The 54562-nt window shown below is 70.3% G+C and carries 59 protein-coding genes and 1 other RNA gene (1 of these 60 cut by a window edge); 27 read left to right on the top strand and 33 right to left on the bottom strand.

From position 1 onward, the window contains the following. Positions 1 to 199 precede the first annotated feature (199 nt). Positions 200 to 709 carry a DUF3016 domain-containing protein gene (locus MKK58_RS02420; RefSeq protein WP_243910588.1) on the bottom strand — a complete coding sequence of 170 codons (510 nt, stop codon included), beginning with the start codon at positions 707 to 709 and terminating at the stop codon, positions 200 to 202. 4 nt (positions 710 to 713) lie between these two features. Then, on the bottom strand, positions 714 to 1265 hold the full coding sequence (locus tag MKK58_RS02425; protein ID WP_409565170.1) for a DUF2244 domain-containing protein: 552 nt from the start codon (positions 1263 to 1265) through the stop codon (positions 714 to 716). A 20-nt stretch (positions 1266 to 1285) separates the two neighbouring features. On the opposite strand from MKK58_RS02425, the gene nth reads away from it, so the two are divergent. After that, positions 1286 to 2020, top strand: a complete 735-nt coding sequence (gene nth / locus MKK58_RS02430) for an endonuclease III (protein ID WP_243910590.1) — start codon at positions 1286 to 1288, stop codon at positions 2018 to 2020. A 199-nt stretch (positions 2021 to 2219) separates the two neighbouring features. After that, a complete protein-coding gene (gene purC / locus MKK58_RS02435; protein WP_243910591.1) occupies positions 2220 to 3014 on the top strand; it encodes a phosphoribosylaminoimidazolesuccinocarboxamide synthase in 795 nt (264 codons plus the stop codon). 77 nt (positions 3015 to 3091) lie between these two features. Here purC and MKK58_RS02440 read toward each other — a convergent pair whose 3' ends face one another. The 4 genes from MKK58_RS02440 to MKK58_RS02455 form a co-directional block, all read right to left on the bottom strand. Further along, the gene (locus MKK58_RS02440) at positions 3092 to 4822 is read right to left on the bottom strand and encodes a glycosyltransferase (protein WP_279578186.1); all 1731 of its coding nucleotides are present in this window, start codon (positions 4820 to 4822) and stop codon (positions 3092 to 3094) included. Next, positions 4815 to 6731, bottom strand: a complete 1917-nt coding sequence (locus tag MKK58_RS02445) for a glycosyltransferase family 2 protein (RefSeq protein ID WP_243910592.1) — start codon at positions 6729 to 6731, stop codon at positions 4815 to 4817. Before MKK58_RS02445 ends, MKK58_RS02440 begins: the two co-directional genes overlap by 8 nt. A 160-nt stretch (positions 6732 to 6891) precedes the next feature. After that, complete coding sequence (locus tag MKK58_RS02450; protein ID WP_243910593.1) at positions 6892 to 7536, bottom strand: hypothetical protein; 645 nt, start codon at positions 7534 to 7536, stop codon at positions 6892 to 6894. 78 nt (positions 7537 to 7614) lie between these two features. Then, positions 7615 to 8145 carry an invasion associated locus B family protein gene (locus MKK58_RS02455; protein WP_243910650.1) on the bottom strand — a complete coding sequence of 177 codons (531 nt, stop codon included), beginning with the start codon at positions 8143 to 8145 and terminating at the stop codon, positions 7615 to 7617. Positions 8146 to 8336: 191 nt separating this feature from the next. Here MKK58_RS02455 and MKK58_RS02460 point away from each other — a divergent pair, with 191 nt between their 5' ends. Further along, on the top strand, positions 8337 to 8714 hold the full coding sequence (locus MKK58_RS02460) for a hypothetical protein (RefSeq protein ID WP_243910594.1): 378 nt from the start codon (positions 8337 to 8339) through the stop codon (positions 8712 to 8714). 7 nt (positions 8715 to 8721) lie between these two features. Here MKK58_RS02460 and MKK58_RS02465 read toward each other — a convergent pair whose 3' ends face one another. Both MKK58_RS02465 and MKK58_RS02470 read right to left on the bottom strand, forming a co-directional pair. Next, complete coding sequence (locus tag MKK58_RS02465; RefSeq protein ID WP_243910595.1) at positions 8722 to 9456, bottom strand: M48 family metallopeptidase; 735 nt, start codon at positions 9454 to 9456, stop codon at positions 8722 to 8724. Between the two features lie 56 nt (positions 9457 to 9512). Continuing rightward, entirely contained in the window at positions 9513 to 10808 is a 1296-nt protein-coding gene (locus MKK58_RS02470; protein WP_313899264.1) for a polyhydroxyalkanoate depolymerase, read from the bottom strand. Between the two features lie 176 nt (positions 10809 to 10984). Between MKK58_RS02470 and MKK58_RS02475 the strand changes: the two genes are divergently transcribed. The 5 genes from MKK58_RS02475 (at position 10985) to purQ (ending at position 14456) form a co-directional block, all read left to right on the top strand. Further along, entirely contained in the window at positions 10985 to 12370 is a 1386-nt protein-coding gene (locus MKK58_RS02475) for an ActS/PrrB/RegB family redox-sensitive histidine kinase (RefSeq protein ID WP_243910596.1), read from the top strand. 54 nt (positions 12371 to 12424) lie between these two features. Next, a complete protein-coding gene (locus MKK58_RS02480) occupies positions 12425 to 13027 on the top strand; it encodes an ActR/PrrA/RegA family redox response regulator transcription factor (RefSeq protein WP_243910597.1) in 603 nt (200 codons plus the stop codon). Between the two features lie 124 nt (positions 13028 to 13151). Continuing rightward, complete coding sequence (locus MKK58_RS02485; RefSeq protein WP_243910598.1) at positions 13152 to 13388, top strand: hypothetical protein; 237 nt, start codon at positions 13152 to 13154, stop codon at positions 13386 to 13388. A 148-nt stretch (positions 13389 to 13536) separates the two neighbouring features. After that, on the top strand, positions 13537 to 13776 hold the full coding sequence (purS, locus tag MKK58_RS02490; protein WP_238278349.1) for a phosphoribosylformylglycinamidine synthase subunit PurS: 240 nt from the start codon (positions 13537 to 13539) through the stop codon (positions 13774 to 13776). Next, positions 13776 to 14456 (top strand): phosphoribosylformylglycinamidine synthase subunit PurQ, encoded by a 681-nt coding sequence (gene purQ / locus MKK58_RS02495; RefSeq protein WP_238278347.1) that lies wholly within the window; start codon positions 13776 to 13778, stop codon positions 14454 to 14456. The genes purS and purQ overlap by 1 nt, the downstream gene beginning before the upstream one ends. A 147-nt stretch (positions 14457 to 14603) precedes the next feature. On the opposite strand, the gene MKK58_RS02500 is transcribed toward purQ, so the two are convergent. The 8 genes from MKK58_RS02500 to gap form a co-directional block, all read right to left on the bottom strand. Then, positions 14604 to 15149 carry an adenine phosphoribosyltransferase gene (locus MKK58_RS02500; RefSeq protein ID WP_243910599.1) on the bottom strand — a complete coding sequence of 182 codons (546 nt, stop codon included), beginning with the start codon at positions 15147 to 15149 and terminating at the stop codon, positions 14604 to 14606. A 37-nt stretch (positions 15150 to 15186) separates the two neighbouring features. Then, positions 15187 to 15981 (bottom strand): inositol monophosphatase family protein, encoded by a 795-nt coding sequence (locus tag MKK58_RS02505; protein WP_243910600.1) that lies wholly within the window; start codon positions 15979 to 15981, stop codon positions 15187 to 15189. Positions 15982 to 16127: 146 nt separating this feature from the next. After that, positions 16128 to 17168, bottom strand: a complete 1041-nt coding sequence (locus MKK58_RS02510; RefSeq protein WP_409565171.1) for a tetratricopeptide repeat protein — start codon at positions 17166 to 17168, stop codon at positions 16128 to 16130. Beyond that, the gene (locus MKK58_RS02515) at positions 17165 to 17821 is read right to left on the bottom strand and encodes a thiamine phosphate synthase (protein WP_243910601.1); all 657 of its coding nucleotides are present in this window, start codon (positions 17819 to 17821) and stop codon (positions 17165 to 17167) included. The genes MKK58_RS02510 and MKK58_RS02515 overlap by 4 nt, the downstream gene beginning before the upstream one ends. Before the next feature lie 12 nt (positions 17822 to 17833). Beyond that, positions 17834 to 18907 carry a class II fructose-bisphosphate aldolase gene (gene fba / locus MKK58_RS02520; protein ID WP_238277248.1) on the bottom strand — a complete coding sequence of 358 codons (1074 nt, stop codon included), beginning with the start codon at positions 18905 to 18907 and terminating at the stop codon, positions 17834 to 17836. Between the two features lie 116 nt (positions 18908 to 19023). Then, a complete protein-coding gene (locus tag MKK58_RS02525; protein ID WP_243910602.1) occupies positions 19024 to 20226 on the bottom strand; it encodes a phosphoglycerate kinase in 1203 nt (400 codons plus the stop codon). A gap of 34 nt (positions 20227 to 20260) precedes the next feature. Further along, positions 20261 to 20752, bottom strand: coding sequence for a hypothetical protein (locus MKK58_RS02530; protein ID WP_243910603.1), 492 nt, complete (start codon positions 20750 to 20752; stop codon positions 20261 to 20263). A gap of 72 nt (positions 20753 to 20824) precedes the next feature. After that, positions 20825 to 21832 (bottom strand): type I glyceraldehyde-3-phosphate dehydrogenase, encoded by a 1008-nt coding sequence (gap, locus tag MKK58_RS02535; protein ID WP_056476152.1) that lies wholly within the window; start codon positions 21830 to 21832, stop codon positions 20825 to 20827. Positions 21833 to 22299: 467 nt separating this feature from the next. On the opposite strand from gap, the gene MKK58_RS02540 reads away from it, so the two are divergent. From MKK58_RS02540 to MKK58_RS02570, 7 genes are all read left to right on the top strand, one after another. Continuing rightward, a complete protein-coding gene (locus MKK58_RS02540; RefSeq protein WP_243910604.1) occupies positions 22300 to 22581 on the top strand; it encodes a DUF4164 domain-containing protein in 282 nt (93 codons plus the stop codon). 30 nt (positions 22582 to 22611) lie between these two features. Beyond that, positions 22612 to 22971, top strand: a complete 360-nt coding sequence (locus tag MKK58_RS02545; RefSeq protein ID WP_243910605.1) for a cell division protein ZapA — start codon at positions 22612 to 22614, stop codon at positions 22969 to 22971. A 48-nt stretch (positions 22972 to 23019) separates the two neighbouring features. Next, positions 23020 to 23177, top strand: a non-coding RNA gene (gene ssrS / locus MKK58_RS02550) — 6S RNA. Continuing rightward, positions 23167 to 23775, top strand: coding sequence for a 5-formyltetrahydrofolate cyclo-ligase (locus tag MKK58_RS02555; RefSeq protein ID WP_243910606.1), 609 nt, complete (start codon positions 23167 to 23169; stop codon positions 23773 to 23775). Before ssrS ends, MKK58_RS02555 begins: the two co-directional genes overlap by 11 nt. Before the next feature lie 27 nt (positions 23776 to 23802). Then, positions 23803 to 24624, top strand: coding sequence for a TIGR00282 family metallophosphoesterase (locus tag MKK58_RS02560; RefSeq protein ID WP_243910607.1), 822 nt, complete (start codon positions 23803 to 23805; stop codon positions 24622 to 24624). Between the two features lie 144 nt (positions 24625 to 24768). After that, a complete protein-coding gene (locus MKK58_RS02565; protein WP_243910608.1) occupies positions 24769 to 25749 on the top strand; it encodes a MotA/TolQ/ExbB proton channel family protein in 981 nt (326 codons plus the stop codon). A 1-nt stretch (position 25750) separates the two neighbouring features. Continuing rightward, a complete protein-coding gene (locus MKK58_RS02570) occupies positions 25751 to 26764 on the top strand; it encodes a peptidoglycan -binding protein (protein WP_243910609.1) in 1014 nt (337 codons plus the stop codon). A gap of 7 nt (positions 26765 to 26771) precedes the next feature. Here MKK58_RS02570 and MKK58_RS02575 read toward each other — a convergent pair whose 3' ends face one another. From MKK58_RS02575 to MKK58_RS02585, 3 genes are read right to left on the bottom strand one after another with little or no spacing between them, the layout of a single operon-like run. Continuing rightward, a complete protein-coding gene (locus MKK58_RS02575) occupies positions 26772 to 27149 on the bottom strand; it encodes a hypothetical protein (protein ID WP_243910610.1) in 378 nt (125 codons plus the stop codon). A 12-nt stretch (positions 27150 to 27161) separates the two neighbouring features. After that, entirely contained in the window at positions 27162 to 28715 is a 1554-nt protein-coding gene (locus tag MKK58_RS02580) for a S10 family peptidase (RefSeq protein ID WP_243910611.1), read from the bottom strand. Positions 28716 to 28756: 41 nt separating this feature from the next. Continuing rightward, positions 28757 to 29209 carry a DNA polymerase III subunit chi gene (locus MKK58_RS02585; RefSeq protein WP_243910653.1) on the bottom strand — a complete coding sequence of 151 codons (453 nt, stop codon included), beginning with the start codon at positions 29207 to 29209 and terminating at the stop codon, positions 28757 to 28759. A 323-nt stretch (positions 29210 to 29532) separates the two neighbouring features. On the opposite strand from MKK58_RS02585, the gene MKK58_RS02590 reads away from it, so the two are divergent. Then, positions 29533 to 30438 carry an alpha/beta fold hydrolase gene (locus MKK58_RS02590; RefSeq protein ID WP_243910612.1) on the top strand — a complete coding sequence of 302 codons (906 nt, stop codon included), beginning with the start codon at positions 29533 to 29535 and terminating at the stop codon, positions 30436 to 30438. Between the two features lie 179 nt (positions 30439 to 30617). Then, positions 30618 to 30851 (top strand): hypothetical protein, encoded by a 234-nt coding sequence (locus MKK58_RS02595; protein WP_243910613.1) that lies wholly within the window; start codon positions 30618 to 30620, stop codon positions 30849 to 30851. An 8-nt stretch (positions 30852 to 30859) separates the two neighbouring features. Here MKK58_RS02595 and MKK58_RS02600 read toward each other — a convergent pair whose 3' ends face one another. The 5 genes from MKK58_RS02600 to secG all read right to left on the bottom strand — a co-directional run bounded on the left by MKK58_RS02600 (position 30860) and on the right by secG (position 35487). Beyond that, the gene (locus tag MKK58_RS02600) at positions 30860 to 32023 is read right to left on the bottom strand and encodes a glutathionylspermidine synthase family protein (RefSeq protein WP_243910614.1); all 1164 of its coding nucleotides are present in this window, start codon (positions 32021 to 32023) and stop codon (positions 30860 to 30862) included. Beyond that, entirely contained in the window at positions 32023 to 32658 is a 636-nt protein-coding gene (locus MKK58_RS02605) for a DUF1190 domain-containing protein (RefSeq protein WP_243910654.1), read from the bottom strand. The genes MKK58_RS02600 and MKK58_RS02605 overlap by 1 nt, the downstream gene beginning before the upstream one ends. Before the next feature lie 93 nt (positions 32659 to 32751). Next, positions 32752 to 33150, bottom strand: coding sequence for a DUF350 domain-containing protein (locus tag MKK58_RS02610; protein WP_243910615.1), 399 nt, complete (start codon positions 33148 to 33150; stop codon positions 32752 to 32754). An 18-nt stretch (positions 33151 to 33168) separates the two neighbouring features. Further along, positions 33169 to 34797: a CTP synthase gene (locus MKK58_RS02615; RefSeq protein ID WP_243910616.1), complete on the bottom strand. Its 1629-nt coding sequence runs from the start codon at positions 34795 to 34797 to the stop codon at positions 33169 to 33171. Positions 34798 to 35064: 267 nt separating this feature from the next. Further along, on the bottom strand, positions 35065 to 35487 hold the full coding sequence (secG, locus tag MKK58_RS02620) for a preprotein translocase subunit SecG (RefSeq protein ID WP_243910617.1): 423 nt from the start codon (positions 35485 to 35487) through the stop codon (positions 35065 to 35067). 275 nt (positions 35488 to 35762) lie between these two features. Here secG and MKK58_RS02625 point away from each other — a divergent pair, with 275 nt between their 5' ends. Further along, entirely contained in the window at positions 35763 to 36218 is a 456-nt protein-coding gene (locus MKK58_RS02625) for a nuclear transport factor 2 family protein (RefSeq protein WP_243910618.1), read from the top strand. Between the two features lie 5 nt (positions 36219 to 36223). Here MKK58_RS02625 and MKK58_RS02630 read toward each other — a convergent pair whose 3' ends face one another. Continuing rightward, on the bottom strand, positions 36224 to 36991 hold the full coding sequence (locus tag MKK58_RS02630) for a GNAT family N-acetyltransferase (protein ID WP_243910619.1): 768 nt from the start codon (positions 36989 to 36991) through the stop codon (positions 36224 to 36226). A gap of 20 nt (positions 36992 to 37011) precedes the next feature. Then, positions 37012 to 37776, bottom strand: coding sequence for a triose-phosphate isomerase (tpiA, locus tag MKK58_RS02635; protein WP_243910620.1), 765 nt, complete (start codon positions 37774 to 37776; stop codon positions 37012 to 37014). Positions 37777 to 37971: 195 nt separating this feature from the next. Between tpiA and MKK58_RS02640 the strand changes: the two genes are divergently transcribed. From MKK58_RS02640 to glp, 7 genes are all read left to right on the top strand, one after another. Continuing rightward, a complete protein-coding gene (locus tag MKK58_RS02640; protein WP_243910621.1) occupies positions 37972 to 39876 on the top strand; it encodes a peptidylprolyl isomerase in 1905 nt (634 codons plus the stop codon). A 7-nt stretch (positions 39877 to 39883) separates the two neighbouring features. Then, a complete protein-coding gene (gene trpE / locus MKK58_RS02645; RefSeq protein WP_243910622.1) occupies positions 39884 to 41437 on the top strand; it encodes an anthranilate synthase component I in 1554 nt (517 codons plus the stop codon). Between the two features lie 62 nt (positions 41438 to 41499). Further along, entirely contained in the window at positions 41500 to 42114 is a 615-nt protein-coding gene (locus tag MKK58_RS02650; protein ID WP_243910623.1) for an anthranilate synthase component II, read from the top strand. 63 nt (positions 42115 to 42177) lie between these two features. After that, the gene (gene trpD / locus MKK58_RS02655) at positions 42178 to 43203 is read left to right on the top strand and encodes an anthranilate phosphoribosyltransferase (RefSeq protein WP_243910624.1); all 1026 of its coding nucleotides are present in this window, start codon (positions 42178 to 42180) and stop codon (positions 43201 to 43203) included. Positions 43204 to 43212: 9 nt separating this feature from the next. Further along, a complete protein-coding gene (gene trpC, locus MKK58_RS02660) occupies positions 43213 to 44094 on the top strand; it encodes an indole-3-glycerol phosphate synthase TrpC (protein ID WP_243910625.1) in 882 nt (293 codons plus the stop codon). An 8-nt stretch (positions 44095 to 44102) separates the two neighbouring features. Then, the gene (moaC, locus tag MKK58_RS02665; RefSeq protein ID WP_243910626.1) at positions 44103 to 44588 is read left to right on the top strand and encodes a cyclic pyranopterin monophosphate synthase MoaC; all 486 of its coding nucleotides are present in this window, start codon (positions 44103 to 44105) and stop codon (positions 44586 to 44588) included. Positions 44589 to 44623: 35 nt separating this feature from the next. After that, positions 44624 to 45844, top strand: coding sequence for a gephyrin-like molybdotransferase Glp (gene glp / locus MKK58_RS02670; RefSeq protein WP_243910627.1), 1221 nt, complete (start codon positions 44624 to 44626; stop codon positions 45842 to 45844). A gap of 115 nt (positions 45845 to 45959) precedes the next feature. Here the strand turns inward: glp and MKK58_RS26775 are convergent, their stop codons facing one another. The 3 genes from MKK58_RS26775 to MKK58_RS02680 all read right to left on the bottom strand — a co-directional run bounded on the left by MKK58_RS26775 (position 45960) and on the right by MKK58_RS02680 (position 48695). Continuing rightward, positions 45960 to 46094 (bottom strand): hypothetical protein, encoded by a 135-nt coding sequence (locus tag MKK58_RS26775; protein WP_279578187.1) that lies wholly within the window; start codon positions 46092 to 46094, stop codon positions 45960 to 45962. Between the two features lie 72 nt (positions 46095 to 46166). Then, positions 46167 to 47321: a hypothetical protein gene (locus tag MKK58_RS02675; RefSeq protein WP_243910628.1), complete on the bottom strand. Its 1155-nt coding sequence runs from the start codon at positions 47319 to 47321 to the stop codon at positions 46167 to 46169. A gap of 3 nt (positions 47322 to 47324) precedes the next feature. Continuing rightward, positions 47325 to 48695, bottom strand: coding sequence for an RsmB/NOP family class I SAM-dependent RNA methyltransferase (locus MKK58_RS02680; RefSeq protein ID WP_243910629.1), 1371 nt, complete (start codon positions 48693 to 48695; stop codon positions 47325 to 47327). Positions 48696 to 48778: 83 nt separating this feature from the next. On the opposite strand from MKK58_RS02680, the gene MKK58_RS02685 reads away from it, so the two are divergent. Beyond that, complete coding sequence (locus tag MKK58_RS02685; RefSeq protein WP_243910630.1) at positions 48779 to 49012, top strand: DUF1674 domain-containing protein; 234 nt, start codon at positions 48779 to 48781, stop codon at positions 49010 to 49012. A gap of 62 nt (positions 49013 to 49074) precedes the next feature. After that, positions 49075 to 49383: a cupin domain-containing protein gene (locus MKK58_RS02690; protein WP_243910631.1), complete on the top strand. Its 309-nt coding sequence runs from the start codon at positions 49075 to 49077 to the stop codon at positions 49381 to 49383. A 533-nt stretch (positions 49384 to 49916) separates the two neighbouring features. On the opposite strand, the gene MKK58_RS02695 is transcribed toward MKK58_RS02690, so the two are convergent. The 4 genes from MKK58_RS02695 to MKK58_RS02710 all read right to left on the bottom strand — a co-directional run. Beyond that, the gene (locus MKK58_RS02695) at positions 49917 to 50639 is read right to left on the bottom strand and encodes an ABC transporter ATP-binding protein (RefSeq protein ID WP_243910632.1); all 723 of its coding nucleotides are present in this window, start codon (positions 50637 to 50639) and stop codon (positions 49917 to 49919) included. Continuing rightward, on the bottom strand, positions 50632 to 52677 hold the full coding sequence (locus MKK58_RS02700) for an ABC transporter permease subunit (protein WP_243910633.1): 2046 nt from the start codon (positions 52675 to 52677) through the stop codon (positions 50632 to 50634). Before MKK58_RS02700 ends, MKK58_RS02695 begins: the two co-directional genes overlap by 8 nt. Before the next feature lie 66 nt (positions 52678 to 52743). Beyond that, a complete protein-coding gene (locus MKK58_RS02705) occupies positions 52744 to 53616 on the bottom strand; it encodes a branched-chain amino acid ABC transporter permease (protein ID WP_243910634.1) in 873 nt (290 codons plus the stop codon). A 201-nt stretch (positions 53617 to 53817) separates the two neighbouring features. After that, positions 53818 to 54562: the 3' portion of an ABC transporter substrate-binding protein gene (locus tag MKK58_RS02710; protein WP_243910635.1), read on the bottom strand. It continues 473 nt past the right edge of the window; only the last 745 of its 1218 coding nucleotides appear in the window; its start codon lies beyond the right edge, outside the window; it ends in the stop codon at positions 53818 to 53820.

Consider the following 54562-nt stretch of genomic DNA (forward strand, 5'->3'; position numbering starts at 1 on the left):
AAACACCCACAAACCGATAGGTCCGCGCCCGGAAACCCGGACCCAAGCCCTCATCAGTACAGGAGATGCCAAAACAAGCCGCTCACAACGTGGCCGCTCGCCGATGAACAGCGATATACGGACGAACGTGTAACACGTCAAGCACGAATTCGCGGAGCGCCGCGTTTTCCCGCGATTTGGCTAGATTCGCCGCTGCCGATCACTGCGGCGTCAGGCGCTTCCTGGCCCAGTCCCGCAGGAGCGCTTCCTCGTACGCGAAGGCCCCGGACCGGTTCGCGCGGGCGCCGAACAGGAAGTTCATGTCGCTCACCCGTTCGTCCCCGCCGGCGATCCGGCGACCGCCCCGCCGCAGATCGTAGCGCAGGCGGAAGGCCGGCGGCGTCACGTCGCTCACCACACGTGGTGCCGAGACCGGGGACAGGCCCGGATGCGCGAAGCCCGCCAGATCGATGTCCAGCACGTCGACGCGAAGGTCGTCGCCCGGCGCCATCGCACGCAGCGCCGCCCCTTCGATGATGCGTCGGATCTCCGCGAGCGTGACGCGAAGCCCAGGCCCCGCGCCGAAGCGGTCACCCGCATCCGTGTAGCGCTCGGGCGCAACGAAGTTCACCGCCACCCGCGCGGTCGGAGTGCTCGCGACGGGCCCTGCGCTGCTCGCAAGAAGCCCTATCAGCATCGCGGCATGGCGGAACAAACGATGGACCGCCATGTCTTCAGTATCCCCGCTTCACCTGCGCGAGGGCGCGGGTCAGCCCATCGGCGATGACCTGCCGCTCGGGAGGCGAGGCATCGCGAGCGACGACCACGAACTCCTTGCGCGACACGAGGGTGAGGCTCTGCATGCCGTATTCCTCGTCCTCGACCTTGGTCAGCTTGGTCCAGAGCGGATTGAAGCGCCATTCGCGGCGCTCGCCGCGATGGGTCACCCGCGCGAGCATCACCTCGATCGGCGAGATCACGACCTCCTCGAAGGAGCGCCCGCGCCGGAAGCTCACCCTCAGCGCCACGTAGAGCGCCAGCATGTCGAGGCCGAAGAAGCCTGCCACCGGCCAGTATCCGGCCTTCACGCAGGCGACCGAAGTCACGAGGGAGACGGCGCAGCACAGCGCCATCACGATGCGGAAGCCCTCGTGGGTGAGGGATTGGTGAGGCCGGATAGTCGCTCGAAAGACCGGCCGATCCATGCTGTCGGGATCCAGCCCGTCCGGGTGCAGACCCGTCGCCGGCATGCCTGTGCGGGGGTCCTGATGATTGCCGCTCGCCATGCATCGCATATAACGCGCGGATGCGAACCCGACAGCCGACCAAACCGCGGAAATCGCCGATCTCCGCGCGTCTTTCCGCGCCGATCGTCGCAGAGGCGCCGACCGCGCCCGAACCGGTGGGACCGGAGGCCGTTGCGGAGATCTTCGCGCGGTTGTCGGCGGCCAATCCGGAGCCCCGCGCGGAACTGGAATTCCAGAACCCTTTCACCCTGCTGGTGGCGGTCGTGCTGTCCGCCCAGGCGACGGACCGGAGCGTGAACCTCGCCACCGCCCCACTCTTCGCGATCGCAGATACGCCGGAAGCGATGCTGGCGCTGGGCGAGGACCGGGTGCGGGACTTCATCCGCACGATCGGACTGTTCAACACCAAGGCGAAGAACGTCATCGCGCTCTCGCGCATCCTCGTGGAACAGCATGGCGGCGCGGTGCCGCGGCGGCGCGAAGACCTGGAGGTGCTGCCCGGCGTCGGCACCAAGACCGCGAGCGTGGTGCGCAACGTCGCCTTTGGGGAGGAGACCATCGCGGTCGACACCCATATCTTCCGGGTCTCGAACCGGATTCCCCTGGTGGTGGCGGCTACGACGGACAAGGTCCAAGCCGGCCTGGAGGCCCTCGTGCCGGCGCCCTACCGGCTCAACGCCCACCACTGGCTGATCCTGTTCGGGCGCTACGTCTGCAAGGCCCGCAAGCCCGAGTGCTACCGCTGCCCGATCGCCGATCTCTGCCGGTTTCCAGCCAAGACGCCGCCCCCCTGATCGGGGGCCGCCCCGGCGGTGCGGACGGGGGCCAACGCCTCGCCCCCGGGCTAACGCGTTGTGCTGCCAACCGGCTTCGGGTAGTTTGCGCCACGGTCGCGGAGGCTTTCGGCGTACGACGTGTCTCTCGGCCCGGCCTCCCCCAACAGGCCGCCACGCCGCGGATTCCGCATCGTCCAGCCCGAAGGAGTCACGGCCCATGGACTTCCTCAAACCACGGTACACGCCTATGAACCGCCGCCGTCGCATCTACGAGGGCAAGGCGAAGGTCCTCTACGAGGGTCCGGAGCCGGGAACGCTCATCCAGCACTTCAAGGATGATGCCACCGCCTTCAACGCGCAGAAGCACGACGTCATCGACGGCAAGGGTGTGCTGAACAACCGGATCTCGGAGTTCGTCTTCTCGCACCTGAACGACATCGGCGTGCCGACGCACTTCATCCGCCGCCTCAACATGCGCGAGCAGCTGATCCGGGAAGTCGAAATCATCCCCCTCGAGGTGGTGGTGCGCAACGTCGCGGCGGGCTCGCTCGCGACCCGCCTCGGCCTCGAGGAAGGCACGCAGCTACCGCGCTCGATCATCGAGTTCTACTACAAGAACGACGCGCTCAACGACCCGATGGTGTCGGAAGAGCACATCACGGCCTTCGGCTGGGCGACCCCCCAGGAGATCGACGACATCATGGCGCTGGCCATCCGGGTCAACGACTTCCTGTCCGGGCTCTTCCTCGGCGTCGGCATCCGCCTCGTGGACTTCAAGATCGAGACCGGCCGCCTCTGGGAAGGCGACATGATGCGCATCGTCGTGGCCGACGAGATCTCCCCGGATTCCTGCCGCCTGTGGGACATCAAGTCGTCGGACAAGCTCGACAAGGACCGCTTTCGCAAGGATCTCGGCGGCCTGATCGAGGCCTACACGGAAGTCGCCAAGCGCCTTGGCATCATGTCCGAGAACGAGAAGGTGCAGACTGGCGGGCCGCGCCTCGTCCAGTGAGCCGGTCTCCCGCGTCGTCGGCGCGGGAATCGGATCGCTCGGCGCGCGGGTAACGCGTAGATACGCCTCGGGACGCCTCAGCGCGGGCTGACCGGACAGGCGCCGGGCCAGTCCAGGCGCAACCGGGCGTAGCTGCCGAGATCGGGGTCGAAGCCCGGGTGATAATGGGGGTCCTGCGCGAGCAGCGGCCCCCATCGCCGTTTCAGAGCCGCGACCTCGCGCTGGTGGCGGGCCAAGGCCTCCGGGGTCCAGCGCCGGCTGGCGGCCTCGAAGTGGTCGAGGACCGCGCCCGGGACGAACAGGGTCCGGTAGCCGGCCGCGTTCAGGCGCAGGCAGAAGTCGACGTCGTTGAAATCGACGGCGAAGGCTTGCCCGTCGAAGCCCCCGACCGCCGCGAATTTTTCCGCCTCCACCACCAGGCAGGCCGCCGTGACCGCCGAGACCGCCCGCGTGGCGCTCAAGGCCGCGAGGTATCCGGGGGCAGACTCGGGAAAGTGGCGATGGGCGTGGGTCACGAGGCCGCCCGGCCCGAGGAGCACGCCGCCGTGCTGGATGCGGCCCTGCCCATCGACGAGCTTGGCGCCCACCGCACCGACATCCGGACGCAGGGCCTCGCGCACCAGACGCTCCAGCCAGTCCGGCTGCCGGGTCGCGACGTCGTTGTTGACGAAGGCGAGGACGCGGCCTCGCGCGAGGCGCGCCGCGGCGTTGTTCATGGCGGCGAAGTCGAACGGCCCGTCGCAGGGCACGATCCGGGCGAACTCCCGCTCTGTAAGGTCGCGGAAGTAGCGGTGGGTCTCGGGCTCGGCGCTGCCGTTGTCGCAGATCAGGATCTCGCGGGGCCGCCAGTCCGTGCGGTTTAGCAGGCTGTCGATGCAGGGACGCAGGAGATCGAGGCGGTCGCGCGTCGGCACGATGAGGCTGACCAGGGGGGGCTCCGCGGGCAGCGGATGGCGCAGGGTGAGGATGCCGTCGCGCCCGGCCTCGATGGCGACGCCGCCCATCCCGGCCCGGTCGAGGGCCGTCCGAATGACGGCGTGGCGCGCGGACCGGGCCCCCTCCCCTTCCGGCGCGGCGGCATGAAGCGTCGGGTCCGGAGCGAGGGTCGATTGCGAGACCGGTCGCGGCAGGTGGCCGATGGCCCCGGCTCCGAAGCGATCGGCGAGGCGCAGGATCAGGTCCGTCGCCCGGTGGCGGGCAGGAACCTCCGAGGTCTCGCCGAGGGCGGCGAGGCCGCTTCGCCGCAGGGCGACGACCGGTCCGATGTAATCGACGGCCATCAGGTAGTCGCGGTCGAAGGCCGGACGCAGGAGCGGCATCGCGGCGCCGTCCGGGCGGATGAGGAGGGCATCGCCGTAGATCGCCTGGCGGGTGGGTTCGTCGGCGAACGCCGCCTGGAACTGGGCCGCCGCGCCGGGCAGGAGCCCGTGACCCGGGGCCGTGAGGATCACCAGCGGCGCGGGTCCGTCGAGGTCGCCCGCGCGCGCGCACCGGACGTCCACGCCCGGCGCCTGAGCGGGCCCCCCTCCACCACCCCGCGGTGCCGGCATAAGCCGGATCAGCCGGGAGGACGAACACCAGAGGCCGCGATGATCGAGGCCGAGCAGGGCGGCGAGGCGTTGCGCGGCCCGCACGCGCCGTCCGGTGAGGCGGGCGCGGAGGATCGCAGCCGTGTCGCGGGGGGCGCCGGCGAGGAGCCTGATCGCGCGCGCCCAACGCCTCGGCGCGGCCACTGAAGAGGACGCGAAGTGCAGGGCCGGCTCCACGTCGGCCGAGGCGCCCGACCCCGGGGGGCATGCCTCACTCAAGGTCTTCCCCGAACGTCGTGAGGGAGAGACCGGGATGGTAGAACGGATCGTGCCGGATCGTGTCGCGCCAGCGCGCCACGAACGCCTCGGCCTCAGCCTCGAAGCGTGCGCGGGCCGGCCCCAAAGCGGGGCCTCGGCTGGTGGATTCGAGGTGGGCCAGCACGGCGCGCGGGGTCCAGATCGTCCGGTAGCCGGCCGCGCCGAGGCGCAGGCAGAAATCGACGTCGTTGAAATCGACCGCGAAGGTCTCGGCGTCGAGGCCGCCCACCGCGTCGAACTTGCGGCGCTCCACGGCGAGGCAGGCGGCGGTGACGGCGGAGACTTCGTGCGCGACGCGCAGGCGCCCGAGATGGCCGGCCGTGTCGGCCGGGCGGCGGCGCAGGATGTGGCCGGCCCGGCCGCCGAGGCCGACGACGACGCCGGCATGCTGCAGGGTGCCGTCCCCGTAGAGGAGCTTGGCGCCGACGGCCCCCACCTCCGGGCGGCAGGCCTGCCGGACCAGGGCCTCGAGCCAATCCTCGCGCAGCACCGCGACGTCGTTGTTGAGCAGGACCACGACCGCGCCGCGTGAGACCGCGACGCCGGCATTGATCAGGGCCGAGAAGTTGAACGGGCCTGGTGCCGCGTGGATCGTCACGCGGGGGTCTCGGCTTAGGATCTCGTAATGGGCGAGGACGGCCGGGTCGGTGGAGCCGTTGTCGACGATCACGAGTTCGAGCGCCGGGTAGGCGGTCGCGTTCAGCACGTCGTCGCTCGACCTTCGAATCAGGTCGAGCCGGTCGCGCGAGGGGATGATGACGCTGACCAGCAGCGCCGGCGCCGGCAACGGCCAGAGCAGGTCGAAGCCGCCGGCATTCGTCGCGACACGGGCGGGCGCGCCCCGCGCGGCGAGGTGGTGGGCAAGGATCGCGGCATGCTGGCCCGCCTCCGCCGAATCAGGGGCGGCCTGCCGGGCCAGGACCCGCGGGATGTGAGAGACACGGTCCGGCGCCACCTCGGCGGCGGCTTCGAGGAGGAGACGCAGCGGCAGCGTGTCCGGCTCGCCCAGGGGCATGGTCGCCAGGCGCTGGAGCAACTCACCCGCGTAGAGGATCGGCGTGCCCGGATAGGCGCTGACGCGGGCGAGATCCGGGCTCCAGTCGGGCTTCAGCCGAGGGGTCGCCGGAGCGCCCTCGATCACCGCGTCAGCGTAGACGAGTTCGGGCTCCGCCGCGTCGAGCCGCGCGTGCGCGAGGGTCGCCAGGGCATCGGGATCGAGGCGGTCGCCCGGCTCGAGCAGGACCACCGCGTCCGCTCGACCCGCGAGGCTGCCGAGTGATGCGGTCTCCGACCAGGCTCGCCGCGTCATCCGGGCATCGGTAAGCTTGCGCGCGGGGTCGGCTTCCGTCTCGGCGAGCACGAGCGTCCAGGCGGTGAAGCTCTGGGCCCGAACGCTGTCGAGGGTGGCTTCGATCGCTTCCGACTTCCCCGGGGTCGCCGGCAGGATCAGGCGCAGCACCGGCGCCATGGGGACCGGCGCGGTCTCGGCGCGCGCCCGGGCCCTGGCCCAGATCGCGTAGCGATCGAGGGGCGTGACGCCGCAGCTTCCGCGCAGGATGTCGCGGAACCGGCGCTCATCGCGGCGCAGAGCGTTGAAGACCGCCGCCACGGCGCGAAGTGGGCGCCTGCGCAGACACTCGGCCAGAACCTGCGCGGAGCCGCGTAGGCCGACCCGCTCCAGCACGAAGCCGCTGCGGCGGTCCGTGGCGAGTTCGAGCCCGGCGCAATCCGCCGGCAGGTATCCGAGCCACTGCGCCGCGCCGAGAACCGGGCCCGGAAGCACGAAGGTCTCGCGCCGCCCGTCGTGCCGCGTCAGGCGCAGGAGCGGGCGCAGGGGCCGGGCCACCGGATCGCCGCGATAGGTCAGCACGATCCAGCATGCCCGCGCCGGTCGCGTCAGGACGAGGCGCCGGTCGAAGGTCGGATCGTCCTGGGGCTCGAGGGTGAACGCGACGCTCCGGCCCGATGCTGCGTTCAGGACGGCACCCGACGGAACGACGGGGCGCGGAGCGGCGAGGCGCGGTCGCCGCTCACTCCGCGGTTTCCTTGGCCGGCGTCGCGACGCGCTCCTCGGAGGTCGGTGACGCCTTGCGGTTCTTGGGGGCCGCGACGGCCTTCGGCGCCGCGCCGAGCCGGACCTCGATGTCGTAGTTCTGGCTCATGGCCGCCGGCACGATGAGGTTGTCCTCCACCAGGGAGAACAGGCCCTGCGCCTGCCCGGCCGGGACCTGGATTGCGACGCGCCGCTGGCGCGCGACGATCGCCTTGTCGCCGACCTTGATCGCGAAGGAGACGGGGGCCTCGAAGCGGCCGGGCGCGCCGACAGGCCCGAGGAGCACCTGACCCTCGACGCCGACCTTCACGCTCAGGGTCCCGTCCTGCAGGCGGTTACATTCGCGCGCCACCCGTCCGAGGGTGATCTGGTGGCGGAGGTTGGCACCGTCACCGCTGCGGCCGCCGTAGACCTGGATCGCCGCGCCCCCCTCGGGCACCGTCACGGTCGGGCAATAGGGCGGCTCGCTGTCGGCCGGCTGGGACGGCGGTACGGTGGTGCCGCCGTACTTGAACATGTTGGTGAGGAAATTCCCCTCCTCCGCCCGCAGCGGGGACGCGCCGAGGCCGGCCACGACGACAGCCGCGAGGATGTTCCGCACGCCCAGGATGTTGTTGCCCATGCTCGGATCCCGTCTTCGTGTCCTTGCGTGCCCAGGGTTCTTGCGCGCCAAGGGTTCTTGCGCGCCCAGGCCGGCCCCTCACTTCAGGTTCTCGAAGCCCTGTGCGAAGCCCTTCATCGAGAGCGGAATGCCGACCCCCTCCTCCGGGGTCTGGAAGACGATGAAGGTCGCCTGGGCGCCGCCGCTGAACTGCTTGACCAGACCGTCATCCATCACGACCTCGGCGACACAGCCCGTGGTCAGGCAGCGCACGAAACCGGCGCGTCCGACATCCGTCTTGTCGATCTTGAGCCCGAGGCCCGAGGGCAGCAGCACGCCGAGCGGAGCCACCACCCGCAGCAGGTAGCCGCGATTGTCGGCGGTCTTGAGCACGATCACCACGAGGGTGAGGTTCGGCCGGTCCTCCGCCGCGAGGTACTGCACCATGGCGCATTGCTCGGCCTTCGCGCCGGCCGGCGTCTCGCAGCGCAGCTGCCAGTCGCCGAAGGTGTTGCGCACCATGCCCTGCGCCGATGCGCCCTGCGGAGCGAAGCCCCCGAGCAGCAGAAGTGCACCGAGCGCGCCTGCCGCGACACCCCGGGCGACCAGGCCGCGTGCGCGCTGCACCATTCCACCAGACCCCACGCGTCGATCCTCTCGCATGGCCCGCCGCCCCGCGAGCTGTTAACCGAAAACACGGGTGTTCCGACCATGCTCGGCCCTCGACTGTCAAGCGAAGCCCGCGCCCGGGAACCGACTATCGCGCCGCGCGTACAGCCTCTAGTGCTGACCGTCACGCTTGCCCGCCAACGGACGAATCCATGCGACTCCGCGCCTCCCTCCTCCTCGCCGCCCTCGAGTTCGCCGGTCCGGCCTTGGCCGAGCCCCTGCCGGTGAACGAGACCACCTATGTCGAACGCTCCCTGAACCGCGACGGGCCCCTGGTGATCGAGCACCGGCCGGTTCAGCGTACGCCCGGCGGGCGCCGCCGCGGTTCTTCGGCGGAAATTGCGGGTTTCTGCCGCGACGGCGGCATCATCCGGCGCCGGGACGAGTTCGGCCAGCCGGTGATCCTGCGCCAGCGCGAGGTGTGCGACGGCGTGGCGCCCCGCACCCTGAACCCCGGCGACGTCGATCCGCGCCCGACCTGGCCCGCCGAGCGCGTGGTGCGCAGCAAGGTGCTGCGCGCGCGGGGTTGAAGCACGCTCAGCCGTAACGGTGCAGGCCGGCGCCGTTGCGCTTCAGCCAGCGCTCGGCCTCGTCCACGTGCGGGCAGAGCGAACCGACGAGGGTCCAGAAGCGCTGGGAATGGTTCATCTCGCGCAGGTGGCCCATCTCGTGGGCGACGAGGTAGTCGAGCACCAGTGGGGGCGCCAGGATCAGGCGCCAGGAGAAGTTGAGTTCGCCCCGGGCCGTGCAGGAGCCCCAGCGGCTCCGGGTGTCCCGCAGGGTGATCCGGGTCGGGCCCTGACCGAGCTTGTCCGTGTAGCGGGCCACGGCCTCGACGATGTCGCGCTGGGCCTCCCGCTTGAGGAAATCCGCGACCCGGCGCCCGATATGGGGCGCGTCGCAGGCCACCGATATCACGGGCGCGTCCGCCACCGTCTCGAACCGGGTCGCACCGCTGCGCGCGGCGCGATGCATGATTCGGTGGGGCACGCCCCGCACCGGCAACACGGCATCGGCGGTGAAGAGCACCCGCTCGGGCATCTTGGCGAGGCGGGCCGCGATCCAGCCACCGTGGCTGACCGCGAAGGTCCGGGCGACGGCGACCGAGGTTCGCGTCGGCAGGGTCATCACGACCTCGCCGGTCGCGCTCGACACGCGCAGGGTCAGACGGCGGGCGGTGGGCCTGCGCCGAATCAAGACGCGCAGGGTCTCGCCCGCATGCACGATGTCGAGGTGATCCGGGTCCGCCCCGCGCAGCAATGCCAATCGCATGGCGTCAGCTTAGCGGCTGTCGCGGGGCTCCGCCATCGATCCCGGCGGCTCCGTCCTCAGGTCTGATCGACCGCGGCGGATTCGGGCTGCTGGGCGATCGCCTTCGTCTCGCCGGGGCCCGCCATCGCGCGGATGAACGCGGCGATCCGGGGCGCAATCACGGTGCGGTAGCGCGAGCCGTTGAAGACGCCGTAATGCCCGACCCCCGTCTGCAGGTGATAGGCCTTCCGCTCGGCGGGCAGGTTCGGCGTCAGGTCCAGGGCCGCCAGCGTCTGGCCGACGCCGGAGATGTCGTCGTTCTCGCCCTCGACGGCGAGGATCGCGCAGGTGCGAATGGCGGAGAGATCCACGCGGGCCCCCCGATGGATCATCGTGCCCTGCGGCAGGGCGTGGTCGACGAAGACCGTCTTTACGGTCTGGAGGTAGAACTCGGCGGTGAGGTCCATCACCGCGAGGTACTCGTCGTAGAACTCGCGGTGCTTCTCCGCGGAATCGCCGTCGCCCTTCACGAGATGGTCGAACATCTCCGTATGGGCGTTGACGTGCCGGTCGAGGTTCATGGCCATGAAGCCCGAGAGCTGGAAGAAGCCCGGATAGACGCTGCGCCAAGCCCCCGGATACCCGGCCGGCACGGTGGTGATGCAGTTGCGCTCGAACCAGGCCGTGCCGCGCTCCTGAGCGAGGCAGTTCACGGCGGTGGGGGAGCGGCGGGTGTCGATGGGCCCGCCCATCAGGGTCATCGAGCGCGGCACCGGCTCGTAGCCCTGCGCCTCCATCACGGCGATCGCGGCCAGGACCGGGACCGCGGGCTGGCACACGGCCATGACGTGGAGATCGGGCCCCAGGTCGCGGAAGGCGTCTAGCAGGTAATCGATGTACGTGCCCAGATCGAAGCGCCCGGCCGTGAGAGGCACCATGCGGGCGTCGATCCAGTCGGTGATGAAGACCTGATGGCTCGGCAGCATCGCCTCGACGGTGCCCCGCAGAAGCGTGGCATAGTGGCCCGACATGGGCGCCACGATCAGGAGCTTGGGTTGTGCTTCGGCGGGGCCGTGCACGAAGCCTCGGTCGAAGGTGACGATGCGGCAGAACGGGCGCTCCCAGACCACGCGCTCGCTCACCGGCACGCTGACCCCGTCCACCTGCGTGGTGGCGAGGCCGAAGCTCGGCTTGCCGTAGCGCCGGGTCACCCGCTCGAACATCTCGCAGGCCGCCGCCACCGAGCGCGCGTAGGGGGAATAGGCCAGCGGATTGGCGGGATTCTGCAAGCTGTGCTTGGCCATGTCGGCGACGAGGCGCGCCGGCGTGGTCATGATCCGGGCCGCCTCATACCAGTAATAGGACAGGTTCACGCGCCGCTCCCCCCTTGTGCCGGTGCCGTGGTCCGTGCGGCGCGCGACGCACCGGTCCGGACCGAATCCCCGGCCTTCGTTCCCTTCGATTGAGAGCAAATGCAATCGCCGCGAGCGCCATGCAACGCCGATCCGGGGATGGACGCGAGACAACCAGGCCCTATCGTTTCCGGGACATGATCGACATGAGCACCAGCGGCTTCGTCCGCGACGCCCGCCACCTGCGTCTCGACACGTTCGTGCGGCTGCGCTGGCTCGCGATCACCGGCCAGAGTGCGGCGGTGGTGGGCGCGCAGTTCGGCCTGGGGCTGCCCCTCCCCTTCGGCTGGTGCTTCCTCGTCATCGCAACCTCGTCCTGGCTGAACCTGGCGCTGCGCATCCGCTTCCCGGCGAGCTACCGCCTCAGCGACGATTCGGCTGCCCTGCTGCTCGCGTTCGACATCATCCAGCTCGCCGCCCTGCTGTTCCTCACGGGGGGACTGCAGAACCCGTTCTCGCTCTTGTTCCTGGCGCCCGTGCTGATCTCGGCCACCGCCCTGCCGCCGGAACGGACGCTCGCCCTCGGGCTTCTCGCCATCGGTCTCGCCACCCTCCTGGCCCTGGTGCACCGCCCGCTGCCCTGGTTCGCGGACGGACGGCTCGAACTGCCGTTCCTCTACATCTCCGGCATCTGGACCGCGATCCTGCTCGGCACCGCCTTCACGGGCGTCTACGCCTGGAAGGTGGCGGAGGAGACGCGCCAGCTCGCCCAGGCCCTGGCCGCCACCGAGCTCGTGCTCGCCCGCGAGCAGCACCTGTCGCAGCTCGACGGCCTCGCGGCGGCCGCCGCCCACGAACTCGGCACGCCGCTGGGCACCATCATGGTGGTGACGAAGGAACTGACCCGGCAGCTCGCGACCACCGCCAGCCCGGCCGTGCGCGAGGACCTCGCGCTGCTGCGCGATCAGGTCGACCGCTGCCGCGGCATCCTCGCGAAGCTGACCTCGCTGGACAGCGACGAGGCCGGCTTCCTCCAGACAGTGAGTCTCAGCCACCTCGTGGAGGAACTGGTGGAGCCCCAGCGCGCCATGGGCATCCTCCTCGACGTCTCGAACCACGGCGACGGGCCGGAGCCGGTATGCCGGCGCAATCCGGGCGTGATGTTCGGGCTCGGCAACATCGTCGACAATGCCGTAGACTTCGCGAGCGCGCGGGTCGTGATCGAGGCGCGCTGGACCCTGGAGCGGGTCTGGCTCGAGATCCGCGACGACGGCCCCGGCTTCTCCAGCGAAGTTCTGCTCCGGGCAGGCGAACCCTACGTGACCACCCGCAGCCCCGACCGCTCGCGCAGTCCCGACAGCACGGGCGCGGGCCTCGGCCTCGGTCTCTTCATTGCCAAGACCCTGATCGAACGCTCCGGTGCGCAGTTGACGTTGTCGAACGCCTCGCAATCCGGCGCCACGGGCGCCGTGGTGCGAATCAGCTGGGCCCGCCACATCTTCGAGCGGGACGCGATCACGCTGCATCACGCGCAATTGAGTCGTCCGCAACCCCTAACCGAAACCAGTGCGTCACCTATATAATGCAGCAATGAGAACTCAGACGACGATCGATCAGGAATCACGGAGGAGCGTCGGATGCTGACGCAGACTGGAACCACGGCGCCCGGCGCCGACATCGCGCAGCTTGCCGACAACGATCCCCTCGCGGCCTTTGCCGACCGCACCCTGTTGATCGTCGACGACGACAAGCCCTTCTCGACGCGGCTCGCCCGCGCCATGGAGATGCGCGGCTACGAAGTGCAGGTGGCCGAGAGCGTCGCCGACGGCGTCTCCATGGTCGACGCGCGACCGCCCGCCTTCGCCGTCATCGACATGCGGCTCGGGGACGGCAACGGCCTCGACGTGATCGCCCGCCTGAAGGAACGCCGACCCGAGGCGCGCGGCGTCATCCTGACGGGTTACGGCAACATCGCGACCGCCGTCACGGCGGTGAAGCTCGGCGCCTTCGACTACCTCGCCAAGCCCGCCGACGCGGACGAGATCCACGGCACGCTCATGGCGCAGCCCGGCGAGCGGGCCGACCCGCCCGAGAACCCCATGTCGGCCGACCGGGTGCGTTGGGAGCACATCCAGCGCGTCTACGAACTCTGCGGTCGCAACGTCTCGGAGACGGCGCGACGCCTGAACATGCACCGCCGGACCCTCCAGCGCATCCTGGCCAAGCGCGCCCCGCGCTGAGGTCAGGCCTCGACGAACCGGAAGGGCGACGTTGCGCGACCGATGCGGTTCGCGCTACGTCGCCCTTTCTCCGTTCGGCGCCGGGGAAGCCTGAGCGCCGGACCGGCCATGGGACGAGTCAGCTGTGAACACGCGCAACCTCATCACCATCCTCAGCATGATGGTGCTCGTCGGCACGGAAGTCTTCGCCGTCGCGATCGCGGCGGGCTGGGCGCTGGCCGGACTGTTTGACCTCGGGGACACGGTCGGCCACGTGCTGATGGCCGTCTTCAGCGTCGGGGCGGCCTGGGTGATGCTGCAATTGTGGCGCCGGGCCACCAGCATCGAGCCCCTGCGCGATTCCGCCTCGAAGACGCGCTGAGCGCGGTCGGGGCGGATCGATCCGCCGATCCTTCCTGGGTCCGGCGGCCCCGGGGCCGTTTCGCGTTGCCTGAGGCGCATTTCCCGATTATCGCCAGGGTGCCCTGACCCGAGCCGGGGTGCCCCGACATCAGATCGAGTCCGATCCCATGAAAGCACGCATCATCGTCACCCTGAAGACCGGCGTGCTGGACCCGCAGGGCAAGGCGATCGAAGCGGCCCTGACGTCCTTCGGCCTCACCGGCATCGACGGCGTGCGCCAGGGTAAGGTCTTCGACGTCGAGATCGCGGGCGACGACCGCGCGGCGGCCGAGGCGACCCTGAAGAGCGCCTGCGAGAAGCTTCTCGCCAACACCGTCGTCGAGAACTACGCCATCGAGATCGCCTGATGCGCGCCGCCATCATCGTCTTCCCGGGCTCCAACCGCGACGCGGACGTGGCCCGGGCCCTAACCCGATCGGGGGCCGAGGTCGTCAAGGTCTGGCACGCCGACACCGCGTTGCCGGCCGGCACCGATCTCGCCGTGCTGCCCGGCGGTTTCTCCTACGGCGATTATCTGCGCTGCGGCGCCATCGCGGGCCGCGCGGCGGCGATGGACGCGGTGCGCGCCCACGCGGCGCGGGGTGGCCTCGTGCTCGGCATCTGCAACGGTTTTCAGATCCTGTGCGAATCGGGCCTCTTGCCCGGCGTGCTGATGCGCAACGTCGACCGGCGCTTCATCTGCCATCGCCAGTTGCTCCGGGTGGAGCGGGCCGACACGCGGTTCACCTCGGCCTACGCGCCGAACCAGGTGATCGACGTCTGCGTGGCGCACGGCGAGGGTAACTACTTCGCGGATGCCGACACCATTGCGCGCCTGGAGGGCGACGGCCGGGTGGCCTTCCGCTACTCGGACGCCGCCGGCAACCTGACGGTGGATGCGAACCGCAACGGCTCGCTGAACTCCATCGCGGGCATCTACTCCGAGAAGCTCAACGTGCTCGGCCTGATGCCGCACCCGGAGAACTTCGTGGAGGATCTCGTCGGCGGCACGGACGGGCGCGGCCTGTTCGAGAGCCTGGCGGCGTAAGCCATCCGACCCTCCCCCCTCTGCGGGGAATGGTGGTCGCGAAGTGACCGGGAGAGGGGAAGCCCTCTCCGGATATGGCGCACCCCTCATCCGACCCGCTGACGCGGGCCACCTTCTCCCGCAGAGGGGAGAAGGATCGATCTGGCCTCAGTGCCCGTCGAATTCCATCAGCGTCCGCACCGGCACGTCGAGGTCGCGCAGCTTCTGCGCACCGCCGATCTCCGGCAGGTCGATGACGAAGCAGGCCGCCACCACCTCGGCGCCGATCCGGCGCAGCAGGTTCACCGCCGCGCAGGCCGTACCGCCGGTGGCGATGAGGTCGTCCACCAGCAGCACCCGGTCACCCGGCTTGATGGCGTCGACGTGGATTTCCATCTCGTCGGTGCCGTATTCCAGCGCGTAGGCGATCGAGACGGTCTTGTGGGGCAGCTTGCCCTTCTTGCGGATCGGCACGAAGCCCGAGGAGAGCTGGTGCGCCACCGCGCCGCCGAGGATGAAGCCCCGCGCCTCGATGCCCGCCACCTGATCGATCCGCCCGCCCGCATAGGGATGCACCAGGGCGTCCACCGCCCGCCGGAAGGCCCGGGGATCGCTGAGCAGCGTGGTGATGTCCCGGAAGATGATGCCGGGCTTCGGGTAATCCGGAATCGAGCGGATCGAGTCCTTGAGCGCGATGTGGCGGCGCGGTTCCATGCGGGCCTCTCAGGAGGGTTTCGGGAGGTCGGGGCGATCAGGCGTTGGCGCGGCGCAGGATCTTGACGAGTTCGCCGTGCAGGATCTCGTTGCCGCAGGCGACCGAGCGGGCCGCCAGGGGCTCGGCGCCTCCGTCCGCGCTGGTGACGAAGCCGCCGGCCTCCCGCACCAGGATGATGCCCGCCGCGATGTCCCAGGTCTGCAGGTCGCGCTCCCAGTAGAGGTCGGAGCGGCCGCAGGCGACGTAGGCGAGGTCGAGGGCGGCCGAGCCGAAGCGGCGGGCGCCGCCGCTCACGGCCATCACCGCCGCGACCTCGCGCAGGAGCTTGGGATGGTCGCCGCGCCCGAGATAGGGCGAGCCGTAGGCGATCAGGGCGTCGGCCATGTCGGTGCGGCCGGACACGCGCAGGCGGCGGTTGTTGAGATAGGCGCCCTTGCCGCGCTCGGCCACGAACAGCTCGTCCTTGGCCGGATCGTAGACCACCCCGGCCACGATCTGGCCTTCCCGTTCGAGGCCGACCGAGATCGCGAAGTGCGGGATGCCGTGCAGGAAGTTCGTGGTGCCGTCGAGGGGGTCGACGTGCCAAGTGTGGCTCTTGTCCGCGCCCTCGACGATTCCGGACTCTTCCAAGACCAGTCCGTAGCCGGGCCGCGCCTTCATCAGGGCGTCGCGCAGCACTTCCTCGGCCTTGCGGTCGGCGGCCGAGACGAAGTTGCCCGGGCCCTTGCGGGAGACCTGAAGGTTCTCGATCTCGCCGTAGTCACGCTTGAGGCCGCGGGCGGCCTTGCGGACGGCATCGACCATCACGGTCATGAGGGGTGAACTAATCATCGATCTTCAGGTCCAAGCCGTTTCAAAGAACGCCGTTTGCGAGAGCGTCGAGGCGGAACGCGCCGCGTCGCGCACGAATTCGCGCCGCCATAGCACGTTTGCGCGCCGGCTCACCCCTCGCGAATGCGGGTCTGACCCGAGCGAGCCTATTTGACGTTGGCGCGCTCGGCGGCCAGGGCCTCGGCCCGCTGACGCTCCTCGGCGGGCAGATTCTTCAGGTTGTCGTCGAGCCAGGGGTCGGACAATCCTTGGGCGGAGGCCGCGAGGTTCCAGGCCGCGGCCTCGACGACGTTCTTCTGGACGCCGCGTCCCACCACGAAGAGGCGCGCGGCCCGGTTCTGGGCGATCGCGTTGCCGCGCGCGGCCGCGTGCAGGAAGTAGCGCGCGGCGCGCGCCTCGTCCTTGGGCAGGCCGGTGCCGTTGAAGAGCAGGATGGCGAACTCGACTTCGCCGGCCAGATCGCCGTTGTCTGCCGCGCGCCGGAACCACTCCGCCGCCTGGCTCGCATCCTTGGGCACGCCGCGCCCCTGGAGATAGAGCACGCCGAGATCGTGCTGGGCGGCCCCGATCTCGCCCTCGGCCGCCTTGCGGAACAGGGTCGCGGCCCGCGCCTGATCCGGCTCGGTGCCGGTACCGAGCAGGATCAGGGCGAGGTTGTAGGCGGCGGTGGTGTCGCCCTTCTCCGCGGCCTGCTCGAGCCACTGGCGCCCGGCCTTCATGTCCTTGGCGCCGCCACGCCCGTCGATGGACATCAGCCCGAGGGAGGCCATGGCGTGAACGTCGCCCTGGGCCGCGGCGAGGCGGTACCATTCGGCGGCCTTGACCGGGTCCTGCTTGACGCCGAGCCCCTGGTTGTAGAGCTCGCCGAGCAGCGTCATCGCCGCCGCGTCCTTCGGATCGGCCGCGATCCGCTTCGTCGCCTCGCGGAACGCGGTGGTGTACTGGCCGCGCTGGTAGGCTCCGAAGGCCGCGTCGACGGGCTTGTCGCCGGGCTTGGCCACCAGGGGCGCGATCCGCATGGCGCTCGGAGTATAGGGCGTCGGCAATTCCTTCAGGGGCGCCTTGAACACCTCCCGCGTCACCGGCTTGGCCGCCTCGGGCGATTGCGTCGTGGCCGCCAGCGCGCCCGAGGTGAGGAGGGCCAGGGCGACAGGCCCGAAGATGAGGAGCCCGCGCGGCACCCTCACGAATCCGCCTCCCCGGCGGCTGTCACCTGCGCCTGGATCCCGGCCACGTCCGCCCCCAGCCAAAGGGCGCTCTCCAGACCGAGGAACTCGGCCCGGGTGGCCAGGATCGGTCCGACCTGCTCGGGCGCATGGGCCACGGCGATGCAGGGCGTCTCGAAGATTTCGGTCCACCAGGTCGCGCGCTCGATGACCGTCTCGGCATCCGGCGCGACGCCGTCGGCGTAGAGGCCGCCGAACATCACGTAGTCGACGCCCGCCTCGCCGGCCTCCATCGCGGCGTGGCGCTGCTCGTGGCCGCCCGCCCCGAGGATGCGTCCGTCGTCGAGCCGATCCCGCAGCTCGCGCAGGGTGCCGTCGCGCGGCTTGTCGATATGGACACCATCGGCCCCGCCCCGCGCCGAGACGCTGACGAGGTCCCCGGGAAAGCCCGCGCAGGCGACGATCACGGCCGCGCCCGCCGCTTGCGCGGCCGGCGCCAGGCGCTTGACCAGATTGACGAGGCTGCGCTCGTCGGACGGGGCGAGCCGCAGCAGCACGGCCGCGACGTCGCCGGCCGCGCAGGCGGCCGCGATGCCCGCCCCGAGGGTATCGGCGTCACCGGCCTCGACCCGGTGGGGGCTGAGCAGGGCGAGGCGGGTACGGGGTTCCGACATCAGGGTTCCGCTTCAGCCCGCCGCGCCGATTTTGGGATCGAGGGAGCCGTTGGCGTAGCGCTTGGCCATGGCGGCGACCGAGATCGGTCGGATCTTGGAGCCCTGGCCGGCGGTGCCGAACTCCTCGAAGCGCTGACGGCAGAGCTTGGTCATCGCCTCCATGGCGGGCTTGAGGTACTTGCGCGGATCGAACTCGGCCTTGTTCTCGGCCAAGATCTTCCGGATCTGGCCGGTCATCGCCATCCGGTTGTCGGTGTCGATGTTGATCTTGCGCACGCCGTGCTTGATGCCGCGCTGGATCTCCTCGACCGGCACGCCCCAGGTCGGCTTCATCTCGCCGCCGTACTGGTTGATGATGTCCTGCAGGTCCTGCGGCACCGAGGAGGAGCCGTGCATCACCAAGTGGGTGGTGGGCAGGCGGCGGTGGATCTCCTCGATCACGTTCATCGCTAGAACGTCGCCGTCCGGCTTGCGCGTGAACTTGTAGGCGCCGTGCGAGGTGCCCATGGCGACCGCGAGGGCGTCGACCTTGGTGGCCTCCACGAACTTCACGGCCTCGTCCGGATCGGTGAGGAGCTGATCGTGGCTAAGCACGCCCTCGAAACCGTGGCCGTCCTCGGCCTCACCCTCGCCGCTCTCCAGGGAGCCGAGCACGCCGAGTTCGCCCTCCACCGAGACGCCGGCCCAGTGGGCCATCTTGGTGACGTTGCGGGTGATCTCGACATTGTAGGCGTAGTCCGCCGGGGTCTTGCCGTCGGCCTTCAGCGAGCCGTCCATCATCACCGAGGTGAAGCCGTACTGGATCGCCGTGGCGCAGGTGGCCTCGTCGCTGCCGTGGTCGAGGTGCATGCAGACGGGGATGTGGGGGTAGATCTCCACCAGTCCGTCGATGAGCTTGGCCAGCACGATGTCGTTGGCGTAGGCCCGCGCGCCCTTGCTGGCCTGGAGGATCACCGGCGAATCGGTGGCATCGGCCGCCGCCATGATGGCCAGCCCCTGCTCCATGTTGTTCAGGTTGAATGCCGGCACGCCGTATTCATGCTCGGCGGCATGGTCCAGGAGCTGCCTCAGGGTGATGCGGGCCATGGGTTTCTCCTCACAATCGACCACCGCTCGGGCGGTCCGCTAGCTCGTCGCGCCGGGAGGCGCAGTTCGTTTGGTCTCTCGGCCGTCCGCGCGCGGGGCCGCGCCCCGCCGCGAGGTCAGCCCTTCGCGCGCAACGCCTCGACGCCGGGCAGTTCCTTGCCCTCCAGCCATTCGAGGAAGGCGCCGCCGGCGGTGGACACGTAGGAGAAGGTTTCGCCGACACCCGCATGGTTGAGGGCTGCGACCGTGTCGCCGCCGCCCGCCACCGAGACGAGCTTGCCGGCCTTGGTGCGTTCGGCCGCGTGCCGGGCCGCCGCCACGGTGGCGGCATCGAACGGGGTCAGCTCGAAGGCGCCCAGCGGCCCGTTCCAGACGAGGGTCGCGGCCTCGTCGATGGCGGCGTTGATCTCGGCGACGGAAGCAGGGCCGGCATCGAGGATCATGCCGCCCTCCGGCACGGCGTCGACCGGCACGGTCTCGTGCGTGGCGTTCGCCTTGAACTCGGCGGCCGAGACCGCGTCCACCGGCAGGATGATCCGGCATTGGGCAGCCTTGGCCGCCTCGACGATGCGCAGGGCGGTATCGGCGAGGTCCTTCTCGCAGAGGGACTTGCCGACGCTCTTGCCCTGGGCGTGCAGGAAGGTGTTGGCCATGCCGCCGCCGATCACCAGCATGTCGACCTTGGCGACGAGGTTCTGGAGAAGGTCGATCTTGGAGGAGACCTTGGCGCCGCCCACCAGGGCGATCACGGGGCGGGCCGGGGATTCGAGGCCCTTGGTCAGGGCGTCGAGTTCGGCCTGCATCAGGCGGCCCGCATAGGCGGGCAGCAGGTGGGCGAGCCCCTCCGTCGAGGCGTGGGCCCGGTGCGCCGCCGAGAACGCCTCGTTGACGTAGAGGTCGCCGTTGGCGGCGAGCTGTTCGGTAAAGGCGCGGTCGTTCTTTTCCTCGCCCGCGTGGAAGCGGGTGTTCTCGAGGAGCAGCACGTCGCCGTCCTTCAGGGCCGCGACGGCGTCTGCCGACGCCGGCCCCACGCAATCCTCCGCGAAGGCGACGGGGCGGCCGAGATGCTCGCTCAGCGTTCCGACCACCGGCTTCAGGGATTCGGAGGCCACCGGCTTGCCCTTCGGGCGGCCGAAATGCGCCAGCAGAACCACGCGCCCGCCCTTGTCGGCGATCTCGCGGATCGTCGGCACGATCCGCTCGATCCGGGTGGCATCGGTGACGCGCCCAGTTTCCATCGGCACGTTGAGGTCCACGCGCAGGAGCACGCGTTTGCCCTGGAGCGGGCCGGCATCGTCGAGGGTACGGAAAGCGGTCATCGGGGCCTGGACGTTCGGTCGGTTGCGGGCGCGATCAGCGCGGCGGGGGCAACATGGATTCGAGGTGGAAGCGCTGGGCCGCGATGGTGAGCGCCACCGTCAGCACGGCGGTGATGACGGCCGTGAGAACAAGCGCACCGGAGCCCGGCAGACCACGCGTGCGGTCCGCGATGGCGCGGACTTCGCTGCGCAGGGCCGAGAGGTCGCTCTGGCGCGCGGCCTCGTTCATGCGGGCGGCGGCGCCCTCCACCTTCTCCTCCACCCGCGAGAGCAGCGCCTCGGAGCGGGCGTACTTGTCCTCGATCCGGGCGCACTTGTCCTCGATCCGGGCGAGCTGGTCCCCCGCCGGAGCCGCGACGGGGGCGGGCAGCGTCTCGGCCTTGCCCACGACCACGGGCGGGTTCGCCGGGGCCGGAGGGGCGCCCGCAGGTCCGGAGGAGGAGACCACCGCAGGCGCGGCGGCCGGCGGAGACTGGGGCGATGCACCTGGGATGAAGCCGCTTCCGGCGGGGGAGGTCTCGGTCATATCAGGCACACCATCCTGGTCTTCGCTTGGTCTTCGGGAGCGGTTCGGTCCGTCAGAGTTCCGCGTGGTGGCTCAGAGCAGCTTGCCCATCGCCACCGCCGTGTCGGCCATGCGGTTCGAGAAGCCCCACTCGTTGTCGTACCAGGACAGGATGCGCACGAAGGTGCCGTCCATGACCTTGGTCTGGTCGAGGTGGAAGGTCGACGAGTGGGGGTCGTGGTTGAAGTCGATGGAGACGTTGGGCTGGTCGGTATAGGCCAGCACGCCCTTGAGCGGACCGTCGGCGGCGGCGCGGATCGCGTTGTTGATCTCCTCGACCGTGGTCTGGCGCTTGGCCGTGAACACGAGGTCGACGGCCGAGACGTTCGGGGTCGGCACGCGGATCGAGGTGCCGTCGAGCTTGCCCTTGAGCTCCGGCAGCACGAGGCCGACGGCCTTGGCCGCGCCCGTGGAGGTCGGGATCATCGAGAGCGCGGCGGCGCGGGCCCGGTAGAGATCCTTGTGCATCTGGTCCAGCGAGGGCTGGTCATTGGTGTAGGAGTGGATCGTCGTCATGAAGCCGCGCTCGATCCCGACGAGATCGTTCAGCACCTTGGCCACCGGCACGAGGCAGTTGGTGGTGCAGGAGGCGTTCGAGATGACGAGGTGGTCGGCGGTCAGCTTATCGTGGTTGACGCCGTAGACCACCGTGAGGTCCGCGCCGTCGGCGGGCGCCGAGACGATGACGCGCTTGGCGCCGGCGTCGAGGTGGGCCTTGGCCTTGTCCTTCGAGGTGAAGATGCCGGTGCACTCGAGGGCGATGTCGACGCCGAGTTCGCGGTGCGGCAGCTCGGCCGGGTTGCGCACGGCGGTGACCTTGATGCGCTGACCGTCGACCACGATGAACTCGCCGTCCACCTCGACCTTGGCGTTGAAGCGGCCGTGGATCGAATCGAAGCGCAGGAGGTGGGCGTTGGTCTCGACGGGGCCGAGATCGTTGATCGCCACCACCTCGATGTCCTTGCGGCCGGCCTCGTGGATGGCGCGCAGGACGTTGCGGCCGATGCGTCCGAACCCGTTGATGGCAACCTTCACCGACACGGCGTGAGTCCTTCCCTAAAACGGGCACCGACGCGGCGGCACCCTCCAGCCTGTTGATCGTCGCAGGCCGCCCGGCGGGCAGGCCTCGATCCGTCGCCCGCTCTGTGCGACTCCGGATTGAACGACGGATGAACCGCCGCCGCCGACACCCCACCGATCGTCGCCGAAAGCCGGACGAACCGCGCGGAACGACCGCGCACGGGGGATCTGCCAGGGCCTGAACGTGTCACGGGACGCCGTATAACCGGTCTGCGGGCGGGCGGTCTCTAACATGGTGACAAATCTTGGCAAAGGTCACCGCCCGGGTCAGAAGGGTGGATAACCCCGGCCCTTGGACGCGTCGTGACCGGCGCGGCCCCTTTCGCGTTTCGCGACGAACCGGGATCGGCGATAGATTCGGGAGTCCGGCGCCCGCCTCAAGCGATGCCGGGCCGGGCGGGTGATCCACGGTTGAGAGGTAGCAATACGTGAGCGAGACCATCGACGACGCCCTCCGGCGTCTCGAGACCGTGCTGAGCCGCCTGGAGGGTGCAGTGGCCCAGCGCTTCGAGGCCGAGCGCGATCCGAGCGACCTGGAGACCGAACTCGCCATGATGAGCGAGGACCGGGCGCGGCTCGCGGCCGAGCTCGATGCGGCCAGCGCCCGCCTTGTCGAGGTGGAGGCGACGTCCGCGGATGTCGGCGAGCGCCTTGGGCGGGCGATCGCGGCGGTGGAGGGCGTGCTGGCGCCCGCCCGCGGCAGCCGGTAAGCCAGCCTTCTTCGAGCGGCCCGACACGCGATGCCCCAGATCAACGTCACCATCGACGGCAAGAACTACCGCATGGCCTGCGCCGAGGGCGAGGAGGCCCATCTCACCGCGCTGGCCGGCGGCCTCGACGCGCGTGTGACCGAGATCCGCCGCGCCTTCGGCGAGATCGGCGACATGCGCCTGCATGTCATGGCGGCGCTGATGCAGGCCGACGAGTTGCAAGAGGCGCAGGGCCGCCTCGCCGCCCTGGAGCGGGAGACGGCCGCGCTGCGCGCGATCGTGGACGGCGCCGACGCGACGCGCGCCGCCGAGGAGGCGCACCTGGCGGAAGGCCTGCGCCGCTGCGCGGACCGGATCGAGCGCCTGGCACACACGATTTCGGCGGGCTGAGGGGCGATCCCCCTGGCGCAGGCCACGGGGCGACGCTACATGTCGGATGCGGGGCTGCCGGGTCCGTCAGGAGTACTTTTCCCCGGGGCCTTATCGACTCCCCAGGGAGCTGTCCCTGGCCTCGTCCCTGGACTTGGCCAACACGGCGCCCACCTACATTGTAGGTTTCCCGGGATCGACACTCCAACGGCTCACGTGGCTCCGCACTCAGATTCTCCTCCATCCGATCCGCCGACCGCCGCCGTGAAGGCGGCCCTCCGCAACGAGGCCCTGGCCCGGCGTGACGGGCTCTCCCCGGAGGCGCGCATCGCGGGCTCGGCCCGCATCGCCGAGACCGTCATGGGCATCGGGGCGCTCGCCGAGGCCACGATCGTCGGCGCGTTCTGGCCCATCCGCAGCGAGGTCGATCCCCGCCCCCTGGCCCGGCTCATGTTCGCGCGCGGGCAGCGGATGGCGCTGCCGAAGGTGACGCCCGACGGGCTGGTGTTCCGGGAATGGCGCGAGGGCGAGGCCCTGGTGGCGGGCCGCTTCGGCCTCAGCGAACCGCACGACGACCTGCCCCCCGTCGACCCCGCCGCCCTGATCGTGCCGCTGGCGGCCTACGACCGGCGTGGCCACCGCATCGGCTACGGCCGCGGCTACTACGATCAGGCGATCGCGCGGCTCTCGCGCAACGGTCCGGTCCTCACCATAGGCGTCGCCTTCTCGGTTCAGGCGGTAGATACGGTTCCCGCCGAGCCGCACGACCAGCCCCTCGACCACCTCGTCACGGAGGCGGGACCGGTCCCGCTTCTGCGGACCTGACCACTCCTACGGACGCAATCCTGCACGATGCGACTTCTCTTCCTCGGCGACGTGGTGGGCCGCCCCGGCCGCCACGCCATCTCGGACCGGCTGCCGGCCTTGCGCGAGCGCTGGCGCCTCGACTGCGTGGTGATCAACGGCGAGAACGCGGCCGGCGGCTTCGGACTCACGGAAGCCATCTGTGACGAACTCCTACAGGCTGGGGCCGATGCGGTGACGCTGGGCAACCACTCCTTCGACCAGCGTGAAGCCCTCGTCTTCATCCAGCGCCAGACGCGGCTCGTGCGGCCGGCGAACTATCCGCCCGGCACCCCCGGCCGCGGCGCCACCGTCGTCGAGACCCAGAAGGGCGCGCGCGTCCTCGTGCTCAACGTCATGGGCCGCCTCTACATGGATGCCCTGGACGATCCCTTCGCCTCGGCCGAGCGGGAACTGTCCGCCTGCCCGCTGGGCGCGGTGGCGGACGCGGTCATCGTCGACGTGCACGCGGAGGCCACGAGCGAGAAGCAGGCCTTCGGCCATTTCCTCGACGGCCGGGCGAGCCTCGTGGTCGGCACCCACACCCACACGCCGACCGCCGACCACCGCATCCTGCCTGGCGGCACCGCCTACCTCTCGGACGCGGGCATGTGCGGCGACTACGATTCGATCCTGGGCATACAGAAGGACGAGCCCCTCCGCCGCTTCCTGCAGAAGACGCCCGGTGCCCGGCTCGAAGCGGCGACCGGGGAAGGCACCCTCTGCGGAATCGCGGTGGAGACCGACGACGCGACGGGGCTGGCGCGGAGCGTGGCCGCAGTGCGCCTCGGCCCGCATCTGGAGGAGACGTGGCCGCGCGACTGGGATTAGCCGGCGCATCGGGACACGCTTTCACGGGACGACGCCACGCGCGACTTGATCGCCGCCGAGCCTGCCTCCAATGTGCCGCGCGTGCGCCCCGACGCGCACCGCCCGCGGGCGAACCGTATCCGCGTTGAGAGTGTGCCCGAGCCGATGGCGACCCCACCCGCACCCGCGACGATCGCCAAGCCGGGCATCTACCTCATCCGGATGCTGGTCTTCCTGATCCTGGTCGGCTTCCTCGCCTTCGTGCTGTTCCGGCAGGTGACGCCGGCCTTCCTGGCCAATCCGGGCCTCAACGGGCTCATCCTCGGCGTGCTGCTCATCGCGGTGCTGCTGGCCTTCGGGCAGGTGGTGCGGCTCTATCGCGAGACCGCCTACGTCAACGCCGTGGCGGCGGGGGAAAGCCCGAGCAAGCCGCCGCCGCTGATGGCGCCCCTGGCGCCGGCCATCGCCGCACGGCACGACGGGATCACCCTGCCGACCAGCCGCGCCTTCCTCGACACCGCGGCCGCGCGCCTCGACGAGGGCCGCGAGATCCTGCGCTACGTCTCCGGCCTCCTCATCCTCCTTGGCCTGCTCGGCACCTTCTGGGGCCTGATCGACACCCTGAGCGCGGTCGGCTCGGTGATCCGGACCATGCGCGGCGGCGGCGAGGCGGCGGCGATGTTCGACGAACTGAAGAACGGTCTCGCGGTGCCGCTCTCGGGCATTGGTCTCGCTTTCTCGGCCTCCCTGTTCGGCCTGGCGAGTTCGCTGATCGTGGGTTTCCTCGACCTGCAGGCGGGCCAGGCCCATGCGCGTTTCCACAACGAACTGGAGGATTGGCTGCTCTCGGGCGATCTGCCGGCGGCAGGGGCGGTCGCCGTCGCGGCGAAGCCCCTGCCCCATCAGGACCCGGCCAGCGCCCGCGAGCTGAAAGAGGCGGTGGACCGCCTGACCGCCGTGGTGGCGGAAGGCGCAAACGGACGCGTCGCCACCCAGGCGATGACCAACCTCGCAGAGGGTATCCAGGGCCTCGTCCAGCACATGCGGGCAGAGCAGCAGATGATCCGCGACTGGGTCGAGGCGCAGGCGAACCGCGAGCGCGAGCTGAAGCAGGTGCTCGAGCGCCTCGGCCGCGAGCGGGGCTGAGATGGCCTCCGCCCGCGTCCGCCGCGACCGGAGCCTCAACGTCTGGCCGGGCTACGTCGATGCCCTGGCGACGCTGCTGCTCGCCGTCGTCTTTCTGCTCACCATCTTCGTAGTCGGACAGTTCTTCCTGTCCCAGGAAATCAGCGGGCGCGATTCGGTTCTGACGCGCCTCAACCGCCAGATCGCCGACCTCACCGATCTGCTGGCCCTCGAGCGCTCCACCCGCAAGACCCAGGAGGAGCAGGCCTCCTCCCTGCGCAATACCCTGCTCGGCGCACAGGCCGATCGCGACCGACTGAAGGCGCAGGCCGAGGCGGCGCAGGGCTCGGCCGGGCGCCAGGGCGAGGTCGACAAGCAACTGGCGGCCGAGCGCGCCAACACGGCGCGCGCCGCCTCGCAGATCGACCTCCTCAACGAGCAGATCGCGGCCATGCGTCGGCAGCTCGCGGCCCTGGAGGACGCGCTGGCGGCCTCCGAGAACCGCGACCGCGAGAGTCAGGCCCGCATCGCCGATCTCGGCAGCCGCCTCAACGTCGCCCTCGCCCAGAAGGTGCAGGAACTGGCGCGCTACCGCTCGGACTTCTTCGGGCGCCTGCGCCAGATCCTGGGCAACCGCCCGGACATCCGCATCGTCGGCGACCGCTTCGTCCTGCAATCGGAGGTGCTGTTTCCGGCAGGCTCCGCCAGCCTGAAACCGGAGGCCGGGCCGGAGCTCGACCGCATCGCCGGCGCGATCCTCGACCTCGCCAAGCAGATCCCCGCCGACATCCCCTGGGTGCTGCGCATCGACGGCCACACCGATGCGCGGCCGATCGCGTCGGCGCAGTTCCCCTCGAACTGGGCGCTCTCGGCGGCCCGCGCCATCGCGGTGGTCCAGGCCATGGTGACCAAGGGCATCCCGCCCCAGCACCTGCTCGCCGCCGCCTTCGGCGAGTTCCAGCCCATCGAGGCCGGGACCACCGAGGAGGCCTATGCCCGCAACCGCCGGATCGAGATGAAGCTCACCGAGCGCTGAGGCGCCGCTATTTCACGATCCGGTCGAGGCGGTTGTTGACGAAGAAGTACAATTCCTTGGCGCCGGGCTCGTTGTAGAGCACCTGCACCTCGCGGCCCGAGCGCCCCTCGCCCACCAGCACGTCCGTGGGCGGCTTGCCCTTGAGGCGGACGAGATCGCACTCGCCGATGCCAATCTCGATCGCGGCCGCCATCGTCGGGGCCGGGCCCGTACAGGTCCCCTCCCCCGTCACCACCGGCCCCGTGAAAGTCGGGGCGGCGGGCGGCGGCGTCACCGCCACGGGAGCCGAGGGCGGCGGACGAGTCTCTGTGCTGGTGCAGGCCGCGAGGCCGAGGGCGAGGAGGCCCGCCGACACCAGCCCGCGCGGAGTTCTGAAAACGGTCACGGTCGCGAATCCTCAGCGCTGCGCAGCGCCCCGCGCGGCCAGTGCGGCCGCGTAGAGGGCGGCCGCATCCCGGTGGAAGGCGGCGCGCGAATCCGGGCGGGAATAGAACATGTGGCCGCCGGGGTACACGGCGAGTTCGAGCCGGCCGCCGCCGAAGGCCGGCATCTGGTCGATCAGCAGCTTCGAGGCGAAGTACGGCGTGACAAGGTCGGTGTAGCCGTGGGCGACGAGGACGCGCATGTTGCCGTCAAGCGCCAACACGCCGCGCAGGGCCCCGAGGGCCTCCGGCGCCGAGCGGCCGCTGCCCCAGGTCCAGCCCCGGTTCACCTGGTTGTTGAGGAGTTCGTAGCGCAGGTCCGGCACCCGGTAGTTCAGCTTTTCGCTGTAGAGCGCGATCATCGCGCTGGTGAGCGGCGCCTGGAGCCCGGTGAGCAGCGGATCGTCGAAACCCGACGCGGCGGCGTTCGGGTCCGGGTCCCAGCCGGTGACGCCGGTATCGTAGGCGCTCGCCACCCGGCCGGTCTCGCGGCCGATCTCGCGCTGGACGCTCTGGCCCGAGAGGCGTCCGGCCTGACGGCGCACGAAGCCGGGGTCGAGCCCGGCGAGCGCCCCGACCTTGTCGCTGAGCCGCGCCAATGCGGCCTCGTCGGACGGCCCCTTGAGCAGGTCTGCGAGGTAGGCGCCGGTGGCGTAGGCCTCGGCCTCGGCCATGGTCTGGCGCGTCGGCGTGCCCCCGGACCGCTCGATGGCGGCGGCGGCGAAGGAGGGCAGCTTGATGACGTGGCCCCAGGGCGTCGTCCGGGGGGCCTGCAGCCAGGCGAAATCCAACACCGGCGAGAGCAGCACCATCCCGGACAGGCCGATGCCGATCTCCTCCTGGAGCTTCGCGGCGATCAGCGGCCCGCGGAACCCGCCGTAGCTCTCACCGACGTAGAATTTCGGCGCCGCCATGCGGTCGTTGGCCCGCAGCCAGCGGGCGATGGCCGAGGACAGCACCGAGGCGTCGGCGTCGATGCTCCAGTAGCGCTTGGCGTCCCCGTCGGCGGCGCGGCTGTAGCCGGTCCCGACCGGATCGAGGAAGACGAGGTCGGTGAAGTCGAGCCAGGTGCCGTCGTTCGGCACCAGGCCGATCGGGGCGGACGGACTGATGCTCGTGCCCTCCACCGGCAGGCGCCAGGGCCCGATGGCGCCGATGTTCAGGTAGGCCGAGGCCGCCCCCGGGCCGCCGTTCAACGCGAAGGTGACGGGGCGCGACGCCTCCGCCTTGCCGGCCCCATCCCCGCCCTTCCGCGTGTAGGCGATGAAGGCGATCTCGGCCTGGAGCTTGCCGGCCTCGTCGACGAGGGGCAGGCTCCCGGCCCGGGCGGTGAAGGCGAGCACGCGTCCATCCGGCAGGGTGACGCTGTGCTCCGTCACGGAATCGGCGGGGAGCTTGCGGCCCTCGGGGCCGCGCGGCTCGGCGGCCCGGCGCGTCTCCGGCGGGCGCTCGCCGTGGGGGGACGGCTGGGCGTGGAGGGGGGCGCCCACGAGGAGCAGGGCCGCGAGGCCGATGGCGAAACGTCTCATGGCGATTCCTCTCGGCGTGTTCCGGTGGTCGGGCCGGGGCGTCAGGCCTTCTTCTGCCAGCGCCCGTCCTCGTCCTGCTGCCAGTAGGCGATGGTGTGCCCGCCGGCCTTGGCCTCCTTCCACTGCTCGCGGGCGCGCAGCAGGGCGTCCTGGTCGGTCCCGTCGAACAGCACGCAGATGCGCGCGTAGCTGCCGGCATCGGCCGGCAGGTCGGCGCCTTCCACGAGGAAGCGGATCGAGGCCGCGTTCGGGTTGGTGTCCTTGAGGGTCAGCACGACGGGCTGGCTCGCGGCGTCCGCCTCGCGGTCCGTGCCGTGGGGCAGGAAACTGTCGTCGCTGTAGGTCCAGAGCTGGTCGTCCAGCGCCTGGAGCCGCTCCTCGCTGGCGGCCTGGATCGCCGCGCGCCATTGGCGTTCCAGGGAACGCTCGACGAGGTTCGGCAGCACCTTCTCGAGGGGCTGCTGCTGGAGGTGGTAGAACAGGATCTCGGTCACGCTTCGCAAGGTAGGCACGATGCCGGCCATTGCCAGCGGCCGAACCGCTCGGAGCACCTGATCGGGCTCCTCGCCCGCGCGTGAAATCCGCGCAGGTCCGGTGGATCGCGAACCAGAGCCGATCCCGAAGGTAACCCTCACGGCAGGGAGCCGATCGCTGCCGCGCCGCGAAGGGAGAAAGCCTGCTCGATGATATGTCGTAAGACGATGCGGACCCGGATCATCGCGGTCGCGGCAGCCCGGGCTTCGAGATGGATGATGCACCCACTCTTCCAGACCGGCGCGATCCAGGCCGACCGGCCGCCCCACGGCCGTCGTTCGCCATGATGGCGGCCGGCCTCGACATCGGTCCCAATGGACCGGTCTCCCCCGCCGTGTCGGCCCGCCTCGTGCCGAGGCGGACCATCGCGCTGACCGAGGGACGCAGCCTCGCCTATGCGGAGATGGGGAGCGGGCCACCACTCCTGGCGATCCACGGGATGCTGATGTCCCTGGAGGACATGTGGCTGGGGCCGGTACCGGTGCTGGCCCGTCACTTCCGCGTCATCGCGGTCGACCGGCCGGGGCACGGCTTCAGCCGACGCCGGGGACCGGCCGATGCCGATCCTTGGCGGCAGGCCGAATTGATCCACGCGGGCATGCAGGCGCTCGGCGTCGTCGCGCCGGTGGTGGTGGGGCATTCCTTCGGGGGCGCGGTGGCTCTGGCCTACGCGCTGCAGTTTCCCGATGCGACCGCCGGGGCGGTCGCCCTGGCGCCGATCTGCTTTCCCGAGCCCCGCATCGAGCACCTGCTCTTCGGCCCCCGCGCGGCGCCCGGCGGCGGCCTGCTCTCGCAGGCTCTGGAGCGCTCGACGGACCCCGCGCTGTTGCCGCTGCTCTGGAACGCGATGTTCCTGCCCGCGACCATGCCGGCGGCCTATGCGCAGACCTACCCGTTCGGGCTCGCCGGCCACGCGGCTCAGTTGGTGGTCGAGGGCGAGGATGCGCTCGCCCTCGGCGCGGGATTGGTGCGCAGCGCCCTCGCCTACCGGACCTGCCGTGTTCCGGTGCGGATCCTCGGCGGTGATTCCGACCTCGTTGTCAGCACGCCGCGCCACGGGTACCGGGCGTCGCTGCATATGCCGGGCGCGCAGTTCCGGGGCCTGTCGCGGACGGGCCACATGCTGCACCACCAGCATCCCGAGGCCGTTCTGGATGCCGCATTCGCGGTGCTTCACGAAAAAGCCTGATCTTTCCACGGCCGAAGCCCGATTTGGCGAACACTTCGTCAATCGTTCGCCGTTATTGCAGTGCACTCACCGGTGGCCCGGCGCGATCGCATGCGTCCCCGCCGGACATTTCCCCTCGCCTTCACGGAACCGGACCGGGACAGACCCGCCGGAACCGACCGCATCAGGAATGCCACCCCGTGAGCTTCACCGTCCGCGCGCGCGTCTCCGCTCGTCAGTTCGCCTTCCAGCATCGCTCGATGCTGGGTGCACTCGACCAGAGCCTGTCGCTCCTCACCGCGGGGATGTCCGACGTGCGGATCGTCGATGCGGATGGCCGGGTCCACAGCCCCTGCGCTCTTCAAGCCCTGCTGTTCGGGACCCGCACGCCCGCGCTGGACGCGACGCCCCAGCCGGTCGCCCAGGCCGCCTGACGCCGAGCCTACACCGCCGCGATGTAGTGCGGCACGAAGAGGGCGGCGTTCGTGGTAATGGGCCCCGCGCTCTCGCGGATGCAGAGGCCGGCGGGAACGTCGCCGACGATCCAGGACCCGACCAGGGGCCGGCGCCCGTCGAAATCGGGCAGCGGCGCCAGGGCCTGGCGCACATGGCCCTCGGCCCCGTAGGGCCCCGCGTCCTGCACCACGACGCGATCGTTCTCCACCATCAGGATGTTCGCGCCCTCCCGCGAGTACAGCGGCTTTCGCACGTAGCTCGCCCCGAGACTCCCGGCGGCCGGGTCCCCATCGAAGTAGGTGGGCAGCAGGTTCGGGTGATGCGGCTCCATCGCGTGGAGATGCGCGAGCAGGCCCTTGTTCGACAGAACGGCCTTCCAGGGCGGCTCCAGGAAGCGGGTGGCGCTTGCGTCGATCTCCCGTCCGAAGGCATCGGCGAAGGCCCATTCCCAGGGATAGAGCTTGAAGAGCCGCGCGATCGGGACCCGCCGGTCATCGACGAAGCGGCCGAGGGCATCGAGGCCGATTTCCGAGAGGTCGAGGAAGCGGCAATCGAGGCCCGCCTGGCGGGCGCAATCCTCCAGGTAGGCAACGGTGCCGCGATCCTCGGGCGCTTCGGCATAGGCGGTGAGCGCGAGGGAGCCGTCGCCGGGCAGGGCCCGGAAGCGCGCGATCAGGCGCTCGTGGACCGCATTGTACTGGTCCGATCCCGCCGGAAGGGTTCCGCGCGCGAGCAGGTCCTCCAACCAGAGCCACTGGAACACGCCGGTCTCGTAGAGGGCCGTCGGAGTGTCGGCATTGTATTCGAGGAGCTTGGCCGGCCCCGTGCCCCCGTAGGCGAAGTCGAGGCGTCCGTAGAGCGACGGATCGCGCCGGCGCCAACTCGCACGCACAGCGTCCCAGGCATGGCGGGGGATGTGAAGGCTGGCGAGGATGCGCTCGTCGCCCACCGCCCGATCCACGAAATCGAGACAGAGCGCATGCAACTCCGCGCTCGGCGCCTCGATGTCCGCCTCGATCTCCGCGAGGGTGAAGGCATAGGCGTGGCTCTCGTCCCAGTAGGGCTCGCCGTCCAGGCTGTGGAAGTGGAACCCGTTCCGGGCCGCCACCTCGCGCCAATCGGGACGCTCGCCGATGGGGACGCGGCGCATCAGCCACCGCCGCCATGATGCGACGCGGACGATTCGTCCCCGCAGATGGAGCGGCCGGTGGCGCCGAAACCGTTGAGGAGGGGCGGCCGGGCAGTGGCAACCGGAACGCGGGCGACGCTGCCGCCATCCGTCGTCGGCGTCACGGGACAGCCCCAGGTGGTCCGGTACGCCGGCTGCGCGACGGCGCGGACGCCGTAGACCACGCCGGCGGTCGGGAAGAGCGGCTGCGGATCGAGCTTCTGCGCCGCCGTCGCGCCGACGAAGTAGGCGACCATCCGCGGCACGTAGAGGGTCCCGGCCTCCGGCGCCGCGACCACGCCGCGCGCCTCGCATGCATCGAGGCCGTGCTGCGCCTCGCACTCGGCACGCGACCGATAGATGGGCGCGCGCGCGGCCGCCACGGTTCGGGCGACGTCATCCTCGATCCGGCAATCCACCGCCGTGCGGACCCGACCCGCGATGCAGGCCTCGGCATTCGGATAGATCCGGATGTCCTCCATCTGCTGCGAAGGATCGATGCGGGCGAGACCCACCGCCGCCGCGCCCGCGCCGGTGAGCAGCACGAGGGTCACGGCCTCGGAGCGCTTGAAGCCGCCCGTTCCCCCCGTCCCGTCCTTCCGGTCCTGCGAAGACATCACGTTCCGGGCCCCTTCAGTGGCCCGCTCCCTGCCGCGACGCCGCGCGACCTCGACCGACAATTATGATCGAGCTTGGCCGTCGGTAAGGGGTCAGTACGTCATCGCCGCCGCATCGAGGATGCCGCCGGCCAGGGACGCCGCCGCCAGCAAGGTGGCGCCCGCCATCTCACCGGCCTCGATGCGGCGGGAGAGATCGGGCAGCAGGGCACGGACCGCGAGATAGATCGCCACCTGGACGACGAGGGCGACGAGGCCCCAGATCGCGCAATCGAGGATCGACTGCGCGTTATGGATGGAGACGGCCAGCGGCAGCGTGTAGCCGACGAGGCTCCCGCCCAGGGCGAGGGCGGCCGCGCGGTTATCGGCGCGGATCAGGGTGAGTTCACGGTGCCCCGTCGCCTGCAGGTAGACGGCGAGGTAGGCGCTCACGAGGGCGAAGGCCAAGGCGAGATAGGCCAGGAACGAACCGAGTCCCGCGATCGACGTCATGCGGAGCCCCCCGATGCCTCAGACCAGCCGGCTCTGCACCATCGCGGCGCCGACGAAGCTCTTGAAGAGCGGGTGCGGCTCGAAGGGCCGTGACTTCAACTCGGGGTGGAACTGCACGCCGATGAACCACGGATGCCCGACATGCTCCACGGTCTCCGGCAGGAGCCCGTCCGGCGAGAGGCCGGAGAAGCACAGGCCCTTGGCCTCGAGGCCCTCGCGGTAGGCCATGTTGACTTCGTAACGGTGCCGGTGACGCTCGGAGATGTCCGTGGTCCCGTAGATTTCGGCGATCTTCGTGCCCGGGCGCAGGCTGGCCTGGTAAGCGCCAAGCCGCATGGTGCCGCCGAGATCGCCGGCCGCAGCGCGACGCTCCAGCTCGTTGCCCTTCAGCCATTCGGTGAGCAGGCCGACCACCGGCTCGGCGGTCTCGCCGAACTCGGTGGAATTAGCGTCCGCGACGCCGGCCAGGGAGCGGGCGGCCTCGATCACCGCCATCTGCATGCCGAAGCAGATGCCGAAATACGGGATCTTGCGCTCGCGGGCGTAGCGGGCCGCGCGGATCTTGCCCTCGGCGCCGCGCTGGCCGAAGCCACCCGGCACCAGGATGCCGTGGATGCCTTCGAGGAACGGCGCCGGGTCCTCGCGCTCGAAGACCTCGGCCTCGATCCATTCGAGGTTCACCTTGACGCGGTGGGCGATGCCGCCGTGGGTCAGCGCCTCGGTGAGCGACTTGTAGGCGTCCTTCAGGCCCGTGTACTTACCCACGATGGCAATGGAGACCTCGCCCTCCGGGTTCTTGACCCGCTCGGAGATGGTGCGCCAGCGCGTGAGATCGGGCTCGTCCTGCGAGGGCAGATCGAAATGAGCGAGCACCTCGCGGTCGAGGCCGGCCTCGCGGTAGGAGAGTGGTACGTCGTAAATCGAGGCGACGTCGCGGGCCTCGATGACGGCGGTCTCGCGCACGTTGCAGAACAGGCCGAGCTTGCGGCGCTCGTCGGCCGGGATCGGCCGGTCGCAGCGGCAGAGGAGCATGTCCGGCTGGATGCCGATGGAGCGCAACTCCTTGACCGAGTGCTGCGTCGGCTTCGTCTTCAGCTCGCCGGCGGACGGGATGTAGGGCAGCAGGGTCAGGTGCACGAAGGCGGTGGCGCCGCGCGGCAGTTCCTGGCCGAGCTGGCGGATCGCCTCGAAGAACGGCAGGCCCTCGATGTCGCCGACCGTTCCACCGATCTCGACGAGCACGAAATCGAAGGCGTCGTTGCCTTCGAGGACGAAGTCCTTGATCGCGTTGGTGACGTGCGGGATCACCTGGATCGTCGCGCCGAGATAATCTCCGCGCCGCTCCTTGGTGATGATGTCGAGGTAGATCCGCCCGGTGGTGATGTTGTCGGCCCGCGTCGCCGGCAGCCCGGTGAAGCGCTCGTAATGCCCGAGATCGAGGTCGGTCTCGGCGCCGTCGTCGGTGACGAAGACCTCGCCGTGCTGGGTCGGGCTCATCGTGCCCGGATCGACGTTGAGGTAGGGGTCGAGCTTGCGCAGGCGGACCTTGTAGCCGCGCGCCTGCAGGAGGGCCGCCAGGGCGGCGGAAGCGAGACCCTTGCCGAGCGAGGAAACCACGCCGCCGGTGATGAAAACGTACCGCGTCATGGGCCTCGGTCCATAAACAAGGGGGAACGATTCGCCAAACCCAAAAACGCTTATCCCCCGCGATGCGGGCGCATGCGCGGCAGGAAACGTCTTTCGGGAATGGCCGTGAACGCTATGCGGCGCCCGATCGCTCGGACGCCGCGTGTCTCAGATCGATGAAGGCTGGCCCCACGAACGCAACGCTTACGCGATTACGTCGCCGATAAGCGCCGGGGCTGCGGCGCTGTCACGTCACTCGGCGGGCGCGTCGATCAGCGGGCACGTCGATCAGCGGGATTGCGGTGCCTGCGGCACGGCGGGCTGGGCCGGCTGCGTCGCCGGGACCTCGGCCGGCGTGCCCGGCTGCGCCGTGCCGCCGCCGCTCTGCCCGCGCAGGGTGTCGAGGAGGTTGCCGGCGTTGGGCTGCGTCGCCGGCTGGCCGGTGGCGGTGCCTTCCAGGATCGAGCGGGGCGCCGCGCCGCGATGGGACATTACGGCGAGGGTCATGCTGGTCGTGAAGAACAGGGCCGCCAGGATCGCGGTGGCGCGGGTCAGCGCGTTGGCCTGGCCACGGCCGGTCATGAAGCCCGCGACGCCGCCACCGCTGCTGCCGCCGCCCAAGCCCAGCCCGCCCTCGGAGCGCTGCAGCAAGACCACGGCGATGAGGCCGAGGACGACGATGAGGTGGATCGAGATCAGAACGGTCTGCATCGGACTTCCGGAATCTTCACCATCCGCGCATCGAACCCGCGCGAGCGGGTCGGATACGGGTGCGCCAGGGGCCGGAGCGTCCTGGCGCCGCCGACGGAAGTCCGGGGCCATACACCAGATGGCCGCCCGCGCCAACCACGGGATCGCCCGGCGCACTGCGGCCCGGCATCTCGCGGATCGGTCGCGAGTGTGCTGTTCTCGGGCGAGGCCGACGCTCCGTGTGAAGGGCGCGGCGACGCGCGGTGCGCATGCCGGCACCGCCCCGGAGGAACCCCATGAGCGCCAGATTCCGACCGATGCTCCGCGCCGCCCTCGCGGCCGGCCTCCTCGCCGGCAGCCTGATGACGTCGGCGCCTTCGTACGCCGCTACCCCGGAGGCCGAGGTCGAGGCGGCGGTGGACGACCTGACGCGGGCGATCCTGGCCGCCGACGGGACGGCCCTCGACGCCCTCGTCCTCGACGGCCTGAGCTACGGGCATTCGAGCGGCGCCGTGCAGGACAAGGCCGCCTTCGTCGAGGCCCTGGCGAGCCGGCGCTCGAGCTTCCCCAGCATCACCCTGTCGAACCGCAAGGCCTCGATCGTCGGCGACGACGCGATCGTCCGGCACGTCTTCGACGGCGAGACCGTCTCGAACGGCAAGACAGTTCCGGTGCATATCGGCGTGCTTCAGGTCTGGCACCGCGAGGGCGGACGCTGGCGGCTGCTGGCGCGCCAGGCCTTCAAGCTCTGAGGCGTTCAGTCCCGCCGCCGGTAGCGGTAGCCGTAGAGGTCACGGGTGAAGCCGAGCTCGCCGTAGAGGGCGCGCGCCGCTCCATTCGCGGCGACGACCTGGAGACAGGCCCCGGTGGCGCCCTGCCGGCGGGCCCAGGCCATCAGGGTCAGAACGAGGGCGCGGGCGTGTCCGGCCCGGCGATGCGCCGGGTGGGTCGCCACAGATTCCAGCACGAGGAGACCGCGATGCAGGACTCCGTAGGCGACCGCGACGGTGGCACCGGCGTGGCGCCGCTGCACGAACAGCCGCGGCAGGACGAGGCAGGCGAGGGACGCGCGGTAGGTCCGCAGGGCCTCTGCGCCGGTCACCCCCTCGCAGGCCGCCTGGGCCGCGAACCAGGCCGCATCCGGATCGGGTAAAACCGCGACGTCGTCCGCCGGTGCGCCGTCGAGTTGCGGCAGGTCAGCGAACAGCGTGCAGGTCTCCCCCTCGGCGCGGTAGCCGAGCCGGTCGAGCAGGGCGTCCATCTCGGGCGCGAGATCGGGGACGCGTACGATCAGGGGCCGGCCGAGCCCCCGGTAGATCGCCTCGGCCTGGGCGAGCACGGCCTCGGGATCGTCGCGGTGCCCGCGCAGGGGGTTCAGGGAGTTCGTCCGACGGGTCGGTCCGCCCGCCGCGCGCAGGGTCCAGCCGCCGAGGCCGACCTGCACGGGGGATGGCCGCGCGTTGAGGCAGGCCTCCTCCACCGTCCAGAACAGATCCGCATCCGCGACCGGGCCGCGCGAGGGCATGGCAATGCGCGCCTCGCGGATCAGCGCAGGTAGGCGCGGGCGATGCCCAGGAAATCCTCGGCCACGAGGCTGGCGCCACCCACCAGGGCGCCGTCGACGTTCTCCACGGCCATCAGCTCGCGGGCGTTGCTGGGCTTCACGGAGCCGCCGTAGAGGATGCGCACCGCCTGGGCCTCGGCGCCGATGAGCTGGCCGAGCATCTCGCGCAGGCTCGCGTGGACCTCGGCGATGTCGGCCGGGGTCGGGGTCAGGCCGGTGCCGATGGCCCAGACCGGCTCGTAGGCGATGACCGTGTCCCGGGCGGATGCGCCCTTCGGCACGCCGATGGCGAGCTGGGCGCGCACGATGTCGAGGGTGCGGCCCTCCTCGCGCTCTTCCTTGGTCTCGCCCACGCAGATGATGCCGCAGAGGCCGGCGCGGCGGGCGGCGAGCGCCTTGGCGTGGACGCCGTCATCGGTCTCGTGGTGGTAGGCCCGGCGCTCGGAATGCCCGACGATGACGTAGGAGGCGCCGAGATCGGCGAGCATCTCCGCCGAGATGCTGCCCGTGAAGGCACCGCTCGGCTTGGCGTGCAGGTTCTGGCCGCCGATGGCGATCGGAGAGCCGTAGGCCGCCGCGACGCAGGAGGCGATCAGCGTGGAGGGCGGGCAGATCAGGACGTCGGTGGATTCGCCGAGTTCCGCCGTCAGGCCGTTGCGCACAGCCTCCACCACCGCGATCGACGCGCGCAGGCCGTTCATCTTCCAGTTGCCCGCAACCAGCGGCCGTCGGCCCGACTTCGTCATCCCGTCCCTCGTCACAATGGCTTCGCTTGGCGGCTGAGCCGCCCCTAACAGAGGCGCCGGAGCGGTGCAAACCCGGACGGGGCCTTTGCGATGACAGCCCGGATGGTCTATCGCGAGCGGCTTTCCTTAGGATTGCGGCCCACCCCGGAGTGACGGGCGCGCGGCCGCGCCTCCCGACGGGTACCCGGACGTTCGATGCTCCAGAACATGCGCAGCGCCAGCCAGCACTGGCTCGGCAAGATCATCCTAACGGTGGTGTTTACCTTCCTCATCGCGGGGGTGGCGATCTTCGGCGTTGAGGAATTCTTCCGCGCGGGCTCGTCGAACACCGTCGCCACCGTGGGCAAGGCACAGATCTCGGCGGAGACCGTGCGTTCGGCTTACCAGAACCAGCTTCAGCGCTACCAGAGCCAGACGCGGCGCACCCTCACGCCGGATCAGGCCCGGGCGCTGGGGATCGACCGGCAGGTGCTGGCCCAGCTCGTCAGCGAAGCCTCCCTCGACCAGCAGACCGCGGCTTTGGGCCTGAGCATCCCGGACGCGGCCGTGCTGCGGGCGATCCAGGAGGAGAAGAGCTTCCAGAGCGCGGACGGCAAGTTCGACCCGACCCTGTTCTACCAGACCCTCCAGCGCGCCGGCATCAACGAGGCCACCTTCGTGCGCGAGCAGCGCGCGGTCGCCGCGAGGCTTCAGCTCGCGGAGGCGGTGGCCGCCGACCTGCACGTGCCCGAGGCCCTGCGCGAGTCCGTGCACCGCTACGCCACCGAGCGACGCAGCGTGGCGCTGATGATGCTGCCGCCTTCCGTGGCCGGCAAGATTCCCGCCCCGACCGAGGAGGCGGTGAAGGCCTATTACGAGGAGAACAAGTTCGCGTTCCGGGCGCCGGAAGCCCGCGCCGTCACCCTGCTGGTCCTCGACCCGCAGGCGCTCGCCAAGCCCGAGGCCGTGACGCCGGAGGAGAGCGCCGCCCGCTACGAGAAGGACAAGGCCCGCTACGGCACGCCCGAGCGTCGGACGATCCAGCAGATCGTGTTCCCGGACGCGGCGGCCGCGGACGCCGCCCGCAAGGCGATCGAGGCCGGCGAGAAGCCCTTCGAGGCCGTGGCCGCCGAGACCGGAGCCGACGCCAAGAACCTCTCCCTCGGCACCCTGTCGAAGGCCGAGCTGTTCGATCCGGCCGTGGCGGACGCAGCCTTCGCGCTGCCCCTCGACGGGGTGAGCCAGCCCGTGAAAGGCCGCTTCGGCACCGTGCTCCTGCGGGTCACCGCCATCCAGCCCGAGACCGTGAAGCCGCTGGCCGAGGTCTCGGCCGACATCGCCAAATCCATCGCGCTGGAGCGCGCCACCAGCGGCATCGACACCGCGCACGACGCGATCGAGGACCAGCGCGCCAACACCAAGCCGCTCGCCGACATCGCCAAGGAGCGGGACCTGCCCCTGCGCACGATCCCCGCCGTGACCGCGCAGGGCCTCGACCCCGCCGGTAACGCGGTGGAGGGCATCCCCGACCGCGACACCACCCTGACCGCCCTGTTCCGGGCCGAGATGGGCGGCGACAACGAGCCCCTGCGCACCAAGAACGGCGGCTACATCTGGTACGACATCGCCAACATCGACCGGGCCCACGACAAGCCCCTCGCCGAGGTGCGCGACGAGGTCGTCGCCCGCTGGCGCACCGCCGAGACGCAGAGCCGCCTCCTCGCCAAGGCCAAGGAACTCGCCGCGCGCCTCGACAAGGGCGAGGCCGTCGAGACCGTGGCGGCGGAGGCCGGGCTCAACGTCCAGACCCTGAGCGATCTCGCCCGCAACCAGGCGCAGGGCGACCTCAGCACGGACGTCGTCAACCGCGTCTTCGCCACGGCCGTCGACAAGTCGGCCTCGGCCGAGGCGGGCGAGAGCCGCGCCCTGTTCAAGGTCACCGCCGCGACCATGCCGGCCTTCGTGCCCGGTTCGCCGGAGGACGAGACGATCATCAAGCGCTTCCAGCCCACCATCGCGGACGACGTGCTCGGCCAGTACATCGGCGACGTGCAGGCGTCGGTGGGCGTCAACGTCAACCAAGCGGCCTTCCGCCGGGCCATCGGCGGCGGCGAGTACTGAGCCGGCGATGACCCAGGACTCCGCCTTTCACGACTCCACCTTTCGGGACCCTGCCTTCGAGTCTTTCGCGGAAGCCTACGCGGCGGGCCGTCCCAGCCTCCTCCACCTCGCCCTGGTGGCGGACCTGGAGACGCCGGTCGCCGCCTTCCTGAAGCTGCGCGCCGTTCATGCGGGCGCCGCCTTCCTGCTCGAATCCGTCGAGGGCGGGGTGGTGCGGGGGCGCTACTCGATGATCGGGCTCGACCCCGACCTCGCCTGGCGCTGCCGGGACGGACGGGCGGAGATCGCGCGCGGGGCCGACCTGTCAGTGTTCACGCCCGAGGACGCGCCGCCGCTGGCGAGCCTGCGCGCCCTGATCGCCGAGAGCGCCATCGGCGCCGAGGCGGAGACCGATGCGCTGCCGCCCATGGCCGCCGGCCTGTTCGGCTATCTGGGCTACGACATGGTCCGGGCCATGGAGACCCTGGGCACGCCCAACCCCGATCCCCTCGGGGTACCGGACGCCATCCTGGTGCGCCCGCGCGTCATGGTGGTGTTCGATTCCGTGCGCGATCTCATCACGGTGGTCGGCCCGGTGCGCCCAGGGCCCGGCCTCTCCGCGCGGGCCGCCTACGAAGCGGCCCTGGGGCGGCTCGAATCCGTGGCCCAGGCCCTCGAAGGCCCCCTGCCCGTCGAGGCGCGGATCGACCCGCGCGCCATCGCGCATCCGGAGCCCGTCTCGAACACGGCGCCCGACGAATACCTGGCCATGGTGGCGCGGGCGAAGGAGTACATCGTCGCCGGGGACGTGTTCCAGGTGGTGCTCTCGCAGCGCTTCGAGGCCCCCTTCACCCTGCCGGCCCTCGCCCTCTACCGCTCCCTGCGGCGGACGAACCCGGCCCCGTTCCTGTGCTACCTCGACTTCGAGGATTTCCAGCTCGTCTGCTCCTCGCCCGAGATCCTCGTGCGGGTGCGGGACGGGCGTGTCACCATCCGGCCCATCGCCGGCACCCGCCGGCGCGGGGCGAACCCGGCCGAGGACAAGGCGCTCGCCGAGGAACTGCTGGCCGACCCGAAGGAGCGCTCCGAGCACCTCATGCTGCTCGATCTCGGCCGCAACGATGTCGGCCGGGTCGCGCGCATCGGCAGCGTCACGGTCACGGGCTCGTTCTTCCTCGAGTTCTACAGCCAGGTCATGCACATCGTGTCCAACGTCGAGGGCGACCTCGACCCGAAGCACGATGCCCTGGCGGCGCTCGCCGCCGGGTTTCCGGCCGGCACGGTCTCGGGAGCGCCGAAGGTGCGCGCCATGGAGATCATCGACGAGCTGGAGCGCGAGAAGCGCGGGCCCTACGGCGGCTGCATCGGGTATTTCGGCGCGCGTGGCGAGATGGACACCTGCATCGTGCTGCGCACCGCCCTGGTGAAGGACGGCCGCATGCACGTCCAGGCGGGGGCCGGCATCGTCTACGATTCCGATCCCGTTTCCGAGCAGCAGGAATGCGTCAACAAGGCCAAGGCGCTGTTCCGCGCGGCGGAGGACGCGGTGATGTTCGCGAGCCGGGCCCGGCGGGGGCAGTGACGCCCGTTGACGGTTCGGCGAAGTCGCGCCACACCGCCTCCATGCCCGCGTCCCAGAGCCCGATGCCCGACGTTCTCGTGATCGACAACTACGATTCCTTCACCTGGAATCTCGTCCACCTGATCGGACCCCTCTGCGGCTCCATCGACGTGGTGCGCAACGACGCGATCACCACGCGTGAGATCCGCGCGCGGCGGCCCGACGCGGTGGTGCTCTCGCCCGGCCCGTGCTCGCCCAACGAGGCCGGCATCTGCCTCGACGTGGTCAAAAATCTCTCGGACGAGATCCCGATCTTCGGGGTCTGCCTCGGCCTCCAGGCCATCGGGCAGGCCTTCGGCGGCGATGTCGTTCGGGCACCCACGCCCATGCACGGCAAGGTTTCCAGTATCCAGCACCGGGCCTCCGGCATCTTCCGGGGCCTGAACGGCCCGTTCGATGCGACGCGCTACCATTCCCTGGTGGTGGAGCGCGGCAATTGTCCACCGGACCTGACGGTGACGGCGGAGGCGGACGGCCTGATCATGGGACTGCAGCATGCACGCCTGCCCGTGCACGGCGTGCAGTTTCACCCCGAGAGCATCCTCTCGCACCACGGATCGCAGATCCTGCGGAATTTCCTGGACATCGCGGCGGCCTGGAACGCGACGCGTGACAAGGGCCGCGACGGCGTGCATTGACGGGTCACGTCGTCCTTCAGAAATAATCCTGGTCTGCGCACCGGATCGCCACGCCCGAGCCCAATGGAATCCTTCAAGCCCCTCCTCGCGAAGGTCGCCACGGGTGCGAGCCTCACGCGCGACGAGGCCCGCCGGGCCTTTGACGACCTGCTCTCGGGTGAGGTCACGCCGGTCCAGGCCAGCGCCTTTCTCGTCGCCCTGAAGGTGCGCGGCGAGGCCCCGGACGAGATCGTCGGCGCCGTCGAGGCCATGCGGGCGCGGATGCTGCCGGTGGCGAGCGTGCCCGGCGCCGTCGACGTGGTCGGCACCGGCGGCGATCATTCGGGCAGCTACAACGTCTCGACGCTGGCCGCGATCATCACGGCCGCCTGCGGCGTGCCGGTGGCCAAGCACGGCAACCGGGCCGCCACCTCGCGCTCCGGGGCCGCGGACGTCCTCTCGGCCCTCGGCGTCCGCATCGGCCTCGCCCCCGACGAACTGAGCCTCTGCCTCGCGGAAGCCGGCCTGTGCTTCATGTTCGCCCAGACGCACCACGCCGCCATGCGCCACGTGGCCCCCGTGCGGGCCGAACTGCCGACGCGCACGATCTTCAACATGCTGGGCCCCCTGGCCAATCCGGCCGGCGTGCGCCGCCAGCTCTTCGGAGTCTCGTCTCCGGCCTGGGCCGAACCCCTCACCGGCGTCCTGGCCGAGCTCGGCAGCGACCGGGTCTGGACCGTGCACGGCAGCGACGGCCTCGACGAGATCACCGTCACGGGCCCCACCGCCGTGGTGGCCCTGGAGCAGGGCCGGGTCTCGCACTTCACCATCGACCCGCGCGAGGTCGGCATCCCGCTCCACCCCATCGAGGCCCTGCGCGGGGGCGACCCGGCCCACAACGCCGTCGCCCTGGGGCAGGTGCTGGACGGGGCGCGCAACGCCTATCGCGACATCGCCGTGCTGAATGCCGGTGCCGCCCTGGTCGTCGCCGACGCCGCTCGCTCCCTCGCCGAGGGGGTCGCGCGGGCCGGCGAGGCCCTCGACAGCGGCGCCGCGCGCGCCACCCTCGATAGTCTCGTCCGCCTCTCGCATCGTCGCTCGAACACCTGAAAGCAGCCCATGTCCGAGCACAAGTCGTCCGAGCACAAGCCGTCCGAGCCGAAATCCGGGGCCATCCCCGAAATCGCTCCCGCCGAGCGCAAGGACGTGCTCGCCCGCATCGAGACCTACAAGCGGCGCGAGATCGCCGAGGCGAAGCTGCGGGTGCCGCAGACGAAGCTGGAGAAGCGCATCGCCGACGTCTCGGCTCCGCGCGGCTTCGCCGATGCCATCGCGGCCCACATCGCCGAGAAGCGGCCGGCCCTGATCGCCGAGGTGAAGAAGGCCTCCCCCTCGAAGGGCCTGATCCGGGCCGATTTCGACCCGGCTTTGCTCGCCGCCGCCTACGAGGCCGGGGGCGCTACCTGCCTCTCGGTGCTCACCGACACGCCCTCGTTCCAGGGCCGACCCGAATACCTCACCGAGGCGCGCGCGGCCTGCGCCCTGCCAGTCCTGCGCAAGGATTTCCTGTTCGAGCCCTACCAGGTCTTCGAGGCGCGGGCCTGGGGGGCCGACTGCATCCTCGTCATCATGGCCTGCCTCGACGACGAGGAGGCCGCCGCCCTGGTGGAGACCGCCGACGATCTCGGCATGGACGTGCTGGTCGAGGTGCATGATTCCGAGGAATTGGCCCGCGCTCTGCCGCTGGGCACCCGGCTGATCGGCATCAACAACCGCAACCTGAAGACCTTCGAGGTCTCGTTCGAGACGGCGATCCGCCTCGCGGAAGGGGTGCCCGCCGACCGGATCGCCGTGGCGGAGAGCGGCATCGCCGGCCACGCCGACGTCGTGCGCCTGGCCGAGAGCGGCCTTAACACCATCCTGGTGGGCGAGAGCCTGATGCGCGAGGCCGACGTGACGGCGGCCACCCGGCGCCTGCTCTTCGGCGACGCGAAGGCCTGAGGCGGAGCATGGCCGAACTCACGCATCTCGACGCCTCCGGCGCGGCCAACATGGTCGACGTCTCGGAGAAGGACGCCACCACGCGCACGGCCCGCGCCACGGGCTGCGTGGCGATGCTGCCCGAAACCCTGCGGCTGATCCGCGAGGGCGACGCCAAGAAGGGCGATGTCATCGGCACGGCGCGGCTCGCCGGAATCATGGCCGCGAAGCGCACCCACGAACTCATTCCCCTCTGCCACCCCCTCCTGCTTACGAAGGTCCGCGTCGATTGCGAGCCCGACGACAGCCTGCCGGGCCTGCGGGTGACGGCGGAGGTGAAGGTGCTGGGGCCGACCGGCGTGGAGATGGAGGCGCTGACCGCCGTCTCGGTGGCCTGCCTGACGATCTACGACATGGTGAAGGCGGCCGATCGCGGCATGCGCATCGAAGGCATCCGGCTCCTGGCCAAGGATGGCGGGCGCTCCGGCGCTTACCGCGCCGAGGATTACGCTTGAGCGGCGCGCCCGCAAACGGGAAGACGGCCGGGGGCATGATCTCCGTGGCCGAGGCGCTGTCGCGCATCCTGGCGAGCATCCCGGGTCCGGTGGAGGCGCAGACCGTTCCGATCGCGCAGGCCGCCGGGCGGACGCTGGTCGAGGACGTGCGGGCGGCCCGCACGCAGCCGCCCTTTCCCGCCTCGGCCATGGACGGCTACGCGGTGCGCGCCGCCGATCTCGACGCGGCCCCCGCCACCCTGCGGCTGATCGGCACCAGTTCCGCCGGCCACGGCTTCGCAGGCCCGGTCGGACCCGGCGAGGCCGTGCGCATCTTCACAGGTGCCCCCGTTCCCGAGGGCGCGGACGCGATCCTGATCCAGGAGAACGCCGAGGCGACGCCAGAGACGGTCATGGGTCGGGAGCCCGTCCCCGCCGGCCGCTTCATCCGCCCGAGCGGCCTCGACTTCCGGCAGGGTGACAGGTTGCTGACTGCCGGCGACACCCTCGATCCACGCCGCATCGCCCTCGCGGCTGCGGGCGGCCACGGCACGCTCTTGGTCCGGCGGCGCCCACGCGTGGCGATCCTGGCCACCGGCGACGAATTGGTGGCGCCGGGTCAGCCCACGCGCTGGGACCAGATCGTGGCCTCCAACGGCCTCGCCGTCGCGGCCCTGGTCCGGGAGGCCGGTGCCGAGGCGATCGACCTCGGGATCGCCGGGGATACGCTCGCGGCCCTCGACGACGCGATCCTCCGGGCCGTCGCGGCGGATGCCGACCTTCTCGTCACCCTCGGGGGTGCTTCGGTGGGCGACCATGACCTCGTGCAGTCGGCCCTCCACGCGCGGGGGCTCGAACTCGGCTTCTGGCGCGTCGCCTTGCGCCCCGGCAAGCCGTTGATGCACGGGCGCCTCGGCCGCATGGCCGTGCTTGGCCTACCAGGCAACCCGGTGGCCTCGGTGGTCTGCGGGCTGCTTTTCGTGGTGCCGGCGATCCGCGCCCTCCTCGGCGACCCTCGGGCGGCATGCGACATGTCGGAGCCGGCGATTCTCGGGCGTGACCTACCGGAGAACGACCTGCGCCAGGATTACCTTCGTGCCCGGATCGAGACCGCGCCCGATCGGCTGCCCGTGGTGTATCCCGAGAATCGGCAGGATTCCTCGATGTTGTTCGTTCTCGGCACGGCGGAAGCGCTCCTGATCCGCGCTCCGCACGCGCCTGAGGCGCGGGCCGGTGAAGCCTGCCGCATCCTGCGCCTCGACCGGCGCCTGCTCTGATCGAGATCGCCTCCGACCGCCTGCGGGCGATCGTTCAATAAGAACACGCCCCCTCTCCGGAAAAAGAGGAAGCGCGTCGCGCGCAGGCTGACCTGCGCGATCAACCGGAACCGTATCAGACGAGGTAGAGGGTCGCCTCAGACCGGAAAACCCGGGGGCAGTGAGCCGCATCGACCCAGGCGCGCGCCTGTTCGACGCTGATCTCGCGAGCGGCAGCGATATCGTTCAGGGTCATCCAGCGTGATGTCATGATAATTCACCTCGTGATCGTAAGCTCAACGGGTGAAACGCCGTTTGGTTTCTCCAATTTCTCCGGCCCGGTTCAGCGCAGGTAGGTCACGCTGTAGAGCGTCCGCCGCAACGCGTCCTCGCCGACCCAGACGCGCCCGTTCTCGCAGGCCTCGCGCATCCCCTCGCGCATGCGTGCGCAGTACTCGCCGGTATTGTCCTGGATCCGGTACTGGCAGGTGCCGCCGACCTTACGCCGGGCGATCACCGGGCTCGCATGGTCGGCGTGCAGATCCGGATCCTTCGGGTCGCGGTCCTCCAGCAGGTACCAGCTGTAGCCGATGGTCGGCACACGGCCGTGGTCCAGGGCGTAATCGATCATCGCCAGGATGCGGGTGATCGCCTTCGGGCTCGGCGGCGTGCCGGAATCGCGCAGTTCCACGAACTCCGCCTGGTTGGTGGCCACCCGGTAGGAGACCGGCAGCAGCGGCACTGGCAGGGGCACGCGCCGGCAGCGGGCTTCGACGTGGGCGATCCAGGCCGCGTTGAAGGTGTCGGTCTGCGGGTGGCGCAGGTGCGGCACGGTGCCGGCGAGGCTCCGGAAGCTCATCGGCTTCGGCGCGAGCCGGCTGCGGTAGCGCAGGCGCCGCAGGGTCGGATTGGCGTAGCGGTATCCGTCGTTGGAGGGCAGGTCGCGATCCTCGCAGAGCCCGCCGATGTTGTAGAGGAGGGCTGCCGTATCCTCCTCGCCGCCCTCGATCTTGTCGAAGTACGGGAGCAGCTTCGGGTTACCGATGTTGGACATCTCGGCCGCGTTCCGGCTCCAGGCGATGTCGGCACGCCAGTTCGGATGGGCCTTCAGGTGCTCGCGCAGGGCCGGAATCGCCGCGAGGCGCTCAGGGTCCGCGAAGTAGGTCTTCGTGGCGACGTCCAGCGGCGCGATCTGGCGCCCGAGCCGGTGCGAAATCATGTCGGCGGTGGCGTAGGCAAAGCAGATCGCGCTCTCGCCCTGGTTCAGGGGCATCTCGCGCGGGGACGGTGACAGGGCGACGTCGCGGGTGCCCTCGTGCACGTCGAAGGGGATGCGGGTTTCCACCGTCGCGCAGGTGGGATTGCGCCGATAGGTCGGCTGGAGCGGCAGGATGCGCGGATCGACCTGGGCCAGGGCCGGCAGCACCCAGGCAACGAGCGCCGCCGCGCAGGCGGCCAAGACCGCGCCCGGAAACCGGCTGGACCGGCGGCCGCGCATCGCTCAATCCCCCCGGACGAGCCGGCTCGCGAAGAAGCCGTCGAGGCCGCCGCGTACCTCCGGCGTGGCGCCGTCGAGGTGGGCCGGCAGGGTCCGCAGGTCGCCGGAGGCGTCGATGACCTCCGACAGGCCGCCGACCTCGTCCGCCCGCACCGGGACGCGCGAAAAATTCGGGTTGCGGGTCAGGAAGGTCGCCACCTGCGCCTCGCCCTCCTCGGGCTCCAGCGAGCAGGTGCAGTAGACGAGGTGACCGCCCGGACGGACGAGGGCAGCAGCCTTGTCGAACAGGCGCTTCTGCAGGCCGATGAGCCGGCTGACGTCGCTCTCGGTCTTGGTCCAGGCCACATCCGGGTGGCGCCGCAGGGTGCCGGTGGCCGAGCAGGGCGCATCCAGCAAGACCGCGTCGAAGGCGGCCTCGTCCGGCAGGGCCAGGGCGTCGCCGACCTGGATCTCCGCCTCCAGGCCGAGACGGGCGAAGTTCTGCGACAGGCGTTCGAGGCGCGGGCTGGATCGGTCGACGGCGAGCACCGAGGCCCCGGCGGCCGCGAGTTGCGCGGTCTTGCCGCCCGGCGCGGCGCAGAGGTCGGCGACGCGATCGCCGGGCTTTACGGCGAGGAGCCGCGCCGGCAGGGCGGCGGCGGCGTCCTGCACCCACCATTGCCCCTCGGCGTAACCGGGCAGGTCCGCGACGTTGGAGCGGACCTCGTGCAGGCGCACGCTGCCGGTCGGCAGGGCCACGCCGCCGAGGCGCTCGGCCCATTCGGCCGCCGAACCCCGCACCGTGATGTCGAGGGCGGCGCCCTGGAGATGCGCGGCCGCGATGGCGCGGGCGGTCTCGGACCCGTAGGCGGCACTCCAGCGCCGAACGAGCCAGTCCGGCGTGTTGTCGGCCAGCGGATCGCCCGGCTGGGCCAGGATCTCGGCGCGCTCGCGCACGATCCGGCGCAGGACCGCGTTCACGAGGCCTGAGAGGTGCTGGAGTTGCGGATCGGCCTTGGCGAGGCGGACCCCGAGATCGACCGCCGCGTGATCGGGCACGTTGAGGTCGAGGATCTGCACGGCGCCGGTCGCCAGCAGCGCCACGAGGCGCGGCTGATCCTCGGGCAGCCCCTGCGACATCCGCGTGGCGAGCACCCTGCGCAGGAATCCGAGGCGCCGGAAGGTGGCGGTGGCGATGGCGCGGGCGAGGCCCGCATCGGCGGCATCGAGCCCGGCAGTGCGGCTCGCCTGGGCAAGCGCATCCTCGAGGGCGAAGCCGCGCGTCTTGCCGATGAGGTCGGCGACCGCCCCTTGCGCGACCTGCCGGGCCGCGAGCCCCGCGATGCTGCGGTCGATCGGCGCCGACGGCGCATCCGTGTTGCGGCGTATCGCCATGAATGCCACTTCCTGAAGATGGGTCCGTTCGCGACGGGCCACGTCCCCCCTGCCCTTCCACCCGACACACCGAGATGCAAGCCATGACGAGCCCCGAGCCGACGGAAAACCGCGCCGACGAGACCCGGCCGCCGCCCGCCAAGCGTGATCTGACCCCGGAGGCCGCCCGGGCGCTCGCCGAAGCGGCCGAGCGCCGCGCCGCCATCGACGCGCACGCGGCCGAGATCGCCGCCACCCGCGAGCGCCAGGGCCGGGGCGGGTTGGAGCCGGTGCGCTACGACGATTGGGAGATCAAGGGCATCGCGGTCGACTTCTGAGAACCGGAACGTCGTGGGCGCCGCCCCGTTGACCGCGTCCCAGTTCAGACGCGAGGACGACCATGGCGACGAAGGTTTCAGGCAGCAAGGCGGGTACGGGTGCGCACGGCGAGGTCGCCTTGGCGCGCGGGCAATCGGTGGCCATGCGGATGTGGCGCGACGAGGCACCCGGCACCGACAAGCCGATGGCGAGCCGGCCCTACGAGACGGTCGGCTACGTCATCGCCGGCCGCGCCGAACTGACGGTGAGCGGCGAGAAGGTCCTGCTGGAATCCGGCGATTCCTGGCTGGTGCCCGAGGGGGCCGAGCACACCTACACGATCCTCGAAACCTTCACGGCGGTGGAAGCCACTTCGCCGCCGGCGCGTTGAGACTTGGCTTCCAGACACGAGGCGGCCGGAGCGCGGATCGCGGCGCCATCTTCGGGTCCGTCGGATGCCCATGGCGCGTGCTTTCGCATCGGCGGGAGACGGTATGCCGAAGATATCCGGTTGACGGTCATTGCATACGGCGTGAAACCAGAGCGAATCCGGTGAGATTCCGATCGCTGTTGCTGAATTGTGGCTGCGAATCGGTGACGGATGATGTCGTGTCGGCCCGTTGAGGTCGACGCCCGATCAATCGTTGGATCTCACGATCAGGCCCGCCCGGCTTCAGCCGCGGCGGGCTTCTTCGTTTCGCAGGCGATCGTTCGGATACCCCGGCTGCGGCTGCGCCGGTGGGCGCCATCGCCTCAAGACGGCATGGACGCCCGGTTCAGGCCCTGGAACCAGGATCGGACCGCCGGCGGGCCACGCGCCGCCGCATGGCCCACCGGACTCGGGATCAGTCCGCCCACTTCACGGAAGGATGCCGGGAGAGGGGTTCACCGGCACGACCGATCGAGGGCCGGGCGCCCGTCTCGTCAGTGACCACCGCCCAGGTAAGCCGCCTGGACGGCCGGATCGTCGCGAAGCTGCGCGGCGGGCCCCTGGAACCGGATCCGGCCGTTCTCCAGCACGTAGGCGTAATCGGCGACCCCCAAGGCCGCCATGGCGAACTGCTCGACGAGGAGCATCGTGACCTGTTCTTCCTTCAGCCTGCGGATGGTGCGAAACACCTCTTCGACGAGCTTGGGGGCGAGGCCCATCGAGGGTTCGTCGAGGAGGAGGATATCCGGGCGCAGCATCAGCGCCCGGCCCATCGCGAGCATCTGCTGCTCGCCCCCCGACAAGGTTCCGGCGAGCTGGTGACGCCTCTCCCGGAGGCGCGGGAACAGCTCGAACGCGCGCTCGCGGTCGGCCGCCACATCGCCCTTCGGACGGGAGCCCGTCAGGCGCGGGAAGGCGCCGAGGGTCAGATTGTCTTCCACGCTCAGCGTCGCGAAGACGCGACGGCCCTCGGGCGAGTGGGCGAGCCCCGCACTCGCCACGTCATGACTCTCGAGGCCCCCGACCTCGCGGCCGTTCAGCCGGATCGATCCGCTGCGTGGGCGGATCATGCCGGAGAGCGCCCGCATGGTCGTGGTCTTTCCGGCCCCGTTCGAGCCGATCAGGGTCACGATCTGTCCCTTGGGCACCTCGAACGAGAGCCCGTGCAGGACTTCGATCTGGCCGTAGCCGGCCGAGAGGTTCGTCACCTCAAGCATGGGCGGGCTCCTGGTCTGCGACGGGACTGCCGAGATACGCTTCGATGACCTTCGGATCCTTCTGGATCTCGCGGGCGCCGCCCTCCGCGATCTTGTGGCCGAAGTCGAGCACGCTGACGCGGTCGCACAGGCCCATCACCACGTCCATGTGGTGCTCGATCAAGATGACGGTGATGCCAGCATCGCGGATCTTGCGGATGATCGTGGTGAGATCGGCGATATCGGGTGCCGTGAGGCCGGCAGCGGGTTCGTCGAGGAGGAGAAGGACGGGGTCGAGGGCGAGCGCGCGCGCGATCTCGAGCAGCCGCTGCTTGCCGTAGGGGAGATTGCGGGCCTCGACCTGGGCGAGGCCGCCGAGGCCCACGAAGTCGAGGATCGCCATCGCACGGACCCGCGCATCCCGCTCCTCCCGGCGACGCCGGGGCGTGCCGAAGATCGCGTCGACGATGGTGCCCTTGAAAGTGTGGTGCAGGCCCACGAGCACATTCTCCAAGGCCGTCATCTCCCGGAAGAGCTGGACGTTCTGGAAGGTGCGCGCGACGCCCGCCGAGGCGATCTCGGAGGGGGTGCGTCCGTTGAGCCGCTGCATCCCCCCCTCTCGCGCCAAGGTCACCGTGCCGCCGGTCGGGGTGTAGATGCCGGTGAGCACGTTCATCATCGTGCTCTTGCCCGATCCGTTCGGGCCGATGAGCCCGTGGATCGTGCCCGGCCGCACGGCGATGTCGACACCCGCGAGGGCCTTGAGGCCGCCGAACTGCATCAGGACGGACTCGATCTTCAGGAGCGGATCCGCGTCGGCCCCGCCGCGCTGCGCGACGAGGGCCGCGCCCTGCGCCGTCAGGGCCCGGCCCTCGGCGGTGTGGGCGGGGCGCAGGGCCGGGATCTTCTCCCTCAGGAACCCGACGATGCCGTCGGGCAGGTAATAGACAACGAACAGAATCATCAGGCCGAACACGGTCAGGCGGAAATCCGTCACCGATTGCAGGGCGAGCGTGGCGGGCAGGAACAGCACGCAGAGCACGACCGGCACCAGGATGGCGTAGCGGTTCTCCTGCCGACGCAGGAACGCACGCGCGCCCACGACGAGGGCGGCCAGGGCGATCGCCCCCGCCATGATGCGGACGAGTTCTATATCGGCCAGAATGTTGGGCATCATCACGATGATGGCGGACCCGATCAGGGGCCCGGCCCTCGACTTGCGTCCGCCCATCGTCACCGCGAGCAGGAACAGCACGGTCAGTTCGAAGCCGTAGGAGTTCGGGGCGACGTAGCGCTCCGACCACGCGAACAGCGCGCCCGCGAGCCCCGCGAGGGCCGCCGATATGACGAAAGCGTAGACCTTGTAGCGATAGACGCTGACGCCCATGCAGTCGCAGGCGATCGGCGAGTCGCGCAGGGCCTCGAAGGCTCGACCGAACGGCGAGCGCACGACTCGGTTCACCACGACGATCGTCAGCAGCAGCGCGGCGCAGACGAGATAGTAGAATTCCAGCTTGCGCCCCGCGGCACCCCACGGCGACGACATGCCGATCAGCGAGAAATCGAGGACGCGCGCCGGCGGAAGGGTGATGCCGAGGGGCCCGTTGGTGAGGGGCGTGAGTTCGTTGATGAAGATCTGGATGATGGTGCCGAAGGCGAGCGTGACCATCGCCAGATAGGGGCCGGTCACGCGCAGGGCCGGGACCGCGAGCAGAAGTCCGAAGACCGACGTCACGGCGGTCCCGGCGATCAGCCCGGACCAGAGGCCGAGCTTGAAGTGCAGGAACAGCACGGCCGCCGAATACGCGCCGATTCCGAACAGGCCGGCATGCCCGAGACTGACCTGCCCCGTATAGCCGACGACGATGTCGAGCCCCAGGATGAGGATCGCATAGATCGCGATCACGACCAGCAGGTGGATGTAGTAGGAACTCGTCACCACGTGCGGGAAGGCGGCGAGGAAGACGACGAGGAGGATGGCGCCGAGGAGGCCGACATGGCGGCCGAGCCTCGGCGCGGCGGCGGGCGTCGCCGCCGGTGCGAGGGTGGACTGAGCCATGGCGTCAGGCTCCTGCTGGCTGGATGCGGGGGAATACGGGAGGGCGGGGAGCGAGGAGGGGCACGCTCAGACCTTCTTGATCACGGCCTTGCCGAACAATCCGACGGGGCGGATCGAGAGGACGACGAGGAGGAGGATCAGGCCGGGCACATCCTTGTAGCCGGTCGAGATGTAGAAGCCGGTGAGCGTCTCGGCGACACCGAGGATCAGCCCGCCGACGATCACGCCGAGGCCGGATTCGAGACCTCCGATGATCGCGACCGCGAAGGCCTTCAGGGCCAGCACCGCCCCCATGGTCGCACCCGTGAGGGTGACGGGCGCGACGAGGACGCCCGCGAAGGCGGCCGTCATGGCGCTGATCGAGTAGGAGAGCGTGATCACCTTCTGCGTGTTGATGCCCATCAGGCCGGCGGCGTCGATGTCGTTCGAGGTCGCCACGACTGCCTTCCCCCAGATCGACTTGCGGTTGAAGATCTCGACCGCGAGCATCATCAGGAGGGCGCCGGCGACGATCAGCAACTCCATCGGCAGCACCCGAGTGTCGCCGAGTTGGATCGCCGCCTCGGGCAGGGGTGAGGGAAACTTCAGGTCGTCGCGGCCCCAGATGTTCTCCGCCACGTTGCGGAAGATGATCCCCAGCGCGATCGTGGCCATGATCCATCCGTACTCGGACTTGATCTTGACCGCGGGCCGGACGCCGAGCCGCTCGATGACGGCGCCGAGCGCGAAGCCGAAGACGAGAACCAGCGGGATCATCAGCCAATACCCGACGATCGGCACCAGGGTCAGGCCGAACAGGGCCCCGAGGGCGAGCGCCTCGCCCTGACCGAAGTTCAGCGTCTTCGAGGTGGCGAAGGTGAGTTGATAGCCGAAGGCGATGGCGGCGTAGATCATGCCGACGGCGACGCCGGACGCGATGAGCTGGAGGAAGATGGCCATGAGCGCGTTACCGTAGAGGGTGGGAAGTCGGTGTAGATGCAGGACATCGGGTCCTGGGAAGACCAGAACCCGGCTCGGTTCATCGTCGCTCGAATGCCCGGGGACGGCGCGTCTCGCAAAACCTGGCGGACGGCCGTCGCATGGTCCGATTCACGGGTCTTTCACGAAGGCCGAGGCCCTTTGAGAGACCCGCGAAACGTCTCAGTTGGCCGACTTCTCCTTCACGCGGACGACGCCCGCGTTCTTGGCGTCCTCCTCCTTGGCGTAGACGATCTTGCCGTCCTGCACCTTGCCGAACACCACCATGTTGCGGGTGATCGCGTTGTGGTCCTTGGCGGTGAAGGGCTTCTCGTAGGTCGTGACCACGCCCTCGACGCGCTCGTTCAGGTTCTCGAGCGCCGCACGGATCTTCGCGCCATCGGTGGAACCGGCCTGCTTGATCGCCGCGGCGAGCAGATAGACCGAATCGTACCCTTGCGCCCCGGCCACCGGGGTCGGAATCTTCGAGACGCCGTAGGTCTTGTAGTAGTTCTCCAGGAAGCTTTTCCGCTTGGGCAGCGTCTGATCTTCGATGAAGGTCTGGGGCATCATCACGCCGTTGCCGTTCGCGCCGGCGATATCGAGGAAGCTCTGCATCGAGGAGGGCCACGAGGTGATCATCGGCACCTTCCAGCCGAGCTTGGCCATGCCATTCGCGATCTGCGCGAGCTCGGGCCCGATCCCGTAGGCGAGGATGACGTCGGCTCCGGCCTGCTGCGCCTTCAACAACTGGGCCGTCATGTCGACGTCCTTGATGTTGAACTTCTCCACCACGACCGGCTTCACGCCCTTGGTGGCGAGGTACTTCTCGATATCCTCGCGGCCGAGCTGGCCGTAATTCGTCGAATCGGCGAGGAGCGCGATCTTCTTGAAGTTCCGGGCCAACGCCTCGTCGACCATCATGCCC

This window comes from Methylobacterium sp. J-078 (genome assembly GCF_022829285.1).
In the GTDB taxonomy this organism is placed as follows: domain Bacteria; phylum Pseudomonadota; class Alphaproteobacteria; order Rhizobiales; family Beijerinckiaceae; genus Methylobacterium.

What these genes read in the sequence shown, in the direction of transcription:
- MKK58_RS02500 (WP_243910599.1), bottom strand. Translation starts at nt 15,149, where the DNA reads ATGGAACCGCGCCGCCACATCGCGCTCAAGGACTCGATCCGCTCGATT.
- MKK58_RS02675 (WP_243910628.1), bottom strand. Translation starts at nt 47,321, where the DNA reads ATGCGCGGCCGCCGGTCCAGCCGGTTTCCGGGCGCGGTCTTGGCCGCC.
- MKK58_RS02600 (WP_243910614.1), bottom strand. Translation starts at nt 32,023, where the DNA reads ATGCGCCGCGTCCCCATCGGCGAGCGTCCCGATTGGCGCGAGGTGGCG.
- MKK58_RS02480 (WP_243910597.1), top strand. Translation starts at nt 12,425, where the DNA reads ATGCTGACGCAGACTGGAACCACGGCGCCCGGCGCCGACATCGCGCAG.
- MKK58_RS02450 (WP_243910593.1), bottom strand. Translation starts at nt 7,536, where the DNA reads ATGGGCAACAACATCCTGGGCGTGCGGAACATCCTCGCGGCTGTCGTC.
- trpE (WP_243910622.1), top strand. Translation starts at nt 39,884, where the DNA reads ATGACCCAGGACTCCGCCTTTCACGACTCCACCTTTCGGGACCCTGCC.
- MKK58_RS02705 (WP_243910634.1), bottom strand. Translation starts at nt 53,616, where the DNA reads ATGGCCATCTTCCTCCAGCTCATCGCGTCCGGCGTCGCCGTCGGCATG.
- glp (WP_243910627.1), top strand. Translation starts at nt 44,624, where the DNA reads ATGATCTCCGTGGCCGAGGCGCTGTCGCGCATCCTGGCGAGCATCCCG.
- MKK58_RS02625 (WP_243910618.1), top strand. Translation starts at nt 35,763, where the DNA reads ATGAGCGCCAGATTCCGACCGATGCTCCGCGCCGCCCTCGCGGCCGGC.
- MKK58_RS02580 (WP_243910611.1), bottom strand. Translation starts at nt 28,715, where the DNA reads ATGAGACGTTTCGCCATCGGCCTCGCGGCCCTGCTCCTCGTGGGCGCC.
- purQ (WP_238278347.1), top strand. Translation starts at nt 13,776, where the DNA reads ATGCGCGCCGCCATCATCGTCTTCCCGGGCTCCAACCGCGACGCGGAC.
- trpD (WP_243910624.1), top strand. Translation starts at nt 42,178, where the DNA reads ATGGAATCCTTCAAGCCCCTCCTCGCGAAGGTCGCCACGGGTGCGAGC.
- MKK58_RS02680 (WP_243910629.1), bottom strand. Translation starts at nt 48,695, where the DNA reads ATGGCGATACGCCGCAACACGGATGCGCCGTCGGCGCCGATCGACCGC.
- purC (WP_243910591.1), top strand. Translation starts at nt 2,220, where the DNA reads ATGGACTTCCTCAAACCACGGTACACGCCTATGAACCGCCGCCGTCGC.
- MKK58_RS02530 (WP_243910603.1), bottom strand. Translation starts at nt 20,752, where the DNA reads ATGACCGAGACCTCCCCCGCCGGAAGCGGCTTCATCCCAGGTGCATCG.
- MKK58_RS02640 (WP_243910621.1), top strand. Translation starts at nt 37,972, where the DNA reads ATGCTCCAGAACATGCGCAGCGCCAGCCAGCACTGGCTCGGCAAGATC.
- tpiA (WP_243910620.1), bottom strand. Translation starts at nt 37,776, where the DNA reads ATGACGAAGTCGGGCCGACGGCCGCTGGTTGCGGGCAACTGGAAGATG.
- MKK58_RS02515 (WP_243910601.1), bottom strand. Translation starts at nt 17,821, where the DNA reads ATGTCGGAACCCCGTACCCGCCTCGCCCTGCTCAGCCCCCACCGGGTC.
- MKK58_RS02455 (WP_243910650.1), bottom strand. Translation starts at nt 8,145, where the DNA reads ATGGTGCAGCGCGCACGCGGCCTGGTCGCCCGGGGTGTCGCGGCAGGC.
- trpC (WP_243910625.1), top strand. Translation starts at nt 43,213, where the DNA reads ATGTCCGAGCACAAGTCGTCCGAGCACAAGCCGTCCGAGCCGAAATCC.
- MKK58_RS02630 (WP_243910619.1), bottom strand. Translation starts at nt 36,991, where the DNA reads ATGCCCTCGCGCGGCCCGGTCGCGGATGCGGATCTGTTCTGGACGGTG.
- moaC (WP_243910626.1), top strand. Translation starts at nt 44,103, where the DNA reads ATGGCCGAACTCACGCATCTCGACGCCTCCGGCGCGGCCAACATGGTC.
- fba (WP_238277248.1), bottom strand. Translation starts at nt 18,907, where the DNA reads ATGGCCCGCATCACCCTGAGGCAGCTCCTGGACCATGCCGCCGAGCAT.
- MKK58_RS02420 (WP_243910588.1), bottom strand. Translation starts at nt 709, where the DNA reads ATGGCGGTCCATCGTTTGTTCCGCCATGCCGCGATGCTGATAGGGCTT.
- MKK58_RS02615 (WP_243910616.1), bottom strand. Translation starts at nt 34,797, where the DNA reads ATGACGCGGTACGTTTTCATCACCGGCGGCGTGGTTTCCTCGCTCGGC.
- MKK58_RS02685 (WP_243910630.1), top strand. Translation starts at nt 48,779, where the DNA reads ATGACGAGCCCCGAGCCGACGGAAAACCGCGCCGACGAGACCCGGCCG.
- MKK58_RS02465 (WP_243910595.1), bottom strand. Translation starts at nt 9,456, where the DNA reads ATGCGATTGGCATTGCTGCGCGGGGCGGACCCGGATCACCTCGACATC.
- MKK58_RS02695 (WP_243910632.1), bottom strand. Translation starts at nt 50,639, where the DNA reads ATGCTTGAGGTGACGAACCTCTCGGCCGGCTACGGCCAGATCGAAGTC.
- MKK58_RS02565 (WP_243910608.1), top strand. Translation starts at nt 24,769, where the DNA reads ATGGCGACCCCACCCGCACCCGCGACGATCGCCAAGCCGGGCATCTAC.
- MKK58_RS26775 (WP_279578187.1), bottom strand. Translation starts at nt 46,094, where the DNA reads ATGACATCACGCTGGATGACCCTGAACGATATCGCTGCCGCTCGCGAG.
- MKK58_RS02545 (WP_243910605.1), top strand. Translation starts at nt 22,612, where the DNA reads ATGCCCCAGATCAACGTCACCATCGACGGCAAGAACTACCGCATGGCC.
- MKK58_RS02505 (WP_243910600.1), bottom strand. Translation starts at nt 15,981, where the DNA reads ATGATTAGTTCACCCCTCATGACCGTGATGGTCGATGCCGTCCGCAAG.
- MKK58_RS02605 (WP_243910654.1), bottom strand. Translation starts at nt 32,658, where the DNA reads ATGTCTTCGCAGGACCGGAAGGACGGGACGGGGGGAACGGGCGGCTTC.
- secG (WP_243910617.1), bottom strand. Translation starts at nt 35,487, where the DNA reads ATGCAGACCGTTCTGATCTCGATCCACCTCATCGTCGTCCTCGGCCTC.
- MKK58_RS02560 (WP_243910607.1), top strand. Translation starts at nt 23,803, where the DNA reads ATGCGACTTCTCTTCCTCGGCGACGTGGTGGGCCGCCCCGGCCGCCAC.
- MKK58_RS02590 (WP_243910612.1), top strand. Translation starts at nt 29,533, where the DNA reads ATGATGGCGGCCGGCCTCGACATCGGTCCCAATGGACCGGTCTCCCCC.
- MKK58_RS02525 (WP_243910602.1), bottom strand. Translation starts at nt 20,226, where the DNA reads ATGACCGCTTTCCGTACCCTCGACGATGCCGGCCCGCTCCAGGGCAAA.
- MKK58_RS02700 (WP_243910633.1), bottom strand. Translation starts at nt 52,677, where the DNA reads ATGGCTCAGTCCACCCTCGCACCGGCGGCGACGCCCGCCGCCGCGCCG.
- MKK58_RS02690 (WP_243910631.1), top strand. Translation starts at nt 49,075, where the DNA reads ATGGCGACGAAGGTTTCAGGCAGCAAGGCGGGTACGGGTGCGCACGGC.
- MKK58_RS02460 (WP_243910594.1), top strand. Translation starts at nt 8,337, where the DNA reads ATGCGACTCCGCGCCTCCCTCCTCCTCGCCGCCCTCGAGTTCGCCGGT.
- nth (WP_243910590.1), top strand. Translation starts at nt 1,286, where the DNA reads ATGCGAACCCGACAGCCGACCAAACCGCGGAAATCGCCGATCTCCGCG.
- MKK58_RS02650 (WP_243910623.1), top strand. Translation starts at nt 41,500, where the DNA reads ATGCCCGACGTTCTCGTGATCGACAACTACGATTCCTTCACCTGGAAT.
- MKK58_RS02610 (WP_243910615.1), bottom strand. Translation starts at nt 33,150, where the DNA reads ATGACGTCGATCGCGGGACTCGGTTCGTTCCTGGCCTATCTCGCCTTG.
- purS (WP_238278349.1), top strand. Translation starts at nt 13,537, where the DNA reads ATGAAAGCACGCATCATCGTCACCCTGAAGACCGGCGTGCTGGACCCG.
- MKK58_RS02475 (WP_243910596.1), top strand. Translation starts at nt 10,985, where the DNA reads ATGATCGACATGAGCACCAGCGGCTTCGTCCGCGACGCCCGCCACCTG.
- MKK58_RS02570 (WP_243910609.1), top strand. Translation starts at nt 25,751, where the DNA reads ATGGCCTCCGCCCGCGTCCGCCGCGACCGGAGCCTCAACGTCTGGCCG.
- MKK58_RS02425 (WP_409565170.1), bottom strand. Translation starts at nt 1,265, where the DNA reads ATGGCGAGCGGCAATCATCAGGACCCCCGCACAGGCATGCCGGCGACG.